Origin of the sequence: Klebsiella sp. C239, assembly GCF_048822715.1 — a bacterium.
GTDB classification, from domain to species: Bacteria; Pseudomonadota; Gammaproteobacteria; order Enterobacterales; family Enterobacteriaceae; genus Klebsiella; species Klebsiella quasipneumoniae.
Genome location: NZ_JBMEZK010000012.1, coordinates 57,672 through 99,955 on the forward strand (window position 1 = coordinate 57,672; position 42,284 = coordinate 99,955).

46 protein-coding genes and 1 other annotated feature (1 of these 47 only partly in view) are annotated in these 42,284 nt (G+C 59.4%); of the genes, 32 read left to right on the top strand and 14 right to left on the bottom strand.

Going from position 1 to position 42,284, the window contains the following annotated elements:
- From ACOI6Z_RS23880 to ACOI6Z_RS23915, 8 genes are all read left to right on the top strand, one after another.
- Positions 1-161, top strand: partial view of a hypothetical protein gene (locus ACOI6Z_RS23880; protein ID WP_074423663.1) — the 3' end only. The gene continues 922 nt to the left of window position 1, outside the view; only the last 161 of its 1,083 coding nucleotides appear in the window; its start codon lies off the left edge, out of view; the stop codon is at positions 159-161.
- A 20-nt stretch (positions 162-181) separates the two neighbouring features.
- A complete protein-coding gene (locus ACOI6Z_RS23885) occupies positions 182-1,297 on the top strand; it encodes a BamA/TamA family outer membrane protein (RefSeq protein ID WP_162543142.1) in 1,116 nt (371 codons plus the stop codon).
- 229 nt (positions 1,298-1,526) lie between these two features.
- Positions 1,527-2,216, top strand: coding sequence for a D-galactonate utilization transcriptional regulator DgoR (gene dgoR / locus ACOI6Z_RS23890; RefSeq protein ID WP_032454431.1), 690 nt, complete (start codon positions 1,527-1,529; stop codon positions 2,214-2,216).
- On the top strand, positions 2,213-3,091 hold the full coding sequence (locus ACOI6Z_RS23895) for a 2-dehydro-3-deoxygalactonokinase (protein ID WP_032454430.1): 879 nt from the start codon (positions 2,213-2,215) through the stop codon (positions 3,089-3,091). Before dgoR ends, ACOI6Z_RS23895 begins: the two co-directional genes overlap by 4 nt.
- A complete protein-coding gene (locus tag ACOI6Z_RS23900) occupies positions 3,075-3,692 on the top strand; it encodes a 2-dehydro-3-deoxy-6-phosphogalactonate aldolase (RefSeq protein ID WP_044525097.1) in 618 nt (205 codons plus the stop codon). Before ACOI6Z_RS23895 ends, ACOI6Z_RS23900 begins: the two co-directional genes overlap by 17 nt.
- A complete protein-coding gene (gene dgoD / locus ACOI6Z_RS23905) occupies positions 3,689-4,837 on the top strand; it encodes a galactonate dehydratase (RefSeq protein ID WP_032454428.1) in 1,149 nt (382 codons plus the stop codon). The genes ACOI6Z_RS23900 and dgoD overlap by 4 nt, the downstream gene beginning before the upstream one ends.
- Before the next feature lie 177 nt (positions 4,838-5,014).
- Positions 5,015-6,352, top strand: coding sequence for an MFS transporter (locus tag ACOI6Z_RS23910; protein WP_032447014.1), 1,338 nt, complete (start codon positions 5,015-5,017; stop codon positions 6,350-6,352).
- Between the two features lie 51 nt (positions 6,353-6,403).
- Entirely contained in the window at positions 6,404-7,630 is a 1,227-nt protein-coding gene (locus ACOI6Z_RS23915; RefSeq protein ID WP_065813012.1) for a DUF3748 domain-containing protein, read from the top strand.
- A gap of 1 nt (position 7,631) precedes the next feature.
- Here ACOI6Z_RS23915 and ACOI6Z_RS23920 read toward each other — a convergent pair whose 3' ends face one another.
- Positions 7,632-7,964: a YceK/YidQ family lipoprotein gene (locus ACOI6Z_RS23920; RefSeq protein ID WP_023291451.1), complete on the bottom strand. Its 333-nt coding sequence runs from the start codon at positions 7,962-7,964 to the stop codon at positions 7,632-7,634.
- Positions 7,965-8,209: 245 nt separating this feature from the next.
- Positions 8,210-8,285 (top strand) — a sequence feature (ROSE (Repression Of Heat Shock gene Expression) occurs in the 5'-region of heat shock genes and acts as an RNA thermometer to modulate expression.).
- On the opposite strand from ACOI6Z_RS23920, the gene ibpA reads away from it, so the two are divergent.
- The 3 genes from ibpA (at position 8,279) to ACOI6Z_RS23935 (ending at position 11,044) form a co-directional block, all read left to right on the top strand.
- Positions 8,279-8,692, top strand: a complete 414-nt coding sequence (gene ibpA, locus ACOI6Z_RS23925) for a small heat shock chaperone IbpA (RefSeq protein ID WP_004151523.1) — start codon at positions 8,279-8,281, stop codon at positions 8,690-8,692. (Overlaps the previous feature by 7 nt.)
- A gap of 116 nt (positions 8,693-8,808) precedes the next feature.
- On the top strand, positions 8,809-9,237 hold the full coding sequence (gene ibpB / locus ACOI6Z_RS23930; protein WP_023291450.1) for a small heat shock chaperone IbpB: 429 nt from the start codon (positions 8,809-8,811) through the stop codon (positions 9,235-9,237).
- A 145-nt stretch (positions 9,238-9,382) separates the two neighbouring features.
- On the top strand, positions 9,383-11,044 hold the full coding sequence (locus ACOI6Z_RS23935; protein WP_050534283.1) for a putative transporter: 1,662 nt from the start codon (positions 9,383-9,385) through the stop codon (positions 11,042-11,044).
- Here the strand turns inward: ACOI6Z_RS23935 and ACOI6Z_RS23940 are convergent.
- On the bottom strand, positions 11,012-11,758 hold the full coding sequence (locus ACOI6Z_RS23940; RefSeq protein WP_032454424.1) for a GntR family transcriptional regulator: 747 nt from the start codon (positions 11,756-11,758) through the stop codon (positions 11,012-11,014). The genes ACOI6Z_RS23935 and ACOI6Z_RS23940 overlap by 33 nt on opposite strands.
- Before the next feature lie 298 nt (positions 11,759-12,056).
- On the opposite strand from ACOI6Z_RS23940, the gene ACOI6Z_RS23945 reads away from it, so the two are divergent.
- The 5 genes from ACOI6Z_RS23945 (at position 12,057) to ACOI6Z_RS23965 (ending at position 16,295) form a co-directional block, all read left to right on the top strand.
- Positions 12,057-13,679, top strand: coding sequence for an alpha-glucoside-specific PTS transporter subunit IIBC (locus ACOI6Z_RS23945; protein WP_023291447.1), 1,623 nt, complete (start codon positions 12,057-12,059; stop codon positions 13,677-13,679).
- Positions 13,676-14,998: a 6-phospho-alpha-glucosidase gene (locus ACOI6Z_RS23950; RefSeq protein WP_017899668.1), complete on the top strand. Its 1,323-nt coding sequence runs from the start codon at positions 13,676-13,678 to the stop codon at positions 14,996-14,998. The genes ACOI6Z_RS23945 and ACOI6Z_RS23950 overlap by 4 nt, the downstream gene beginning before the upstream one ends.
- 100 nt (positions 14,999-15,098) lie before the next feature.
- Positions 15,099-15,446, top strand: a complete 348-nt coding sequence (locus tag ACOI6Z_RS23955) for a YidH family protein (protein ID WP_004202264.1) — start codon at positions 15,099-15,101, stop codon at positions 15,444-15,446.
- On the top strand, positions 15,436-15,798 hold the full coding sequence (locus ACOI6Z_RS23960; protein WP_023291446.1) for a DUF202 domain-containing protein: 363 nt from the start codon (positions 15,436-15,438) through the stop codon (positions 15,796-15,798). The genes ACOI6Z_RS23955 and ACOI6Z_RS23960 overlap by 11 nt, the downstream gene beginning before the upstream one ends.
- The gene (locus ACOI6Z_RS23965; RefSeq protein WP_023291445.1) at positions 15,795-16,295 is read left to right on the top strand and encodes a hypothetical protein; all 501 of its coding nucleotides are present in this window, start codon (positions 15,795-15,797) and stop codon (positions 16,293-16,295) included. The genes ACOI6Z_RS23960 and ACOI6Z_RS23965 overlap by 4 nt, the downstream gene beginning before the upstream one ends.
- 3 nt (positions 16,296-16,298) lie before the next feature.
- On the opposite strand, the gene dsdA is transcribed toward ACOI6Z_RS23965, so the two are convergent.
- Entirely contained in the window at positions 16,299-17,627 is a 1,329-nt protein-coding gene (gene dsdA / locus ACOI6Z_RS23970) for a D-serine ammonia-lyase (protein WP_065813011.1), read from the bottom strand.
- 17 nt (positions 17,628-17,644) lie between these two features.
- Positions 17,645-18,982 carry a D-serine transporter DsdX gene (dsdX, locus tag ACOI6Z_RS23975; protein ID WP_048335644.1) on the bottom strand — a complete coding sequence of 446 codons (1,338 nt, stop codon included), beginning with the start codon at positions 18,980-18,982 and terminating at the stop codon, positions 17,645-17,647.
- Positions 18,983-19,208: 226 nt separating this feature from the next.
- Here dsdX and dsdC point away from each other — a divergent pair, with 226 nt between their 5' ends.
- Positions 19,209-20,132 (top strand): DNA-binding transcriptional regulator DsdC, encoded by a 924-nt coding sequence (gene dsdC, locus ACOI6Z_RS23980; protein WP_044525088.1) that lies wholly within the window; start codon positions 19,209-19,211, stop codon positions 20,130-20,132.
- Between the two features lie 184 nt (positions 20,133-20,316).
- Here dsdC and emrD read toward each other — a convergent pair whose 3' ends face one another.
- The 5 genes from emrD to ACOI6Z_RS24005 form a co-directional block, all read right to left on the bottom strand.
- Positions 20,317-21,501, bottom strand: a complete 1,185-nt coding sequence (emrD, locus tag ACOI6Z_RS23985) for a multidrug efflux MFS transporter EmrD (protein ID WP_023291441.1) — start codon at positions 21,499-21,501, stop codon at positions 20,317-20,319.
- A 175-nt stretch (positions 21,502-21,676) separates the two neighbouring features.
- A complete protein-coding gene (locus ACOI6Z_RS23990; RefSeq protein WP_064155651.1) occupies positions 21,677-22,510 on the bottom strand; it encodes a DMT family transporter in 834 nt (277 codons plus the stop codon).
- A 66-nt stretch (positions 22,511-22,576) separates the two neighbouring features.
- Positions 22,577-23,023, bottom strand: coding sequence for a GNAT family N-acetyltransferase (locus ACOI6Z_RS23995; RefSeq protein ID WP_004202251.1), 447 nt, complete (start codon positions 23,021-23,023; stop codon positions 22,577-22,579).
- A gap of 90 nt (positions 23,024-23,113) precedes the next feature.
- Positions 23,114-23,233 (bottom strand): type I toxin-antitoxin system toxin TisB, encoded by a 120-nt coding sequence (gene tisB, locus ACOI6Z_RS24000; RefSeq protein ID WP_004145059.1) that lies wholly within the window; start codon positions 23,231-23,233, stop codon positions 23,114-23,116.
- Between the two features lie 450 nt (positions 23,234-23,683).
- Positions 23,684-23,851, bottom strand: a complete 168-nt coding sequence (locus ACOI6Z_RS24005; RefSeq protein ID WP_014343455.1) for a hypothetical protein — start codon at positions 23,849-23,851, stop codon at positions 23,684-23,686.
- Between the two features lie 12 nt (positions 23,852-23,863).
- On the opposite strand from ACOI6Z_RS24005, the gene ivbL reads away from it, so the two are divergent.
- From ivbL to uhpT, 7 genes are all read left to right on the top strand, one after another.
- Positions 23,864-23,959, top strand: coding sequence for an ilvB operon leader peptide IvbL (ivbL, locus tag ACOI6Z_RS24010; RefSeq protein WP_002923286.1), 96 nt, complete (start codon positions 23,864-23,866; stop codon positions 23,957-23,959).
- A 104-nt stretch (positions 23,960-24,063) separates the two neighbouring features.
- Positions 24,064-25,752, top strand: a complete 1,689-nt coding sequence (ilvB, locus tag ACOI6Z_RS24015; protein WP_023291439.1) for an acetolactate synthase large subunit — start codon at positions 24,064-24,066, stop codon at positions 25,750-25,752.
- 3 nt (positions 25,753-25,755) lie between these two features.
- Complete coding sequence (ilvN, locus tag ACOI6Z_RS24020; RefSeq protein WP_017899675.1) at positions 25,756-26,043, top strand: acetolactate synthase small subunit; 288 nt, start codon at positions 25,756-25,758, stop codon at positions 26,041-26,043.
- A 121-nt stretch (positions 26,044-26,164) separates the two neighbouring features.
- Positions 26,165-26,758: a transcriptional regulator UhpA gene (uhpA, locus tag ACOI6Z_RS24025; protein WP_049013464.1), complete on the top strand. Its 594-nt coding sequence runs from the start codon at positions 26,165-26,167 to the stop codon at positions 26,756-26,758.
- A gap of 17 nt (positions 26,759-26,775) precedes the next feature.
- The gene (gene uhpB / locus ACOI6Z_RS24030) at positions 26,776-28,257 is read left to right on the top strand and encodes a signal transduction histidine-protein kinase/phosphatase UhpB (RefSeq protein WP_072199062.1); all 1,482 of its coding nucleotides are present in this window, start codon (positions 26,776-26,778) and stop codon (positions 28,255-28,257) included.
- Positions 28,258-28,268: 11 nt separating this feature from the next.
- Positions 28,269-29,597, top strand: a complete 1,329-nt coding sequence (locus ACOI6Z_RS24035) for an MFS transporter (protein ID WP_065813009.1) — start codon at positions 28,269-28,271, stop codon at positions 29,595-29,597.
- A 145-nt stretch (positions 29,598-29,742) separates the two neighbouring features.
- On the top strand, positions 29,743-31,134 hold the full coding sequence (gene uhpT, locus ACOI6Z_RS24040) for a hexose-6-phosphate:phosphate antiporter (protein WP_064155650.1): 1,392 nt from the start codon (positions 29,743-29,745) through the stop codon (positions 31,132-31,134).
- Between the two features lie 48 nt (positions 31,135-31,182).
- Here the strand turns inward: uhpT and ACOI6Z_RS24045 are convergent, their stop codons facing one another.
- Positions 31,183-32,088: a LysR family transcriptional regulator gene (locus ACOI6Z_RS24045; RefSeq protein WP_065813008.1), complete on the bottom strand. Its 906-nt coding sequence runs from the start codon at positions 32,086-32,088 to the stop codon at positions 31,183-31,185.
- Positions 32,089-32,193: 105 nt separating this feature from the next.
- Between ACOI6Z_RS24045 and ACOI6Z_RS24050 the strand changes: the two genes are divergently transcribed.
- Positions 32,194-32,646, top strand: a complete 453-nt coding sequence (locus tag ACOI6Z_RS24050; protein ID WP_048298591.1) for a DUF1198 family protein — start codon at positions 32,194-32,196, stop codon at positions 32,644-32,646.
- Between the two features lie 102 nt (positions 32,647-32,748).
- Complete coding sequence (locus ACOI6Z_RS24055) at positions 32,749-33,273, top strand: polyketide cyclase (protein WP_048298590.1); 525 nt, start codon at positions 32,749-32,751, stop codon at positions 33,271-33,273.
- 109 nt (positions 33,274-33,382) lie between these two features.
- Here the strand turns inward: ACOI6Z_RS24055 and ACOI6Z_RS24060 are convergent, their stop codons facing one another.
- Both ACOI6Z_RS24060 and ACOI6Z_RS24065 read right to left on the bottom strand, forming a co-directional pair.
- The gene (locus ACOI6Z_RS24060; RefSeq protein ID WP_044525085.1) at positions 33,383-33,706 is read right to left on the bottom strand and encodes a helix-turn-helix domain-containing protein; all 324 of its coding nucleotides are present in this window, start codon (positions 33,704-33,706) and stop codon (positions 33,383-33,385) included.
- Positions 33,690-34,049, bottom strand: coding sequence for a type II toxin-antitoxin system RelE/ParE family toxin (locus ACOI6Z_RS24065; protein WP_004173863.1), 360 nt, complete (start codon positions 34,047-34,049; stop codon positions 33,690-33,692). The genes ACOI6Z_RS24060 and ACOI6Z_RS24065 overlap by 17 nt, the downstream gene beginning before the upstream one ends.
- A gap of 211 nt (positions 34,050-34,260) precedes the next feature.
- On the opposite strand from ACOI6Z_RS24065, the gene nepI reads away from it, so the two are divergent.
- Positions 34,261-35,454 carry a purine ribonucleoside efflux pump NepI gene (gene nepI, locus ACOI6Z_RS24070; protein WP_023291433.1) on the top strand — a complete coding sequence of 398 codons (1,194 nt, stop codon included), beginning with the start codon at positions 34,261-34,263 and terminating at the stop codon, positions 35,452-35,454.
- Here the strand turns inward: nepI and phnX are convergent.
- Together phnX and phnW are read right to left on the bottom strand one after the other, a co-directional pair.
- On the bottom strand, positions 35,451-36,260 hold the full coding sequence (gene phnX, locus ACOI6Z_RS24075; protein WP_044525083.1) for a phosphonoacetaldehyde hydrolase: 810 nt from the start codon (positions 36,258-36,260) through the stop codon (positions 35,451-35,453). The genes nepI and phnX overlap by 4 nt on opposite strands.
- Positions 36,261-36,268: 8 nt before the next feature.
- Positions 36,269-37,372 carry a 2-aminoethylphosphonate--pyruvate transaminase gene (gene phnW / locus ACOI6Z_RS24080; protein WP_420687532.1) on the bottom strand — a complete coding sequence of 368 codons (1,104 nt, stop codon included), beginning with the start codon at positions 37,370-37,372 and terminating at the stop codon, positions 36,269-36,271.
- Between the two features lie 141 nt (positions 37,373-37,513).
- Between phnW and phnR the strand changes: the two genes are divergently transcribed.
- The 5 genes from phnR (at position 37,514) to phnV (ending at position 42,201) form a co-directional block, all read left to right on the top strand.
- Positions 37,514-38,233, top strand: a complete 720-nt coding sequence (phnR, locus tag ACOI6Z_RS24085; RefSeq protein ID WP_023291430.1) for a phosphonate utilization transcriptional regulator PhnR — start codon at positions 37,514-37,516, stop codon at positions 38,231-38,233.
- A 176-nt stretch (positions 38,234-38,409) separates the two neighbouring features.
- Positions 38,410-39,423: a 2-aminoethylphosphonate ABC transporter substrate-binding protein gene (phnS, locus tag ACOI6Z_RS24090; RefSeq protein ID WP_023291429.1), complete on the top strand. Its 1,014-nt coding sequence runs from the start codon at positions 38,410-38,412 to the stop codon at positions 39,421-39,423.
- A 5-nt stretch (positions 39,424-39,428) separates the two neighbouring features.
- Positions 39,429-40,541 carry a 2-aminoethylphosphonate ABC transport system ATP-binding subunit PhnT gene (phnT, locus tag ACOI6Z_RS24095; RefSeq protein WP_032454410.1) on the top strand — a complete coding sequence of 371 codons (1,113 nt, stop codon included), beginning with the start codon at positions 39,429-39,431 and terminating at the stop codon, positions 40,539-40,541.
- The gene (phnU, locus tag ACOI6Z_RS24100) at positions 40,541-41,401 is read left to right on the top strand and encodes a 2-aminoethylphosphonate ABC transporter permease subunit (protein WP_065813006.1); all 861 of its coding nucleotides are present in this window, start codon (positions 40,541-40,543) and stop codon (positions 41,399-41,401) included. The genes phnT and phnU overlap by 1 nt, the downstream gene beginning before the upstream one ends.
- A gap of 2 nt (positions 41,402-41,403) precedes the next feature.
- Entirely contained in the window at positions 41,404-42,201 is a 798-nt protein-coding gene (gene phnV, locus ACOI6Z_RS24105) for a 2-aminoethylphosphonate ABC transport system, membrane component PhnV (protein ID WP_032454408.1), read from the top strand.
- Positions 42,202-42,284: the final 83 nt, after the last annotated feature.

Sequence of the window (42,284 nt, forward strand, 5' to 3'; positions counted from 1 at the left end):
AGGACAATCATGGCCGCTTTGATGTGAAACAGCATCTGCAGTCGCCGTGGAACGTGCTGGTGGGAGCGCAGTATGAGCTGACGCAGAATTTTAATATCACCACGGAGTTTGGTTTTGCCGAGCGTAACAGCTTCTTTATCTCCGGCGAGTATCGCTTTTGAGCCGACCGCTTAACCCTGTTCTGTTGCTTCTGACATGGGCGCTATGCGCGCCGGTCCAGGCGCAGGCCATCAGCCGCGAGCAAATCGACGGCTGGCTGCAGCATCTCGGCGCCAGCGATGAATTCGACGCCAGCAAAGGCATTGACTGGGGCGTGATGCCCGGTCCGTTCTATACGCCGGAGCTGGGGCTGGGCATCGGCACTGCCGTCGTCGGTCTCTACCGTCCCGATCCGCAGGATACCACCAGCCAGAATTCCACGCTGACGCTCAGCGGCTACGCCAGCTCCACCGGCGCCTTCGGCCTTAGCGTGAAAAACTACGCTTTTTTTGACCACGACCGATGGCGAATTTTTGTTGATGGATCGATGGCCAACACCCCGACGTACTTCTGGGGACAAGGCTTTCATGCCGGCGATAAAGACAACGAAAAAGAGAAATATACCGCCCAGGTGCTGACCCTGCGCCCGACGGTCTACCGGCAGCTTATCGACAATGTTTATCTCGGCGCCGGATGGTCGCTGGCGGCGCAGAATGCCGATGAGATGGACCATAACGATCTGCCGAAAATTGAAAATACCCCGCAGGGGCCGTCGGTATTCAGCTCGGGCGCCAGCGTCGCGCTCAACTGGGACGATCGCGACTTCGTCCCCAATCCGCGCCGGGGTCAGTATGCCAACTTCCGTTACACCCACTATGCGCCCGGCTTAGGCAGCGATACCCGCTTTGACGAATTTCAGCTGCACTATAGCCATTATCATGCCCTCAGCGAGAAGAGCGTCCTCGCCTGGGAGGCCGATGGCGCTTTCACCCAGGGCGATGTGCCGTGGAGCATGATGCCCCTGCTGGGCAGCGATGAGCGGATGCGCGGCTACTATCAGGGGCGTTATCGCGACAAAAACGTCGTTAGCAGCCAACTGGAATACCGCCGGCAGCTCACCTGGCGACACGGGATTGTGGCCTGGGCCGGGGCGGGAACCATGGGGCCATCCATGGATTCCCTGAATGACGGACGCTGGCTGCCTTCGGCGGGCGTCGGCTACCGCTTTGAATTCAAACCTCGCGTTAACGTTCGCCTCGACTACGGTATCGGCAAAGGCAGCAGCGGCTTTTACTTCCAGGTCGGCGAAGCGTTTTAACGCGTCCTCCCCTTCTTTTTCTCTCTTATCGCCTCTTGCCAGGGCTGCTGCGTTTTAATTTTCATGGATTGTTCTTTTTGTGATCCAAATTGTAGTACAACACAATAATATTGTACTACAGTGCGCTCATGTTGATAACGTACAGCATCACGTTAGTAGTACAAACATGAGGCGAAATTCAGCAGCGACGGTAAAGTAGAGCAGTACACATAGAGCACAAGGACTCTCCATGACTCTCAATAAGACCGATCGCATTGTGATCTCGCTGGGCAGACAAATCGTCAGCGGTAAATACGTTCCCGGTTCGGCGCTTCCGGCCGAAGCGGAACTCTGTGAGGAGTTTGAAACCTCGCGCAACATCATCCGCGAAGTGTTTCGTTCCCTGATGGCGAAGCGGCTGATTGAAATGAAGCGCTATCGCGGCGCGTTTGTCGCCTCCAGAAACCAGTGGAACTACCTCGATACCGAGGTGCTGCAGTGGGTACTGGAAAATGACTATGACCCGCGTCTTATCAGCGCCATGAGTGAAGTGCGCAACCTGGTTGAACCCGCCATCGCACGTTGGGCGGCGGAACGCGCCACCTCAAGCGATCTGGCGGAAATCGAGTCGGCGCTGAATGACATGATTGCTAACAACCAAAACCGGGATGCCTTTAACGAAGCGGATATTCGCTACCACGAGGCGGTGCTGCAGTCAGTACATAATCCGGTTTTGCAGCAGCTTAGCGTGGCGATCAGTTCGCTGCAGCGGGCGGTATTTGAACGGACCTGGATGGGCGATGAAGGCAACATGCCGAAAACACTCCAGGAACATAAAGCGCTATTTGACGCCATTCGGCATCAGGATAGCGACGCGGCAGAGCAGGCGGCGTTGACGATGATCGCCAGCTCGACACGAAGGCTCAAGGAAATCACATGACGGCTCGCTACATCGCAATAGATTGGGGATCGACGAATTTACGCGCCTGGCTGTACCAAGGCGAAGAATGCCTGGAAAGCAGGCAATCTGAAGCAGGCGTAACGCGCCTGAATGGTCGATCTCCCGCTGCGGTGTTAGCGGAAATCACACAATACTGGCGCGATGGCGCCACACCGGTGGTGATGGCAGGTATGGTCGGTAGCAACGTGGGCTGGAAAATTGCCCCTTATTTGCCGCTTCCTGCCGCTTTCTCGGATATTGGCCAGCAGTTAACTGCCGTTGGCGACAATATCTGGATAATTCCCGGCCTTTGCGTTTCCCGTGACGATAACCATAACGTCATGCGCGGGGAAGAAACGCAACTGCTGGGCGCACGCGCCTTAGCCCCTTCGTCTGTCTATGTGATGCCAGGAACCCACTGCAAATGGGTACTGGCCGATCGCCTGCAAATTCACGATTTTCGTACCGTTTTGACCGGTGAGTTGCATCATCTGTTGCTTCAGCACTCGCTGGTGGGCGCCGGCTTGCCGCCGCAGGAAACGTCCGCCGATGCATTCGCGGCCGGTCTGCAGCGCGGTATCAACAACCCCGCCGTCCTGCCGCAGCTGTTTGAAGTGCGCGCTTCGCACGTGCTGGGCGCGTTGCCTCGCGAGCAGGTTAGCGAATTTCTTTCCGGCCTGCTGATTGGCGCTGAAGTGGCCACCCTCAGCGCCACGTTCGCCGGAGAGCAGGCGATTACCCTCGTCGCCGGGTCATCGTTAACGTCCCGCTATCAGCAGGCATTCCGCGCCATTGGCCGCGAAGTCACTGCGGTTGCGGGCGATACGGCATTTCAGACAGGAATAAGGAGCATCGCTTATGCAGTGGCAAACTAACCTTCCGCTTATCGCTATTCTGCGCGGTATTACGCCAGACGAGGCGCTGGCTCACGTTGGCGCCGTTATCGACGCCGGTTTCGACGCGGTCGAAATCCCGCTGAACTCGCCGCAGTGGGAGAAAAGTATTCCGCAGGTCGTCGACGCTTACGGCGAGCAGGCGCTTATCGGCGCGGGCACCGTGCTGCAACCGGAGCAGGTCGATCGGCTGGCGGCCATGGGTTGTCGGCTGATTGTGACGCCAAACATTCAACCGGAAGTGATCCGGCGAGCGGTGGGTTACGGCATGACCGTTTGTCCAGGCTGCGCCACCGCCAGCGAAGCTTTCAGCGCACTCGATGCCGGCGCGCAGGCGCTGAAAATTTTCCCGTCATCGGCTTTTGGCCCGGATTACATCAAAGCGTTGAAAGCCGTGCTGCCGCCCGAGGTTCCGGTCTTTGCCGTCGGCGGCGTGACGCCGGAAAACCTGGCGCAGTGGATTAAAGCCGGCTGTGTGGGGGCTGGGCTGGGGAGCGATCTCTATCGTGCCGGCCAGTCGGTTGAACGTACCGCGCAGCAGGCAGCCGCATTCGTAAAAGCGTATCGAGAGGCAGTGAAATGAAAATAACCAATATCACCACGTACCGTTTACCTCCGCGTTGGATGTTCCTGAAGATTGAAACCGATGAAGGCATCGTCGGCTGGGGAGAACCGGTGATTGAAGGGCGCGCCAGAACGGTGGAAGCCGCCGTTCATGAATTTGGCGATTATCTGATTGGTCAGGATCCGGCGCGGATTAATGACCTGTGGCAGGTGATGTACCGCGGCGGCTTTTATCGCGGCGGTCCGATTATGATGAGCGCCATCGCCGGTATTGACCAGGCGTTATGGGATATTAAAGGTAAGGTCCTGAATGCCCCGGTCTGGCAACTGATGGGCGGGCTGGTGCGCGACAAAATTAAAGCCTACAGTTGGGTGGGCGGCGACCGCCCCGCCGAAGTGATTGACGGGATTAAGAAGCTGCGCGGCATTGGTTTCGATACCTTTAAATTAAACGGCTGCGAAGAGATGGGCATCATTGATAATTCCCGCGCGGTTGATGCTGCGGTGAATACCGTGGCGCAAATCCGCGAAGCGTTTGGCAATGAAATTGAGTTTGGCCTCGATTTTCATGGTCGGGTAAGCGCGCCGATGGCCAAAGTATTAATTAAAGAGCTGGAACCGTATCGCCCATTATTTATTGAGGAGCCGGTATTAGCCGAGCAGGCGGAATATTATCCGCGGCTGGCGGCGCAAACCCATATCCCTATTGCCGCCGGCGAACGTATGTTTTCGCGTTTTGAATTTAAACGGGTCCTTGAAGCGGGCGGGGTGGCTATTTTACAACCCGATCTGTCGCACGCAGGCGGTATTACCGAATGCTATAAAATTGCCGGCATGGCGGAAGCCTATGACGTTGGGCTGGCGCCGCACTGTCCGCTGGGGCCGATCGCACTGGCAGCCTGTCTGCACGTTGATTTCGTTTCGCATAACGCGGTCTTCCAGGAGCAGAGCATGGGGATCCACTACAACAAAGGCGCCGAACTGCTTGATTTTGTGAAAAACAAAGAAGATTTCAATATGGAAGGCGGCTTCTTTAAACCATTGACGAAGCCGGGGCTGGGCGTGGAAATTGATGAGGCCCGCGTGATTGAGTTAAGTAAAAACGCGCCGGACTGGCGAAACCCGTTGTGGCGGTATGAGGATGGCTCTGTCGCCGAATGGTAAATGCGCGTCATACTTCGCGCTGGTGATGCGTTGGCTGCATTTTCTTACCCTGGTCACATACGATTGTATGCTCCCAGGGATGCGAAAATTTGCCGCCTTTCCCCAGCACAAATTATTTAGCGCATCGCAACATAGTTATTAATACAAAACAAAAACACCCTCTGTAAATTACCGGGCATGGTGAGCGGCTTCGCTATGCCCAAAATCTGGAGACAGATTGCGATGGATATTTCAGTTACCGCTGTAAAAACCGGGCGTCGCCGTTATCTGACGCTCATCATGATCTTTATTACCGTGGTTATTTGTTATGTTGACCGCGCCAACCTCGCCGTCGCCTCGGCGCATATTCAGGAGGAGTTTGGTATTAGCAAAGCGGAAATGGGCTACGTATTTTCCGCCTTTGCCTGGCTGTATACCCTCTGCCAGATCCCGGGCGGTTGGTTCCTTGACCGCGTGGGGTCCCGGCTTACCTACTTTATCGCCATCTTTGGCTGGTCTGTAGCCACGTTGCTACAAGGCTTCGCCACCGGCTTAATGTCGCTCATAGGCCTGCGCGCTATCACCGGGATCTTCGAAGCACCAGCCTTTCCAACCAATAACCGCATGGTGACCAGCTGGTTCCCGGAGCATGAACGCGCCTCCGCCGTCGGGTTTTATACCTCGGGGCAATTTGTTGGCCTGGCTTTCTTAACGCCGCTGCTGATTTGGATCCAGGAGCTATTGAGCTGGCACTGGGTGTTTATTGTTACCGGCGGTATCGGCATTATCTGGTCGCTGATCTGGTTCAAGGTTTATCAACCGCCGCGGCTGACCAAAAGCATCAGCAAAGCCGAACTCGACTATATTCGCGACGGCGGCGGCCTGGTGGATGGCGATGCGCCGGTGAAGAAAGAGGCGCGTCAACCGTTATCGAAAGCGGACTGGAAGCTGGTCTTTCATCGCAAGCTGGTCGGTGTTTACCTTGGGCAGTTTGCGGTAACCTCGACGCTGTGGTTCTTCCTGACCTGGTTCCCGAACTACTTAACCCAGGAAAAAGGCATTACCGCGCTGAAGGCCGGTTTTATGACCACGGTGCCCTTCCTCGCTGCGTTTTTTGGCGTCCTGCTCTCTGGTTGGCTGGCGGATAAACTGGTGAAAAAAGGCTATTCGCTGGGCGTGGCGCGTAAAACGCCGATCATCTGCGGACTGCTGATCTCCACCTGCATCATGGGGGCGAACTACACCAACGACCCGGTATGGATTATGGCGCTGATGGCGCTGGCATTCTTCGGTAACGGTTTTGCCTCCATTACCTGGTCGCTGGTCTCATCCCTGGCGCCGATGCGCCTGATCGGTCTAACCGGAGGCGTGTTTAACTTTGTTGGCGGCCTGGGGGGCATCACCGTACCGCTCGTGATTGGCTATCTGGCGCAGGATTACGGCTTTGGCCCGGCGTTGGTCTATATCTCCGTGGTGGCGCTGATAGGCGCGCTGTCTTATATCCTGCTGGTCGGCGATGTGAAACGTGTAGGCTAAATTTTTGCGATACGCTACCCTGATGCGTAAGTCTCGCATCAGGGTATCGTTATGAAACAAGTCACTTTTGCTCCCCGTCATCATCAGCTTACCAATGTTAATACCTGGACCCCCGACAGCCAGTGGCTGGTGTTCGACGTCCGCCCGTCCGGTGCGTCGTTCACCGGCGAGACCATTGAGCGAGTGAACGTAAACAGCGGCGCGGTGGAGACCATTTATCGTGCCACGCAAGGCGCGCACGTGGGCGTGGTGACCGTGCATCCAACCCAGGAGCGCTACGTGTTCATTCACGGCCCCGAGCGGCCGGATGCGCAATGGCAGTATGACTTTCATCACCGCCGCGGAGTGGTGGCCTTTCAGGATACCGTCGAGAATCTGGACGCCATGGACATCACTGCCCCTTACACCCCCGGGGCGCTGCGCGGCGGCAGCCACGTCCATGTCTATAGCCCCAACGGCCAGCTGGTCAGTTTTACCTACAACGATCATGTGCTGCACGAGCGCGACCCGGCGCTGGATCTGCGCAACGTCGGCGTGGCCGCGCCGTATGGACCCGTGACGCCGCCGGGCCACCATCTGCGCGAATATGGCGGCAGCCACTGGTGCGTGCTGGTGAGCCGCACGACGCCGACTCCCGCGCCGGGCAGCGATGAGATTAATCGCGCCTATGAAGAGGGCTGGGTGGGGAACCATGCGCTGGCGTTTATTGGCGATACGCTGGCGGAAAACGGCGACAAAGTCCCGGAGCTGTTTATTGTCGATCTGCCGCAGGATGAAGCCAGCTGGAAGCAGCCCGGCGGGGAGCCGCTGGCCGGTACCGCAACCACGATGCCCGCGCCGCCGGCGGGCGTCAGTCAGCGTCGTTTGACCTTCACCCACCATCGCCGTTATCCGGGGCTGGTGAATATTCCACGTCACTGGGTGCGCGCCAATCCACAGGCTACGAGCATCGCCTTCCTGATGCGCGACGACGCCGGTGTGGTGCAGCTGTGGCTGATTTCCCCACAGGGGGGCGAGCCGCGGCAGTTGACGCATCACACGTCGGGTATCCAGTCGGCATTTAACTGGCATCCGTCGGGAGAGTGGCTGGGCTTTGTACTGGAGGGGCGGATTGCCTGCTGTCATGCCGGCACAGGCGATATCACCTTTTTAACCGAGGCGCATGCTCATGCGCCCTCGGCGGACGCGATCGTCTTTTCGCCAGACGGTAAACAGATTGCCTGGATGGAGGAGGTGGACGGTTATCGCCAGCTGTGGGTCACGCAGACCGGGCGATAACTTACTGGGCAGGCATCGGCGCTGGCGGGATCACCGAGTTGGTCGCCAGCGTGGCCTTCTCGCTCTTTTCGACCCGAGATTTGATTGAGCTGTCGGTGCGGAACATATCCCACGGCAGCAGCAGGGTATCCATGACGGCGGTGAACGGCATGTCCAGCGCCACCAGCGATTTCACACCCCAGTTGGTATTGTTGTCCCCCAGCGTTTGCGCACTGGATCGCGTGCCCGGATAGGTTCCCTCTTTGCCACCGGTATGTGACATTACGCTGGAGCAACCGCTCAGGCTTATTATCCCGCTGAACAGGACCAGCTTTAACAGTCGTCTGCTTTTCATTGTTCTTCCATCGTCGTTTCGGGCGTTGAGATAACCTTTTAGCGGTTATATCGGGCCATCCCGTGAATGCATAGCGTTATTGCGCCGCACTGTGGTGGGCATCGCACTTTGCTTTTTGTGCTCCTCCCCCCAGTCTAAGCAATCATCGGCAAACTGCAAAAAAAAACGCCCTCAATCCCTTGAAAAGCACGGGGAGAAACCCATTTTATAGGTGTAACCCACTGAGAATACGCCTGAGGGGTATTCCGGATTACCGCGGCCTGTCCACGATGGAAGGTCATTTGATTCTCGCTGATTTTCAGGAGCTATTTATTATGCGTAACTTCGATCTCTCCCCGCTTTATCGTTCAGCCATTGGTTTCGACCGCCTGTTTAACCTGCTGGAAAACAATCAAAGCCAGAGCAATGGCGGCTACCCTCCGTATAACGTCGAGCTGGTAGACGAAAACCACTATCGCATCGCTATCGCGGTGGCTGGCTTTGCTGAAAGCGAGCTGGAGATCACCGCCCAGGACAATCTGCTGATCGTCAAAGGCGCCCACGCTGCCGAGCAGAAAGAGCGGACCTACCTGTATCAGGGGATCGCCGAGCGTAACTTCGAGCGCAAATTCCAGCTGGCGGAAAACATTCATGTCCGCGGCGCCAACCTGGTAAACGGACTGCTGTATATCGATCTGGAACGGGTGATCCCGGAAGCGAACAAGCCGCGCCGTATCGAAATCAACTAATTGTCCCTCTCAGGCCGCGTGGCGGCCTGATGTAACAACCTGCTCGCCGTCAGGGAGCATATGCGAATTCGCGCAATTCGCAGATATTCACTCGCTTCACAGAAGGAGAAAACAGTATGCGTAACTACGATTTATCCCCCCTGCTGCGTCAATGGATCGGTTTTGACAAACTGGCCAGCGCCCTGCAAACCGCCGGTGAAAGCCAGAGCTTCCCGCCCTATAACATCGAAAAAAGCGACGATAACCACTACCGCATCACCCTTGCGCTGGCCGGTTTCCGTCAGGAAGATCTGGATATTCAGCTGGAAGGCACCCGCCTGGTGGTAAAAGGCACGCCGCAGCAGCCGGAAAAAGAGACCACCTGGCTGCACCAGGGGCTGGTGAGCCAGGCCTTCAGCCTGAGCTTCACCCTCGCCGACAACATGGAGGTCTCTGGCGCGACCTTCACCAACGGTCTGCTGCATATCGATCTGACCCGCCATGAGCCTGAGCAGATCGCCCCGCAGCGCATCGCCATCAGCGAACGACCGGCGTTAAATAGCTAATAAAGCAACCTATTGATAAAGCCCCGATTTTCGGGGCTTTTTTGTGCCGGTCTGTTTGCTGGTATTGTGCGCCAGGCTGCATACAACCCGTCTGGCAGCGGTCATAATCCCTGTTAATAATAATGTTATTCACAGGGACGATACCATGAGTGAGATAGCATTGACGGTCAGCGTACTGGCGCTGGTGGCGGTGATTGGGCTGTGGATCGGCAATGTCAAAATCCGCGGCGTCGGCTTTGGTATTGGCGGCGTGTTGTTTGGCGGCATTATCGTCGGCCACTTTGTCGATCAGGCGGGAGTCGCCCTCAGCACCCCGATGCTGCATTTTATTCAGGAATTCGGCTTGATCCTGTTTGTCTACACCATCGGTATCCAGGTGGGGCCAGGCTTTTTCGCCTCGCTGCGGGTCTCAGGCCTGCGGCTCAATCTTTTCGCTATCCTGATCGTGATTCTCGGCGGCCTGGTCACGGCGGTGCTGCATAAACTGTTCAATATTCCTCTCCCGGTGGTGCTTGGCATCTTCTCCGGCGCGGTGACCAACACGCCGGCGCTGGGGGCCGGGCAGCAAATCCTGCGCGATCTCGGGGTGCCGTTCGAGGTGGTCGATCAGATGGGGATGAGCTATGCGATGGCGTATCCGTTCGGCATCTGCGGCATTCTGCTGACCATGTGGCTGGTGCGCCTGTTCTTTCGCATCAATGTCGAGAAAGAGGCCCAGCAATTTGAGGAGAGCAGCGGCAACGGCCATGCCCATTTGCACACCATCAATGTGCGGGTGGAGAACCCCAACCTCAACCAGATGGCGATTCAGGATGTACCGATGCTCAACAGCGACAATATCGTCTGTTCGCGACTGAAGCGCGGTGAGCTGCTAATGGTGCCTGCGCCGGGCACCCTTATCCAGGCCGGCGATCTGCTGCACCTGGTGGGGCGGCCGGAGGATCTGCACAATGCGCAACTGGTGATCGGCCAGGAGGTGGCCACCTCGCTGTCGACGCGCGGCACCGACCTGAAGGTAGAGCGTGTGGTGGTGACTAACGAGAAAGTGCTGGGGAAGAAAATACGTGATCTGCACGTCAAACAGCGCTATGACGTCGTGATCTCCCGGCTTAATCGCGCTGGCGTCGAGCTGGTGGCCAGCAGCAGCGCCAGCCTGCAGTTTGGCGATATTCTCAACCTGGTCGGCCGTCCGGAGGCGATTGACGCCGTGGCCGCCGAGCTGGGTAACGCCCAGCAGAAGCTGCAGCAGGTTCAGATGCTGCCGGTATTTATCGGCATCGGCCTCGGGGTACTGCTGGGATCTATCCCGTTGTTTATTCCCGGCTTCCCCGCCGCCCTGAAGCTCGGGCTGGCCGGGGGACCGCTGATTATGGCGCTGATTCTCGGGCGCATCGGGAGCATCGGCAAGCTGTACTGGTTTATGCCGCCGAGCGCCAACCTGGCGCTGCGCGAGCTGGGGATCGTGCTGTTTCTGGCGGTGGTCGGGCTGAAATCGGGGGGCGACTTTGTGGCGACCCTGACCCAGGGCGATGGCCTGAGCTGGATCGCTTACGGCATTTTTATCACCGCCATCCCGCTGCTGACGGTAGGCATTCTCGCGCGCATGCTGGCGAAAATGAACTATCTGACGCTGTGCGGCATGCTGGCCGGCTCGATGACCGACCCGCCGGCGCTGGCCTTCGCCAACAATCTGCACGCCACCAGCGGCGCGGCGGCGCTCTCTTACGCTACCGTCTATCCGCTGGTGATGTTCCTGCGGATTATCACCCCGCAGCTACTCGCCGTGCTGTTCTGGGGGCTGAGCTAGCGGGCTGTGCGCCTGGACGCGGCGCAGATGGTAGTCCACCTGATACTCGCTGGCGTTGCGGAACATGACCGAATAGTTAAGAAACTCGCCGCTGTCGCTGTAGGAAAGGGAGGTAATCCGCAGCAGCGGCGTCTGCTCCGGAACGTTCATTGAGCGCGCCAGCTGCCTGTCCGCCAGCACCGGCGTCAGGGTCTCATAGTTCCCGCTGATGATGATCCCGCACTCCTTCTCAATATAATCAAATTTCGATCCCTCCAGATGGCTCAGCGACAGGTTACGGAACAGCTTCACCGGCATATAGCTATCCTCCAGCATCAGCGGCTTGCCGTCGACGAAGCGCACCCGCCGCGAGAAGTAGATCCGTTCATCAATTTTAATTCGCAACAGGCTGGCGATGGCCGGCGGGGCAGGCATCACTTCGAAGGCCAGCACCTGGCTTACCACCTCTTTACCCTGCTTGCGCAGCACTTCCGCCAGGCCGGTGAGATTGCTGGTTTCATGATGGACGTCTTTACGCGCCACGTAGGTCCCCGAGCCGTGGCGACGGACCACCAACCCCCAGTCCACCAGCAGGTCGATGGCTTTGCGGATGGTCATGCGCGCCACCCCGAACTCCTCGGCCAGTTTTTTCTCTCCCGGCAGCGGGCTGCCGATGGAGAAGTCGGCAGAATTCAGCCGCAGCCGCAGGCGGTCAGCAATGGATTTGTAGATCACCAGTAGTCCTCTTGTACAGGAAAGAGCGAGGTTATTTTCTTCACCTGTTATTAAAAAATGAGTTTTAAGACAGCAGGTTATTATCCATTCATTAGATCGATTTCATCCTTTGGCTTATCGATGTCTAACTTTTGTTAACGAAGTAGACAACTTTGGCCAAATTAAAACCATGAAAGCGATCACGAATCGCAACGGCGCGGCATGTTGTTGGAGGGGCAAATTCCTATTCTCGAGTGAGGCCGGTAATCAAGAAAAAGAAGGCCATTCACCCTACGAGTTGTTACATGAGGATTTCCCAATGCTCAGTCAAATACAACGCTTTGGCGGCGCCATGTTTACCCCGGTTTTATTGTTTCCTTTCGCCGGGATCGTGGTCGGTATCGCCATTATGTTGCGCAACCCGATGTTCGTCGGCGAAGCGCTGACCGCACCCGACAGCCTGTTTGCACAGATCGTTCACATCATCGAAGAGGGCGGCTGGACCGTCTTTCGTAATATGCCGCTGATTTTCGCCGTCGGCTTGCCGATTGGCCTGGCGAAGCAGGCCCAGGGCCGGGCCTGCCTGGCGGTACTGGTGAGCTTTCTCACCTGGAACTACTTTATTAACGCCATGGGGATGACCTGGGGCCACTTCTTCGGCGTCGACTTTTCCGTTGAACCCACGGCCGGCAGCGGCCTGACGATGATTGCCGGGATTAAAACCCTCGACACCAGCATTATCGGGGCGATCGTCATCTCCGGCCTGGTGACGGCCCTGCATAATCGCTATTTCGATAAACCCCTGCCGGTGTTCCTCGGCATCTTCCAGGGCTCATCGTTTGTGGTCATTGTCGCCTTCCTCGCGATGATCCCCTGCGCCTGGCTGACGCTGCTCGGCTGGCCAAAAGTCCAGCTGGGTATTGAATCGCTACAGGCCTTCCTGCGCTCTGCCGGCGCGCTCGGGGTGTGGGTCTACATCTTCCTTGAGCGCATTCTGATCCCCACCGGTCTGCATCACTTCGTCTATGGCCCGTTCATCTTTGGCCCGGCGGTAGTGGAGGGCGGACTGCAGGTCTACTGGGCAGAGCATCTGCAGGCGTTCAGCCAGAGTACGGAACCGCTGAAGACGCTGTTCCCGGAGGGCGGCTTTGCCCTGCACGGTAACTCGAAAGTGTTTGGTTCGGTGGGTATTGCGCTGGCGCTTTACTTCACCGCCGCGCCGGAAAATCGCGTCAAGGTCGCCGGCCTGCTGATCCCCGCCACGTTGACCGCGATGCTGGTCGGGATCACCGAGCCGCTGGAGTTCACCTTCCTGTTCATCTCGCCGCTGCTGTTCGCCGTCCACGCGGTGCTGGCGGCGTCCATGGCGACGGTGATGTACATCTGCGGGGTGGTGGGCAATTTCGGCGGCGGCCTGCTCGACCAGTTCTTGCCGCAAAACTGGATCCCGATGTTCCATCACCACGCCTCGATGATGTTCATTCAGATAGGTATTGGTCTCTGTTTCACCGCCCTCTACTTCGTGGTCTTCCGCACCCTGATCCTGCGTCTGAACCTGAAGACGCCGGGCCGGGAAGAGAGCGAAATCAAGCTCTACAGCAAGGCTGATTATCAGGCGGCGCGGGGTAAAACCACGGCGGCAGCCGCGCCAGAGACCCGGCTGGGCCAGGCCGCTGGCTTCCTGCAGGCCCTCGGCGGCGCCAGCAACATTGAAAGTATCAATAACTGCGCCACCCGACTGCGCATCGCGCTGGTCGATATGGCGAAAACGCAAAGTGACGACGTCTTTAAAGCGCTGGGCGCCCACGGGGTAGTACGCCGCGGCAACGGGATTCAGGTCATCGTCGGCCTGCACGTTCCCCAGGTGCGCGACCAGCTGGAAAACCTGATGAAAGATTCTCTTTCGACCGAACATACCACCATGACGGAGGCAGTATCATGAAAAAATTCTCAGTTGTTATCGCAGGCGGCGGCAGCACCTTCACCCCGGGCATTGTCCTGATGCTGCTGGCAAACCAGGATCGTTTTCCGCTGCGGTCGCTGAAATTTTACGACAACGACGGGGCGCGGCAGGAGACCATCGCCGAGGCGTGCAAAGTGATCCTCAAAGAGCAGGCGCCGGAGATTGAATTCAGCTATACCACCGATCCGCAGGCGGCGTTTACCGATGTTGATTTCGTCATGGCGCATATCCGCGTCGGGAAATATCCGATGCGTGAACAGGATGAGAAAATCCCGCTGCGCCACGGCGTGCTGGGCCAGGAGACCTGCGGACCGGGCGGGATCGCCTACGGTATGCGCTCTATCGGCGGCGTGCTGGAGCTGGTGGATTATATGGAAAAATATTCGCCGAACGCCTGGATGCTTAACTACTCCAACCCGGCGGCGATTGTGGCGGAAGCTACCCGTCGTCTGCGGCCGAACGCCAAAATCCTCAACATCTGCGATATGCCGATCGGCATTGAAGGGCGGATGGCGCAGATTGTCGGCCTCAAAGACCGTAAACAGATGCGCGTGCGCTACTACGGCCTCAACCACTTCGGCTGGTGGACCTCGATTGAGGATCTCGACGGCAACGATTTGATGCCGAAACTGCGCGAATATGTGGCAAAATACGGCTATGTGCCGCCATCTAACGACCCGCACACCGAGGCAAGCTGGAACGACACCTTTGCCAAAGCGAAAGATGTGCAGGCGCTGGATCCGCAGACCATGCCGAATACCTACCTGAAATATTACCTGTTCCCGGACTACGTGGTGGCCCACTCCAACCCGGAACGCACCCGCGCCAATGAGGTGATGGATCATCGTGAGAAAAACGTCTTCAGCGCCTGCCGGGCGATTATTGCCGCCGGGAAATCCTCCGCAGGCGATCTGGAGATTGACGAGCACGCGTCGTATATCGTCGATCTGGCGACGGCCATCGCCTTTAACACGCAGGAAAGGATGCTGCTGATTGTGCCGAACAATGGCGCGATCCATAACTTTGACGCCGACGCGATGGTGGAAATTCCTTGCCTGGTGGGCCACAACGGGCCGGAGCCGCTGACGGTCGGCGACATCCCGCACTTCCAGAAAGGGATGATGAGCCAGCAGGTGGCGGTGGAAAAACTGGTGGTCGATGCCTGGGAACAACGCTCTTACCACAAGCTGTGGCAGGCGATTACCCTGTCGAAAACCGTGCCGAGCGCCTCGGTGGCGAAAGCGATCCTCGACGACCTGATTGCCGCCAATAAGGATTACTGGCCGGAGCTGCATTAATCCCCGCCGTTGACCGGCGCCCTGCGGGGCGCCGATGCTTCTCCCCGGTTCCTGATTTACGCTATGCTGAAGCCTGCTGCGCGATGAACAAGGAACCGTCATGAAAATCTCCCGCCTCGGCGAAGCGCCTGATTACCGCTTTTCGCTGGCTAACGAACGCACCTTTCTGGCGTGGATCCGCACGGCGCTCGGTTTTCTTGCCGCTGGCGTCGGTCTTGACCAGCTGGCGCCAGACTTTGCCACGCCGCTGATCCGTGAAATTCTCGCCCTGCTGCTATGCCTGTTTGCCGGCGGCATGGCCATCTATGGCTATCTGCGCTGGCTGAACAACGAGAAGGCGATGCGCCTGAAGCAGGATCTCCCCTATACCCGGACGCTGCTGGTGATTAGCATCCTGCTGCTGGCGGTGGTGGTCGCGGTGATGTTGCTGGTGCTGTATGGCGGATAAACGCCGGGCGCGGCGGGAAAGCGACCCGGGGCTACAGCCAGAGCGCACCTCCCTGGCCTGGTTTCGCACCCTGCTGGGCTATGGCGCGCTGATGGCGCTGGCGATTAAGCACAGCTGGCACCGCGCCGGACTGCCGTTCTGGCTGTCGATCGGCGTGCTGGCGATAGTGGCGGGGATCCTTTGGGGCTATACCCGCCGTCGTCATCTGATGGACGTCGACGACAGCGATTTTTTACAGCCGCGGGCGGTTCGTGACAAATTTTTGATCGCACTCGCAGTACTTTCTCTGGCATTCCTGTTTGCTGTTACTCACCTTCAACAGATAGTTTCATTCATTAGGGATATGTCATGACAGGATGTCCGGCGAATTTGCCTCTCACTCATGCCCCCGGCCAGCAACATGACACTCCCTTTCAGGCGGTAGTGGTCGAGGCGGAGCATTGCCGCCAGCCGCAGGCGTTCTATGCGCAGCTGCGTCAACAGGGGCTTACGGCTATCCATTTTATTCCGCAGCTGGCGGCTGGCGACGCCGCGCTGTGGGGAGAGTTTCTCTGCGCGGTCTTTCACCGCTGGGTGCGGGAAGATATTGGCCGTATCAATATTTTGCTGTTCAGCGAGACGCTGAGCGCCTGGTGCGGCGAGTTGATAACGCAGGCGGGCGCGCCGGCGGCCAACAGCGCCTGCTACGGCTGTCCGTGGCTACGCCTGTGCCGCTGCGGCGAACAGGAAGACCCGCTGTGCGCGGGTTATCGGCAGTTCTACGATCTCAGCGGGCCCTATATGCGAGTGATGCGGGACCTGCGCCGACAGCAGCGGCCGCCAGAGGCGTTGATGCCGCTGCTGCGCTGAAGATTAGCGCCCCTTCGCCAGATACTGCGCCATCTCCTCTTCCGGCACCATTCCGCCGCCGGTGGCCCACACCAGGTGGGTCGCCTGCTGCAGCTGTTGCTCACTCAGCCCCTGCAGCTGATGGTACGCTTTGCTGGCGCAGACGCGCTGCGGCCCGGCCATCCCGGCCAGCGCAGAGGGCTCAAGGCGGATATTTTCCGCTGTCGCCAGCCAGCCCAACATGTCATACATCGTCTGGTCATCAAGGGTATAGAACCCGTCGAGCAGGCGCTCCATTGCCCGGCCAACGAAGCCGGACGCCCGGCCGACCGCCAGACCGTCGGCGGCGGTCAGGTTATCAATGCCTAAATCCTGCACCGCTATCTGGTCATGAAGCCCGGTGTAGACGCCGAGCAGCATGCAGGGAGAGTGGGTCGGTTCGGCGAACAGGCAGTGAACGTGGTCGCCAAAGGCCAGCTTGAGGCCAAACGCCACGCCGCCGGGGCCGCCGCCGACGCCGCACGGCAGGTAGACGAACAGCGGATGGTCGGCATCGACCACCCGTCCGGCTTTGGCGAACTGCGCCTTCAGGCGCTCGCCGGCCACGGCATAGCCGAGGAACAGCGTGCGCGAATTTTCATCGTCGATGAAAAAACAGTTCGGGTCGGATTCCGCCGCCTTGCGTCCCTGTTCGACCGCCACGCCGTAGTCCTCGTCATACTCCACCACCGTCACGCCGTGGCTGCGCAGTTTGGCCTTTTTCCACGCCCGGGCGTCCGCGGACATATGCACGGTAACCTTAAAGCCGATGCGGGCGCTCATGATGCCGATCGACATCCCGAGGTTGCCGGTTGAGCCGACGGCGATGCTGTACTGGCGGAAGAACTGTTTAAACTCCGGCGTCAGCAATTTGCGATAATCATCTGCGGTAGTCAGCAGCCCGGCCTCGAGCGCCAGCTTTTCCGCATGGGTCAGCACTTCATAAATGCCGCCGCGCGCTTTGATCGAGCCGGAGATCGGCAGATGGCTGTCTTTTTTCAGCAGCAGTTCGCCGCCAATCGGCTGGCCGAATTTTTGCTCGAGGCGGTGCTTCATTGCCGGAATGGCGACCACTTCCGATTCGATGATCCCACCGCTGATGGCCGTTTCCGGGAAGGCTTCCGCCAGATAGGGCGCGAAGCGCTGAAGGCGGGCATGGGCGTCCTGCACGTCGTCGGCGGTCAGACCGACGTAAGGCAATCCTTCCGCCAGGGGGGTGGTGGCGGGGTTAAACCAGGTGGTTTCTTTCAGGGCGATCAGATCCTGCACAAGCGGGAAGGTCGCGGTCAAGGTAGTCAATTCAGCGTGTTTCATCATACGTCTCTTTGCGCTCAGATAATGAAAGAAAGCAGGAAGGTGGCGGCCAGTGCAAGTAGCGACGCGATAAAAGTCGCCGTCGTGTAGTACTTGAACGTTTCACTGAGGCTTGCGCCGCAGTACTGTTTGACCAGCCAGAAGAGGGAATCGGTGACGATCGTGCAGCCAATGGCGCCGGAACCGATAGCAATAGCGATGATCTCCGGGCTGACGCCGGGATAGAGCGGCAGCATCGGCGCGACGATGGCGGTGGCGCCCATCATCGCCACGGTGGCGGAGCCGACGGCGGCGTGCAGGATAAGCGCCACCAGCCAGGCCAGCAGAATCGGGTGCATATCGAGGTTCGACAGGATCACCGCCAGGCTATCGGCCAGGCCGCTGGATTTTAAGATCGCGTTGAACGCGCCGCCTGCGCCGATAATCAGCAGGATGTTGGCGATCGACCCAAAGCCATTTTCAGTATGGGTTAGCAGGACGCCCATCCCCATTTGCCGACGAATGCCGAGCATGTAATACGCGACAAAGACGGCGATAAACATCGCGGTGATGGGGTTGCCGATAAATTCCAGCACCGTATACAGCGTGCCGCCTTTCGCCATGTTCAGTTCGGCGACGGTTTTCACCAGCATCAGGCCAATCGGCAGCAGTACGGTAAACAGCGTGGCGCCGAGCGACGGCAGCGTCGACGCCTCGCGGACCTCAAGATTGGCAAATTCGGCCGGGACCGGTTTGTACGGCAGGCGGTTGCCTAACGCTCGGAGAAACAGCGGGCCGCCAACCAGCGAGGCGATCAGACCGACCAGCAGGCCATAGACAATCACTGTGCCAATATCGGCGCCCAGTTTGTTAGCGACAAACAGGGCCGCCGGATGCGGAGGGACCACGCAGTGCACCGCCATCAGCGCGGTACACAGCGGAATAGCCAGCTTCAGCAGCGAGGTGTTGGTTTTTTTGGCGATGGAGAAGGCCAGCGGGATCAGCAGGACCACGCCGACTTCGACAAACAGCGTGATGCCGCAGATCAGGCCGACCAGCACCATAATCACGTCCGCCGACAGCCAGCGGCAGCGCTGCAGCGTCAGGCCGATGCGCTCCGCCGCGCCGGAGACCTCCATCATCTTGCCGAGAATGGTGCCGAGGCCGATCACCGCCGCCAGGAAGCCCAGCGTGCCGCCGATCCCGCTCTCAATGGCGTTGACCATCTCCAGCGGGCCCATTCCCATCATCGCGCCGACGAAAAAGCTCGCCAGCAGCAGCGCCAGAAAAGGATGAAACTTCAGTTTGACGATCGTTAAGACGATTAACACGATGCTGATCAGCAGCGTGCTCACAACCCAGACTTGCGAACCCATATTCCACCTCGCCTGTGAATAATCTGGCCTTATTGAAGCGAGAAACCTCATGGGCTGACAAACGATATAAATGGGCTTTAAGGTGAGGAGAATTGAATCAAATGGGTGATTTGGCTCAAAAACAGACCATTCAACATGCTGTGGGTCAAATTAATTCACCCTTTAGCGGCAAAACCGGCGTGATTTTTTTATCATCAACAGCCACTGTATTAGCCAGGAGCGCGTGATGGATGTGCTAAAAAACATAGGTACCCGGCTGCTGAACGGCTGGCAGCTCTCCAGGCTGTCGACCTTTGAAGTGGCGGCGCGGCACGAGTCGTTTGCCCTGGCCGCCGACGAGCTGGCGCTCACGCCTGGCGCCGTCAGCCACCGGATTAATCAGCTGGAAGCGGAGCTGGGGATCCTGCTCTTTGTCCGCTCGCATCGCAAAGTTGAGCTGACGCGTGAAGGTAAGCGGGTCTACTGGGCGCTGAAGTCGTCGCTGGATGGCCTCAATCAGGAGATCCTCGACATCAAAAACCAGGAGCTCTCCGGCAGTCTGACGGTCTACTCGCGGCCCTCTATCGCCCAGTGCTGGCTGGTGCCGGCTCTGGGAGACTTTACCCGTCGTTACCCGGCCATCTCCCTCACCGTGCTGACCGGCAACGAGAACGTTAACCTGCAGCGGACGGGCATCGATCTGGCGATCTATTTTGATGATGCGCCGTCGTCGCAGCTGAGCCACCATTTTCTGATGGATGAGGCGATCGTGCCGGTATGTACGCCGAATTACGCGCACCAGCGGCAGTTAATGTCGAATCCGGGCAATCTGCGCCACTGTACCTTGCTCCACGACCGCCAGGCATGGAGCAACGATTCCGGCACCGATGAGTGGTATAGCTGGGCGCAGCAGTTTGCGGTGGACCTGCCGCCATCATCGGGCATTGGCTTCGATCGTTCCGATTTAGCGGCGATCGCGGCGATGAACCACCTCGGGGTGGCAATGGGGCGTAAGCGGCTGGTGCAGAAGCGGCTGGAGAGCGGGGAGTTGATCGCCCCGTTTGGCGATATGACGCTGAAATGCCACCAGCACTACTATGTGACCACCCTGCCGGGTCGTCAGTGGCCGAAAATCGACGCCTTTATCGAGTGGCTGCATAGTCTGACCTGAAAATGAGCCGGGCTACCCCTCAATGATGTTGGACAGGCCGGGTAAGGCGTCAGCCGCCACCCGGCAACATAACGGTACGGCGCCTGATAACCGCCCGGCGGCGCTGCGCTTGCGCGGGCCTACAGACGACAGAACGGTAGGCCGGGTAAGGCGTCAGCCGCTATCCGGGGAGCGGCCGCCGCGCTTATACCGGCTGCTGATGATGGGTAAAGCGCGAGGCCAGCGGCAGCCAGCACAGCAGAATCAACAGGCCCATCAGCATCATCAGCAGCCCGAGACTGCCCTGACCGGTTTGCGGCATCATTGCTGACAGCCATGCCAGCACGCCGGAACCGATATTCTGCAAGCCGCCAACCAGCGCCCCGGCGGTACCGGCGAGGAACGGGAATGGCTCCATCGCGCCGCTGGTGGCCAGCGGGAACAGCATGCCAGCGCCAAAGAAGAACAGCGCCGCCGGCACCAGCAGGGTCCAGACGGTCATAACGCCCAGCAGCCCCGGGATCCACATCATCAGACCCGCGAGCAGGCAGCAGATAACCGATTGCCACATCAGGGTCGGGAAACGCTTGTTCGGCCGGCCGGCAAACCAGGCGCCGAAGAAGGCGGCCGGGATCGGCAGAATAAACAGAATACTCACCGCCATGCTGCTCAGGCCGAGCACCGCGCCCATCAGTACGCCGGAACAGGCTTCGAATACCGCAATTCCCGCCAGGCCGCCGATCAGCATGAGCAGGTAACAGTTAAAGGCGCCGGTGCCGAACAGCGTTTTGTAGCTGGCCAGAAGTTTGGTGCGCGGCGCGCCCTCCGGGCGCGTTTCCGGCATCCATTTCGCCATGCTAAAGGTCACCCCCGCGCACAGCACCAGCAGGAAGGCGTAACAGGCGCGCCAGTTCCACAGGGTGTCGAGGATGCCGCCGAGCAGCGGGGCAATCAGCGGGCTGACCAGAATGCCCATATTTAACAGGCTATTGGCATGACGCAGCTGGGCGCCTTCGTACAGATCGCGGGGCAGGGTGCGCGCCATCACGCCGCCGACGCCGGTGCCCATCCCCTGCATGGCGCTGGCGGCGATCAGCACCGGCAGGCTATGGGTGGTAATGGCTACCAGCGTCGCCAGCATAAAAATCGACATCCCGACGAGGATCACCGGGCGGCGACCCACGCGGTCGGAGAGCGGGCCGTAAAACAGCTGTGAAATACCGTAGGTCAGCAGGTAGGCCGCCATTACGCTTTGTACCGCCCCTTCGCGGACGTTCAGCGCGACCGCCATGTCGGCGATGGCCGGAATATAGATGGTCTGCGCCATCTGGCCGACGGCCACCAGCAGTACCAGCATCAACAACAAATTGAAGTTTTTATGCCGTTTCATGTCGATGAATACTTTGTGAGTAAATAAAAATTAAGAATATGTGACTGGCACACCCCGTAAACGATGGAGGAATCTACCATATAAAAATGACATAACAACTGAAAAGTGCCGATTGTTGAGGGAATTCCAGGCAGATTATGTAAACAGGAACGGCAACTAATGTTGCCATTTCAGGCTACGCGAGGCGCAGGAGGATCGCCCCGGCGGCAATCCCGCAGGCGGCGACGATGCGCAGCGGCATCAGTTGCTCTTTCAGGACGATAAACGCGATCAGCGCGCCGAACAAAATGGAGGTTTCACGCAGCGCGGCGACCACCGCCAGCGGCGCCTGGGTCATCGCCCACAGCGCCAGGCCGTAGGAGCCCATGGTGCCGATCCCGCCGAGGATACCTTTTCGCCAGTGCAGGCGCAGATAGCGGCTGGCTTCAGCGCGGCGGGTCATCATTGCCCAACTTAGCAGGCAGAAGCCGTTCATAAAAAAGGTCCACAGGGTGTAGCCCAGCGCCGAGCCCGCCAGCCGGACGCCGGTGCCATCCACCAGCGTATAGCCGGCGATAAAGCAGGCGTTGATCAGCGCCAGCACGATGCCTTTGCGGGAGCTGGCGCGGCCGTTAAAGGCCATCGCCAGAATGGCCAGGCAGATGACGCCGATGCCCAGCCAGGCCAGCGGCGACAAACGATCGCCGAGAAACAGCACGCTTATCGCCGCCACCAGCAACGGGGCAGTCCCCCGCATCAGCGGATAGGTCTGGCTCATATCCGACACCTGATAGGTCTTCGCCACCAGCACCGTATACACCACCTGTAACGCGCACGACGCCAGCAGATAGGGGGCGCTGGCCAGCGTGGGCTGCGGGGCAAAAGGCAGCATCACCAGGGCGAGCATCGCGGCCGAGCCGCTGACGCCGATCGCCGCGTACATTTTATCGCCGCTGGCTTTGACAATAGCGTTCCAGCTGGCGTGCAGCAGGGCGGCGAACAGCAAAATGCAGAATACGGTGAGGGTCATCGCAGACAGGTTCAACAGTGAAGGTCACCGGACTGTAACACGCGCCCGCGCTGCCAGCCAGCGGGGCTACAGCGAACAAAACAGGCGATGCGTCACCCGCGGTTCATCGTACACCGGGCGAAAGCCAAGTCTTTCATAAAAGGGCCAGGCCTGCGCCGGAGCGTGGGTGTTGAGAAAATCGAACCAGGCGCTGGAGTGGGTGATAACCGAGACCAGCAGCTGCTGGCCGATCCCCCGGCGGCGGTAGCGCTCGCTGATGTAGAGGTGGCGAATACGCCCGGCCCGCGGCTGGGGGCTGAAGGGATCGCTATTGATGCCGCATACCCCAACCAGCTGGTGATTCACGAAGGCGCCCAGCAGCGTTTCGCCCGGCGCGGTAAAGCGGTTTTTGCCGCTCTGCCAGTTTTCCGCCAGGCGGCGCAGCATATTGAAATGCTGTTCAAGGCTTTCGGTGCGCAGCGCCGCGAACCCCGGGGCATCCGGCGTCGTGGCGGCAATTAACAGGGGTGGCATAGCTTCCTCCATCAAGTCATCCCGGGACGCCCGGCGGGCGCCTGCAGGGGGGCGGTTTCCCGCCCCCCTCAGGTGCGACTTGAACCTGAATCAGCGGAACTGTTTCAGGACTGCATCAAGTAGTTGCAACACAGCAACCATGAGTTTCAGGATTAAAATAATAATATCCATTCCGCCCATACGCGCGTCTCCTGTGGTTAAGGAGCACAATAAGCTGACGTACCTTTCCGCTGCCCGTTGTCAGCTTATCCCTGCCTGTCGCCGGCGGCGTCGCCCTGGCCTGTGGTGGCTCCTTCCGTGGACGGCTTCCCGGCCCGCCGCCTGCAACGACAGGGGTGCGCAGCGCTGAACCACGCGTTGCCGCGCGGGCCAGTGACTGCACGTTGTTGACGTAACACAGTGTGCTCTCTCGGGGTTAAGGCACTGACGGCACCACCCGTTTCAGCCAGGACTTCGTTGCGCCGGTCAAACTTGCGGCCCCCGAATGGCACACCATGAACACACCCAGTATAGATAAATACTGTATGGATGAACAGTATTTTTTGGACAAATCCGCCGCGCTATCCCATACTCTATGACAGAGAAAAACCGACCTTAAATTGCGCGAACTGCAGCGATCGCGTATACTTTTGGCGTTGACGTAATACAGTGTGCTTGCGGCTACCACCTGTAACCATGCTGATAAAAACCTCGCTCCGGCGGGGTTTTTTGTTTTCTGCCCTTTTGCGCCGAACTGTGATCTTTCGCGCAAATTTTCGTGGATGAAAATAAATCCATTGTGAAAACGTAAAACCTGTGTTTGTATAAATTCAGCTTATTTTTCGACACAACAGGTCCCTAATGAACGCAACCCTGATCGCTTCGACCCTACTAAAAACCGCGCCAGCCGCGGTGGTCGTCGTGTCTGTGGTGGTCGTCGTCGGCAATGCGCCGTAGGGTCCGGAACAACACGAATTCCAAACCCCGCCGGCGCAAACCGAGCGGGGTTTTTTGTTGGCGAGCCCCCCGGTAAAGTCGGCCCAGAAGAAAAGGACTGGAGCATGGCAAGTTCGGGCACCACATCAAACACAATGCGCTTTACCGGCGCGCAGCTGGTTGTTCATTTACTGGAACGCCAGGGTATCACTATGGTTAGCGGCATTCCGGGCGGCTCCATCCTGCCTATCTACGATGCCTTAAGCCAGAGCACGCAGATCCGCCACATCCTGGCGCGCCACGAGCAGGGCGCGGGCTTTATCGCCCAGGGGATGGCGCGTACCGAAGGCAAACCGGCGGTCTGTATGGCCTGCAGCGGCCCGGGGGCGACGAACCTGGTGACGGCGATCGCCGATGCCCGCCTGGATTCGATTCCGCTGGTCTGCATCACCGGCCAGGTGCCGGCATCGATGATCGGCACCGACGCCTTCCAGGAAGTGGACACCTACGGCATCTCTATCCCCATCACCAAACATAACTATCTGGTGCGCGACATCGCCGAGCTGCCGCAGGTGATCAGCGACGCCTTCCGTATTGCTCAGTCCGGGCGTCCCGGGCCGGTGTGGATAGACATTCCTAAGGATGTACAGTCGGCGACCATTGAGCTGGAAACGCTGCCGGAGCCGGGCGAGCGCGCCGCAGCGCCGGCATTCGCCCCCGAAAGCGTGCGCGAAGCGGCGGCGATGATCAACGCGGCGAAGCGTCCGGTGCTCTATCTGGGCGGCGGGGTGATTAACGCGCCGCAGGAGATCCGTGAGCTGGCGGAAAAAGCCAACCTGCCGACCACCATGACCCTGATGGCGCTGGGCATGCTGCCGAAGGCGCACCCGCTGTCGCTGGGGATGCTGGGCATGCATGGCGCGCGCAGCACCAACTTCATTCTGCAGGAAGCGGATTTACTGATTGTTTTAGGCGCGCGTTTTGATGACCGGGCGATTGGCAAGACCGAGCAGTTCTGCCCGAACGCGAAGATTATCCACGTCGATATCGACCGCGCCGAGCTGGGCAAAATTAAGCAACCGCACGTGGCGATTCAGGGCGATGTGGCGGAAGTCTTAGCCCAGCTGAACCCGCAGGTTGAGGCACAGCCGCGCGAGGAGTGGCGCCAGCTGGTGGCCGACTTGCAGCGCGAATTCCCCTGCGCCATCCCGCAGGAAAGCGACCCGCTCTCCCATTATGGCCTGATTAACGCCGTGGCCGCCTGCGTGGATGATGAAGCGATCATCACCACCGACGTAGGCCAGCACCAGATGTGGACGGCGCAGGCCTACCCGCTCAACCGTCCGCGCCAGTGGCTGACCTCCGGCGGTCTTGGCACCATGGGCTTCGGCCTGCCGGCGGCGATCGGCGCGGCGCTGGCGAATCCGCAGCGCAAGGTTATCTGCTTCTCCGGCGACGGCAGCCTGATGATGAATATTCAGGAGATGGCCACCGCCGCTGAAAATCAGCTGGATGTAAAAATTATCCTGCTGAACAACGAAGCGCTGGGGCTGGTGCATCAGCAGCAGAGCCTGTTCTATCAGCAGGGGGTTTTTGCCGCCACTTATCCGGGAATGATTAACTTTATGCAGATTGCCGCCGGTTTTGGCCTGCAAACCTGTGATTTAAATAACGAAGCCGATCCGCAGGCGGCGCTGCAGGCGATCATCGACCGTCCGGGGCCGGCGCTGATCCACGTGCGCATCGACGCGCAGCAGAAAGTGTATCCGATGGTACCGCCGGGTGCGGCTAATACTGAAATGGTGGGGGAATAAGCCATGCAAAAACACTGTGATAACGTCATCCTGGAGCTCACCGTCCGCAACCACCCCGGCGTCATGACCCACGTCTGCGGGCTTTTTGCCCGCCGCGCGTTTAACGTCGAAGGTATTCTCTGTCTACCGATTCAGGGCAGCGAACACAGCCGCATCTGGCTGCTGGTGAACGACGATCAGCGTCTCGGGCAGATGATTAGCCAGATTGAAAAGCTGGAAGATGTCACCAAAGTGGCGCGGAACCAGTCCGATCCCACCATGTTTAACAAAATTGCGGTGTTCTTCGAGTAAATCGCGCAAGGCTTGAACAGCTAGGCGCTTACCGCTAAGGTAAGCGCCTTTGCCGGATGGCGCTGCGCTTATCCGGCCTACGGACACAGCGCTTTGTCGCCTCAGGCACCAGGACCCTATCATGACCACCATCGCCCTTATTGACGATCATTTGATTGTCCGCTCCGGCTTTGCTCAGCTGCTGGGGCTGGAAACTGATTTTCAGGTTGTCGCCGAATTTGGCAGCGGCCGCGAGGCGCTGGCGGGGTTGCCGGGGCGCGGCGTTCAGATCTGTATCTGCGATATCTCGATGCCGGATATTTCCGGGCTGGAGCTGCTCAGCCAGCTGCCGAAGGGGATGGCGACCATCATGCTGTCGGTGCACGACAGCCCGGCGCTGGTCGAGCAGGCGCTCAACGCCGGCGCGCGCGGCTTTCTGTCGAAACGCTGCAGCCCGGACGAACTTATCGCCGCGGTGCGCACGGTGGCGGCGGGGGGCTGCTATCTCACGCCGGATATCGCCATGAAGCTGGCCGCCGGGCGCCAGGATCCGCTCACCAAACGCGAACGTCAGGTGGCGGAAAAGCTGGCGCAGGGCATGGCGGTAAAAGAGATCGCCGCTGAGCTCGGGCTGTCGCCGAAAACCGTCCACGTTCACCGCGCCAACCTGCTGGAAAAACTGGGCGTCAGCAATGACGTCGAGCTGGCGCGCCGCATGTTTGACAGCTGGCAATGAAGACCTTACTCCCGCGCCTGCTGTCGGTGATCGGCTGCGCCTTTATCTTCGCCGCCGCCTGGTTTTGTCTGTGGAGCATCAGCCTGCATCTGGTGGAGCGCGCCGATCTGGCGGTGCTGCTGTTCCCCTTCGGCCTGCGGCTGGGGCTGATGCTCCAGTGCCCGCGCGGCTACTGGCCGGTGCTGCTGGGAAGCGAGTGGCTGCTGATCTTCTGGCTGACGCAGGAAGTGGCGCTGGCGCATCCGATAATATTGATGACCGGAAGCCTGCTGACCCTTCTGCCGGTGGCGCTGATCTCGCGATATCGCCAGCAGCGCGACTGGCTGACGCTTCTGCGTCAGGGCGGGGCGTTAATGGCCGCCGCGCTGCTGCAATCGCTGCCCTGGCTGGCTGAGGGGGACGAGGGGCTTAACGCCCTGCTGTTGACGCTCACCGGCGGCCTGACCCTGGCGCCGACCTGTCTGGTGTTCTGGCACTACCTCACCAGCACCGTCTGGCGGCCGCTGGGGCCGTCGCTGGTGGCGCAGCCGGTAAACTGGCGCGGGCGGCATCTGATCTGGTATCTGCTGTTATTCACCATAAGCCTGTGGCTGCAGCTTGGGCTGCCCGCCGAGCTCTCCCGCTTTACCCCGTTTTGCCTCGCGCTGCCGATTATCGCTCTGGCCTGGCACTACGGCTGGCAGGGAGCGCTGATCGCTACGCTGATGAACGCGATCGCCCTGATTGCCAGCCAGACCTGGCACGATCACCCCGTCGATCTCCTGCTTTCGCTGCTGGCGCAAAGCCTCACCGGGCTGCTGCTGGGGGCGGGGATCCAGCGATTGCGCGAGCTGAACCAGTCGCTACAGAGCGAGCTGGCGCGCAATCGGCGGCTGGCTGATCGTCTGCTGGAGACTGAAGAGAGCGTGCGCCGCGACGTTGCCCGCGAGCTCCACGATGATATCGGGCAGACCATCACGGCAATACGCACCCAGGCGGGGATCGTCCAGCGGCTGGCGCCGGACAACGCCAGCGTTCGCCAGAGCGGCCAACTGATTGAACACCTGTCGCTGGGGGTGTATGACTCGGTGCGTCGCCTGCTGGGCCGTCTTCGTCCGCGCCAGCTTGACGACCTGCCGCTGGAGCAGGCGGTACGTTCTCTGATGCGCGAAATGGAGCTGGAGGACCGCGGCATCGTCAGTCATCTCGACTGGCGGATTAACGAGGCGGGGCTGAGTGAAAACCAGCGCGTGACCCTGTTCCGCGTCTGCCAGGAGGGACTGAACAATATCGTCAAGCATGCCAGCGCCAGCGCTGTGACCCTGCAGGGCTGGCAGCAGGAGGAGCGACTGATGCTGGTGCTGGAAGATGACGGCTGCGGCCTGCCGCCGGGCTCCAGCGCGCAGGGGTTCGGTCTGACCGGCATGCGCGAGCGCGTGACCGCCCTGGGGGGCACGCTGACGATCTCCTGCACCCACGGTACCCGGGTGTGCGTCAATCTACCGCTGCGTTACGCCTGAGAGGATCGCCGATGTTCGCCTTTTTAAAAGCCCCGCCGGACGCCGCGCCGATTAGCGATAAACGCGAGCTTGATGCGCGTTATCGCTACTGGCGTCGCCATATCCTGTTGACCATCTGGCTGGGCTACGCGCTGTTCTATTTCACCCGCAAAAGCTTTAACGCCGCGGTTCCTGATATTCTCGCCAGCAACGTGCTGACCCGCAGCGATATCGGTCTGCTGGCCACGCTGTTCTACATCACCTACGGACTGTCGAAATTTTTCTCCGGTATCGTCAGCGACCGCTCCGACGCCCGCTATTTTATGGGGCTGGGGCTTATCGCCACCGGGGTGGTGAATATTCTGTTCGGTTTTTCTTCCTCACTGTGGGCCTTCGCCCTGCTGTGGGCGCTGAACGCCTTCTTCCAGGGGTGGGGCTCGCCGGTCTGCGCCCGGCTGCTGACGGCCTGGTATTCACGCACCGAGCGCGGCGGCTGGTGGGCGCTGTGGAATACGGCGCATAACGTTGGCGGCGCGCTGATCCCGATGGTAGTGGGGGCGGCGGCGCTACATTACGGCTGGCGCGCGGGGATGATCATCGCCGGGGGCCTGGCGCTCCTCGCCGGATTATACCTGTGCTGGCGGCTGCGGGATCGTCCGCAGGCGGTGGGGCTGCCCGCCGTCGGCGACTGGCGTCACGATGCGCTGGAGATTGCCCAGCAGCAGGAGGGCGCCGGACTGACGCGTAAAGAGATCCTCACCCGCTACGTGCTGGCCAACCCCTATATCTGGCTGCTGTCGCTGTGCTATGTGCTGGTGTACGTGGTGCGGGCGGCGATTAACGACTGGGGCAATCTGTATATGTCGGAGACGCTTGGCGTCGATCTGGTGACCGCTAACTCGGCGGTGACCATGTTCGAGCTGGGCGGATTTATCGGCGCGCTGGTGGCGGGGTGGGGCTCGGATAAGCTGTTTAACGGCAATCGCGGGCCGATGAACCTGATCTTCGCCGCCGGAATCTTGCTGTCGGTTGGCGGCCTGTGGCTGATGCCGTTCGCCAGCTACGTGATGCAGGCGGCCTGCTTCTTCACCACCGGTTTCTTCGTCTTCGGCCCGCAGATGCTGATCGGCATGGCGGCGGCGGAGTGTTCGCATAAAGAGGCCGCCGGGGCGGCCACCGGGTTTGTCGGCCTGTTCGCGTATCTTGGCGCGTCGCTTTCCGGCTGGCCGCTGGCGCAGGTAATGGATATCTGGCACTGGACCGGATTCTTCGTGGCGATCGCGATTGCCGCCGGCATTTCCGCGCTGCTGCTGCTGCCGTTCTTAAACGCCCAGGCGCCGCGCGCCGCCAGTGAAGCGTGATGCATCTCACTCTTTCGCCGCGAATGGGGCAAAACTAGGAAATTTTCCCGGTTTCACCTGGACGCCGTCTCAGGCCAGACGGCGCGCTGATTTTTACAATGCCTGGCTATGACGCAGGCATAAAAAATCAGCTCAGGAGATACCCATGCTGGCCTTTCTGAATCAGGTTCGTAAGCCGACCCTGGATCTGCCGCTCGACGTGCGGCGCAAAATGTGGTTCAAACCTTTCATGCAGTCCTATCTGGTGGTCTTCATCGGCTACCTGACCATGTATCTGATTCGCAAGAACTTTAATATTGCGCAGAACGACATGATCTCCACTTACGGGTTGAGCATGACGCAGCTGGGGATGATTGGCCTGGGCTTCTCCATTACCTACGGCGTAGGGAAAACCCTGGTTTCCTACTATGCCGATGGCAAAAACACCAAGCAGTTCCTGCCGTTTATGCTGATCCTCTCCGCCATCTGCATGCTGGGCTTTAGCGCCAGCATGGGCGCGGGTTCCACCAGCCTGTTCCTGATGATCGCCTTCTATGCGCTGAGCGGCTTCTTCCAGAGCACCGGCGGCTCGTGCAGTTATTCCACCATCACCAAGTGGACGCCTCGCCGTAAGCGCGGCACCTTCCTCGGCTTCTGGAATATCTCTCACAACCTCGGCGGCGCCGGCGCGGCGGGCGTGGCGCTGTTTGGCGCCAACTATCTGTTCGACGGCCACGTGATCGGCATGTTTATCTTCCCGTCGATTATTGCGTTAATCGTCGGCTTTATTGGCCTGCGCTATGGTAGCGACTCCCCGGAATCCTATGGCCTCGGCACGGCGGAAGAGCTGTTTGGCGAAGCGATCAGCGAAGAGGATAAAGAGACCGAAGAAAACGCGATGACCAAGTGGCAGATCTTTGTTGAGTACGTGCTGAAAAACAAAGTGATCTGGCTGCTGTGCTTCTCCAACATCTTCCTCTACGTGGTGCGTATTGGTATCGATCAGTGGTCCACCGTGTATGCCTTCCAGGAGCTGAAGCTGTCTAAAGAGGTGGCGATTCAGGGCTTTACCCTGTTTGAAGTCGGCGCCCTGGTTGGCACGCTGCTGTGGGGCTGGCTGTCGGACCTGGCCAATGGCCGCCGCGCGCTGGTGGCCTGCATTGCGCTGGCGCTGATTATCGCCACCCTCGGCGTTTATCAACATGCCAGCAATCAGTACGTCTATCTGGCCTCGCTGTTTGCGCTGGGCTTCCTGGTGTTTGGTCCGCAGCTGCTGATCGGCGTCGCCGCCGTCGGTTTCGTACCGAAAAAAGCGATCGGCGCCGCCGATGGGATCAAGGGTACTTTCGCCTATCTGATCGGCGATAGCTTCGCCAAGCTGGGCCTCGGGATGATCGCCGACGGCACGCCGGTCTTCGGTCTCACCGGCTGGGCCGGCACCTTTGCGGCGCTGGACGCCGCCGCCATCGGTTGTATCTGCCTGATGGCCATCGTGGCTATCTTCGAAGAGCGTAAAATTCGCCGCGAGAAAAAGAATCGCATTTTGCAGGCCGCCTGATTCACCAGGTATTGGGTAACCTTGCCCGGCCTTCGCGCCGGGCTTTTTTTATCGTTCCTGCTGGCTGGTTTGTAGCAGCAGCTCCCGCAGCCACTGTTGAGCCGGATCGCGATGATTGCGTTCGTGCCAGGCCATACTTTTGGTAAACCCGGGGATCGCCAACGGCGGAGCAGAGATTTTCATGCCGCTGGCCATTTTCGCCAGCCTGCGAGGTACGACGGCAATCATGTCACTCACCGCCAGCACTTCCGGCAACACCAGGAAACTGCTGACCGACAATCCTACTCGCCGGGTCCGACCCAGTGCCGCCAGCGCGTCGTCGGTCACGCCGCGAAAGCTGTCGCCCTGCCATGAAACCAGCACATGTTCCAGCGCACAGAAGCGGTCGAGCGTTAGCGGCTGGTTGGCCTGCGGATGGTCTTCGCGCAGCAGACAGACATACTCTTCCTGATACAGCGCCCGGCTGTGCAGCTCCGGCGGCGTATCGTGGGGTGTTAACAGCGCAATATCCACTTCGCCGCGTTCAGATTGCGCCAGCAGCGTGGCCGGAGATTCGGGAATAATGCGTACGCGGATACCCGGCGCCAGCGGCTTTAATACGGCGATAAACGGCACGATTACTGCTTTCAGCGCGTAGTCGGTCGCGGCGATGGTCCAGATGAAATCAGCTTCCAGCGGATCGAAAACCACGGGTTGCAGCAGGGCTTCGGCATCAGTCAGTAGTTGCTTTACCGGATCTGACAGCGCCTGAGCGCGCAGCGTCGGCACCATGCCGTGCGGAGCGCGAATAAAAAGCGGGTCATTGAAGGCCTCCCGCAGGCGGGTGAGCATGCCGCTGACCGCCGGCTGGGTGAGTGATAGCCGCGCCGCCGCCCGGGTGACGCTACGTTCATCAAGGAGAGCATCCAGCGTTTTAAGCAGGTTAAGATCGAGGTTTCTGATATCAGATTTCATGATAGCCATCCGCAAACGCGATAAATCACATTATGGCATGCCCCGCAGTCGACAGCAGGCAAATTCCCATTATGATAGTGAGGCTGCGATTGGATGAGAGGACGCATGATCTGGATAGGACTGGCCACCCTGGTAGTGGTATTTGTTGTGGGATTTCGGGTGCTTACCTCTGATTCACGTCGCGCGATTCGTCGTCTGAGCGAACGCCTGGGCATGACGCCTGTTCCGGTGGAATCGATGATCGATCAGCTGGGCAAAACCGCCGGTCATGAGTATTTGCGCTACCTCGAGCGACCAAATGAAGCGCATCTGCAGAATGCCGCCCAGGTGCTGCTCATCTGGCAGACCGCTATCGTTGACGCCAGCGAAAAAAACCTGCATGACTGGTATCGCCTGATGCAAAAAGCGCGTTTAGCGGCGCCGATTACCGATGCGCAGATCCGTCTGGCGCAAGGGTTTCTGCGCGAACTGGACCCGGATGTCAGTGATCTGTATCACCTGCAGCAACGCTATAATGCGCTGTTCCTGCCGGAAGAGGGCGTGCACTGGCTGCACTGATATCACCCTTGCTTATGATGGTCATCAAAGATGGTGATTCGCTTTATATCACTGCCCGGCGCATGATTAACCTCGTTATATCAATCGTTCACGAGGTGAAACATGAAACAGTCTCTACAGCAAAGCGCCATTGTCTGGCCGGAAGAGTATCTGCCGGGTACGACCGACAACTTTGCCTCCAATGAAATTATCGTCAGCGGCCTGACGGCGGCCGAGATTTGGGCACAGCTCGATGACACCACGCTGTGGCCGGGCTATTACAGCAACGTTGCCGATATCCATTTCCATGACGGCAGCGGCCCGACCCTCAGCGCCAACGCCCGCTTCAGCTTCAGCACCTTCGGCTTCCCGATTGAGGCGCAGATTACCGAATACGTTCCTCCCGTAGCCGGACAGGCGGCGCGCGTAGCCTGGCACGGCTGGGCGGAAGGGGATGCAACAACGCGGCTTGATGTGATCCACGCGTGGTTGTTTGAAGATTTGCCCGGCGGGCGCGTGCGTATCCTCACCCAGGAGTCGCAAAAGGGCGTTCCGGCGCAGGAGCTGGCGCGTACCTTGCCCAATCCGATGATTAACGGCCACCAGGAGTGGATCTGCGGGCTGGTGAAATCGGCTCGCGGCGAGTAAATCCGAGTGCCGGATGGCGGCTGCGCCTTATCCGGCCTGTGATTCAAGCCTTTGTCTCCCTTGTGTTCCTTGTAGGCCGGATAAGCGTAAGCGCCATCCGGCAGAATAACTACAGTAGGATTTTCAGGCCGTGTTTTTGTACGACGCTAAGCAATTTTAATGACGTTCCGCTCGGTCGTTTAGCGCCAGTCTCCCATTTTTGCACGGTAGACACACTGGTATTCAGATAACGAGCGAACACGGGTTGGCTAACATTGAGTTGTTCACGTAGCGCTTTAATTTCAATGGGTTGAAGTGCGGCTACGCTACCGAGACATGATTCATCAAAATGGCGCATTGTTTCCTGTGGGATTGCGCCAACGCTGAATAGCCCCGACGCAGCGCTATGGATCGCTTCGAAAGCCGGGCTTTTGTATTTATTTTTTGCTGTCATCGCAAATCTCCACCAGTTCTTTACTTTTAACTAAGACCGTCGTTTTCTCTTCAGAGAGATTGGCATAGTGTTTTGCTAACTCACGAAAACCCATTAACTCGCGATGGTTGATATTGGCCATATCCTGTTTGGCATATAGAAAGGTATAAAACCAATACCCTGCGCTTTTGGTAAGGATGATTGCGCGATCGCGATTCTTGTTGAGTCGCTTTTTATAAACCCCTCCTCCTAAATCAACCACTTTGCCCTGAAGCGCAGATTGAATTGCCTGATAGAGCTCGTCGTCGGAAATGCCATGAGAGCTAGCCTCTCTGGCGAACCATTTGGTTTTAAAGATGCGCATTGCTGACATCCTGTCGTTAAAAGTATAGCACATAGTGCTACATTAAATTCTCCTGAGATTTGTTAAGGCGATAGCAAGCATCGTTTTTTTAAACATGCGAGCAGCTACGCATCCTCTTATGAAAAGCGAGAAGAGTTGCGAAAACGTTAAATGCGTCACAAACAAAATGTTACACTGCGCAGCTTTCCGCCACTTTCTTCGCAGGTCACTCATGAGTCATTCAAATGAAGCCAAAACCCACGCACGCGAGCTCGCGCGACCAAACTGGTCGGCAGTTTTCGCGGTTGCTTTCTGCGTCGCCTGCCTGATTACCGTCGAATTTCTACCGGTCAGTCTGCTGACGCCGATGGCGCTGGATTTAGGCATCTCCGAAGGGATGGCCGGGCAGTCGGTGACGACGACGGCGTTCGTCGCGATGTTTTCCAGCCTGTTTATCACCTCCGTTATTGGCAAAACCGATCGCCGCTACGTGGTGATCCTCTTTTCGCTGCTGCTGACCCTTTCCTGCCTGTTGGTGTCCTTTGCCGATAGCTTCACCCTGCTGCTGCTGGGACGCGCCTGTCTGGGGCTGGCGCTCGGCGGTTTCTGGGCGATGTCAGCCTCGCTGACCATGCGTCTGGTGCCGATGCGCGTGGTGCCGAAAGCGCTGTCGATTATCTTCGGCGCGGTATCCATCGCGCTGGTGATCGCCGCCCCGTTGGGCAGTTTTCTTGGCGGGCTTATCGGCTGGCGCAACGTGTTTAACGGCGCGGCGGTGATGGGCGTGCTGTGTACGATCTGGGTGCTGAAAGCGCTGCCGTCGCTGCCGGGTGAATCGGCGGCTCAGCAGCAAAAAATGTTTGGCCTGCTGAAGCGGCCGGGGGTGATGGCCGGCATGTGCGCCATTTTCATGGCTTTTGCCGGACAGTTCGCCTTCTTTACCTATATTCGCCCGGTGTACATGACCCTCGCCGGGTTTGATGTCGATGGCCTGACGCTGGTGCTACTGAGCTTTGGTATCGCCAGCTTCATCGGCACGTCGCTCTCCTCGGTGCTGCTCAAGCGCTCGGTGAAAGCGGCGCTGGCGATTGCGCCGCTGGTGCTGACCGCCTGCGCGGCGGCGCTGGTGCTGTGGGGGGAAAGCAAAATCGTCGCCTCGACGGTGGCGATCATCTGGGGCTTCGCGTTCGCGCTCATCCCGGTGGGGTGGTCAACGTGGATCACCCGTTCCCTCTCCGATCAGGCGGAAAAAGCCGGGTCGATTCAGGTGGCGGTGATCCAGCTGGCCAACACCTGCGGCGCCGCGGTCGGCGGCATTGCGCTTGACCATTTAGGCCTGCTGTCGCCGCTGGTGTTGTCAGGGGTATTGATGCTGTTTACCGGCCTGCTGGTGGCGACCAAAGTGAAGGTGAATTCACCCGCTTAAGGCCGCTCGCCTTTTGCCAGCCGGGCGTTGATATCCGCAATCACCCCCGGCAGATCCGCCAGGGTATCAACCACATAATGCGCCCCGGCGGCATACAGCTTGCCTGCCGCCCGCTCGCGACGGGTGGCGATTTCCTCTTTCGACATCGCCTGATACGCCTCCCAGGTGGCGCCAAATTCATTTCCCGACACCGCCAGGCCGACGCTCCACATCCCGGCATGTAACCCTTCGCTGATGCCCGGCGCGGCGTCGTCGACCTTCACGCAGTGGGCCACATCGTCTATGCCCAGGGCAATCACGTTCTGCAGCGCCATCCACGGCCCGGGACGCCCGCCGGCGGCAAGGTCATCGGTGGCGACCCAGTGGTCCGGGGCATAGCCCTGGGCGGCGGCGGCTGGAACCAGTTTTTCCATCACCGGGCGCGGATAGCCCGAGCAGGAGCCGATCTTCAGTCCGTCGGCGCGCAGCGCGGCGAGGGTGTCGACCACGCCGGCGATCGGAGCGGAAAAATCGACAACCTTAGCGATTTGCAGCGGCATAAACGCGGCGTAGATCGCATCGATATCAGCGGCTGTCATCGCCCGGCCAAATTTCGCCTGCCAGCGGCTGTCGACCGACGGCAGTTTGCCCAGCGCCTCAATGTGCTGCCATTTGCCAAGCCCCATCGGCACGCGGGCCTCTTCAAGGGTGATCTCAATATCGAAGGCCTGGCGGAAGGCCTCGACGAAAATTTGCGTCGGCGCGAAGGAGCCGAAGTCCACGGTGGTGCCGGCCCAGTCGAGAATGAGTGCGGTGATACGGTTCATGGCGGTTCCTATTGTTTCCAGTACATGGCGTTGTCGATGGCCGCCAGCAGGGCGGTGATGTCGGCGTCGTAGACTTCGCCGATGTTGCCGATGCGGAAGCAATCGCTTTGCGACACTTTGCCCGGATAGATCACGAAGCCCTGATCTTTCAGCTTCTGGTAGAAGGTGTAAAAGCGATACTGCGGCGCATCCGGTGAATAAAAGGCGGTAATGATCGGCGAGTGCAGGCTGTCGTCGAGCAGCGGCCGGAAGCCGAGCGCGCGCATTCCGGCTACCAGTCGGCGCTGATTGCGGGTATAGCGCTGATGGCGGGCGCTGACGCCGCCCTCCTGGGCCAGCTCTTTCAGCGCCTGGGCGAAGGCCAGCACGGTATGGGTCGGCGAGGTGAAGCGCCACTTGCCGTGGTTATCCTCCATACAGCGCCACTGGGCGTAAAGATCCAGCGACAGCGAGCGCGAGCGGCCTTTGCAGGCGGCCAGCTCCGATTCGCGGGCGATGACGAAGGCGAAGCCCGGCACGCCCTGAATGCACTTGTTGGCAGAGCTTATCAGGTAGTCAATATTCAGCGCGGCGATATCCAGCGGAATGCCGCCGAAGCTGCTCATCGCATCGACGATATAGCGTTTGCCATACTCTTTCGCCAGCGCGGCCACCTCTTCAATCGGGTTGAGCATCCCGGTGGTGGTTTCGCTATGCACCATCGCGATATGGGTGATCGCCGGGTCATCCTGCAGGATCCGCGCGATCGCCGCGGCGTCCGGGCGGGCGACTTCGCCGCAGTCGTAAGGGTGGAAGGCGATACCCATCCGCTGCGCCATCTCAATCATGCGCGCGCCATAGGCGCCATTGCTGACGATCAGCACTTTGCCCTGTTCGCCGATGACGCTGCCGAGCACCGCTTCGACCGCGTAGCTGCCGCTGCCCTGCAGCAGCACCGCCGTATACCCGGCGGCCGGGGTGGCCAGCTGCACCAGCTGCTGACGAATGGTCTGTACCACGCCGAGATTGTAATCATCATCCCAGGTGCAGCTATCGAATAACATCGCCTCTTTTACCGTGCGGGAGGTGGTTAGCGGGCCGGGGGTCAGCAGCAGGTAGTTCCGAGAAGTCATTTGTCTCACCATTTGGTCTATACCAGATTGGTGTTTATCATGGAGACAAAGCCGGGGCAGGGTCAAAGGAAATGTGGCGCTGCAACAAAAAATTCATCTGGCTATGTATAATGAGCGCACCAAAAGTGGCTGCGAGTAAACATGAAATCACCCTCTGGCGAGATGCCGCAATACCTGATGATTAAGGCGCAGCTGCAGGCGCGTATTCAAAACGGCGCCCTCAAAAGCGGCGATAAATTGCCTTCCGAGCGCGAGCTGTGCGCGTTGTTCAACACGACCCGTATCACCGTGCGCGAGAGCCTGGCGCAGCTGGAGGCCAGCGGCGTGATCTACCGCGCCGACCGCCGCGGCTGGTTTGTGACGCCGGAGCGGCTGTGGCTGGATCCGACGCAGAACACCAACTTCCACAAGCTGTGTCTCGAGCAGGGACGTGAGCCGAAAACGGTGCTGCTTGATGGCCGGTTATCCGCCGTGCCGCTGGATGTGATGGCGCCGCTGGCGCTGCAGCCCTTCGATCAGGTCTACCTGCTGACCCGCCTGCGCTATGCCGACGGGCGTCCGGTGTGCTATTGCGAAAACCACTGCCTGCCGGCCCGGGTGCCGGAGCTGCTGCGCCACGATCTCAACGGCAGTCTGACCGAGATTTATCAGAGCCAGTACGACCTGATCTATACCAGTATGCATTTGTCGTTTTATCCCACCTCCATGCCGCCGCAGGCCGCAGCGGCGTTGGGGGTGATGGAGGGGCGCCCGGCGCTGCTGCTGCGCAGGCTGAATTACGATCAGCACGGGCGTATTCTTGATTACGATATCGAATACTGGCGGCATGACAGCCTACGGATCGAAGTCGATACCCATTGATTTTATTGCATTAATCCTTCCCGTGTCCCCGGTGGCGTCAGCGTTAACCGGGGCTATGCCTCCCCTCGTTTTAACTCTTTCGACACACTTCTTTCATCGTTTTGTCATAAACCCCCGGTAGCGTGAAGGCAAATCTGGTCTACACCAGAATAACTAACTGCGATGAGGCTAACACGATGAAACTCTCCCGACTTGCCCTGCTGTCCCTGTTCGCGCTGACCAGCTCCCCGGTTTGGGCGGACGGCGTCGTCACGGTTTACTCCGCCGACGGCCTGCATGACGGCGATAACAGCTGGTATCAGAGCCAGTTCGACGCCTTCACCAAAGCGACGGGCATCAAAGTGCAGTATGTGGAAGGCGGCTCCGGCGCGATTGTCGAGCGTCTGGCGAAGGAGCGCACCAATCCGCAGGCCGACGTACTGGTCACGGTGCCGCCGTTTATCCAGCGCGCCGCGAAAGAGCAGCTGCTGGCCACCTTTACTCCACAGGGCAGCGCGCAGATCCCTGGCGCCAACGACCGCTATTCGCCGCTGGTGAACAACTATCTGACCTTCATCTATAACGGTCAGTTGCTGAAAACCGCGCCGGCCAGCTGGCAGGATCTGCTGGATAGCCGCTTTAAGAATAAGCTGCAGTACTCCACGCCGGGCCAGGCGGGGGACGGCACCGCGGTGATGCTGCAGGCCTTCCACAGCCTTGGCGGCAAAGACGCTGGCTTTGCCTATCTTGGCAAGCTCCAGGCCAATAACGTCGGCCCATCGGCCTCCACCGGCAAGCTGACGGCGCTGGTCAACAAAGGCGAGCTGTACGTCGCCAACGGCGATCTGCAGATGAACCTGTCGCAGATGGCGCGTAACCCGAACGTTAAAATTTTCTGGCCGGCGGATGATAACGGCGAGCGCAGCGCGCTGGCGCTGCCCTACACCATCGGGCTGGTGCAGAACGGGCCGAACAGCGAAAACGGCAAAAAGCTGATTAATTTCCTGCTGGATAAACCGGCGCAATCCAGCGTCAGCGCGCGCTCCTGGGGCTTACCGGTACGCAACGACGTGGCGCCGGATGACGCTAACTTTAAGGCGGCGCAGGCGGCGCTCGACGGCGTGAAGCGCTGGGAACCCAACTGGGACGACGTTGCGCTTTCTCTCTCGGCGGATATCGCCCGCTGGCATAAAGTGACCGATAGCGAGTAAGCCTGATATTAATGAAAACGACCGTCACGCCTTCCCCGTCGCTGGCGGGGACTTCCGGGATCACCCTGGACTCGCTGCGCGTTTCCTACCACGGCAACGTGGTCTTAAAACCGCTGTCATTGACCATTGAACCCGGTGAGGTGCTGGCGCTGATTGGCCCTTCCGGTTCCGGGAAAACCACCGTGCTGCGGGCGATTGCCGGATTTGTGCAACCGGCTGGCGGGCGGATCCTGATCGGCGACACGGACGTCACCCACCTGCCGCCTTACCAGCGCGGGCTGGCGATGGTGGTGCAGAACTACGCGCTGTTTCCCCATATGAAGGTGGAAGACAACGTCGCCTTCGGCCTGCGGGCGCAAAAGCAGCCCAGGGCGCTGATCGCCGGGCGGGTGACTGAAGCCTTAAAAATCGTTGGTATGGCGGACTACGCCACCCGCTATCCGCATCAGCTTTCCGGCGGCCAGCAGCAGCGCGTCGCGATAGCCCGCGCCATTGCCGTGCGTCCTCGGGTGTTGTTGCTTGATGAACCGCTGTCGGCGCTGGATGCGCAAATTCGTCATAACATGGTGGAAGAGATTGCCCGTCTGCACCGCGAACTGCCGGAGCTGACCATCCTCTACGTCACCCACGATCAGACCGAAGCGCTCACTCTGGCGGATAAAATCGGCATTATGAAAGACGGGTCGCTGATCGCCCATGGCGAAACGCACGAGCTGTACCACTATCCGCCGAACCGCTTTAGCGCCGAATTCCTCGGCCGCGCCAATATCCTGCAGGCGACGGCGCTGACCGATAGTCTTCAGCCGGGTCTGGTTAACGTGAGCTGCGGCGGCGGCCTGGTTAACGCCTTCAGCCGGGGCGGGCTGCATGGCAACAACAAGCTGTTATGCATTCGCCCGCAGCATATGAGCCTGGCGCCGCGATCGGCAACCAGTAATCGCCTCAACGCCACACTGACTTCGGTACACTGGCAGGGCGATCTGACGCATCTGCTGTGCGACGTCGCGGGCGAAGCGGTGCGGATCGTCATGACTCACGTCAACCCCCTGCCGCGCGCGGGCGACAAGCTGGCGCTCTACTTCGAACCTGGCGATGCGGTTCTGATCGAGGAGCAATGATGGCGCAAACCTTAATCCTTACGCGCCCGGCGCGAAACCTGCGCCCTTACCTGTGGCTGGCGTTGCCGCTATTGGTGCTGGCGACGCTGTTTTTCTATCCGCTGTTACTGATCGCCGAACAGGCGCTGCGCGACGCCAGCGGCAACCTGAGCCTCGAAACCTTCTGGCAGGTGATTGACTCAAAACGCTTTATTGGCGCGCTGCTCACTACCTTACAGATTGCGGTGTTCGCTACCCTTGGCTGCCTGGTGCTCGGCAGCGTTTTGGCGCTGATTCTGGTTTTTATTCCGTTCCCCGGCAGCCAGCTGATTTGCCGGGTGATCGATACTTTTATTGCGCTGCCGACCTTCCTTATCACTCTTGCGTTCACCTTTATTTACGGCTCGGCGGGGCTGCTCAATGGCGCCCTGATGGCGCTGTTCGCCTTTGAACTGCCGCCGGTGGACTTCCTCTATTCGATTAACGGCGTGATCCTGGCGGAGATCACCGTCTTTACGCCGCTGGTGATGCGCCCGTTGATGGCCGGACTGCGGCAGATCGATAAGAGTCAGCTGGAAGCGGCGAGTATTCTTGGCGCTCACCCGCTGCGGGTGATGACCCAGGTTATCTTCCCGGCGGCGCTGCCGGCGCTGATGGCGGGGGGCAGCCTGTGCCTGCTGTTGACCACTAACGAGTTCGGTATCGTGCTGTTTATCGGCGCCAAAGGGGTCAATACCCTGCCGATGATGGTCTACAGCAAGGCGATTCTGGAGTCGGATTACAGCGTGGCCTGCATGATCGCGCTGATGAATATTCTGCTGTCGCTGGGGCTGTTTATGCTCTATCGGCTGGCGGCGGCGCGCACGGGCGTAAGGAGTTAACGATGTTGATTTGGTCGCGTAAAGGCCGCGCGGCGGCGGGCGCGCTGGCGGTGACGCTCTTTGCCGGCATCTTCCTGCTGCCGCTGGCGGTGATTTTGCTCTCCAGCCTGAGCCAGCAGTGGAACGGCCTGCTGCCCACCGGCTTTACCTTTGCCCACTTTGTTAACGCTTTTCGCGGCGCGGCGTGGGATTCGCTGTTTTCCAGCCTGATGGTGGGCTTCTGCGCCAGCCTGCTGGCGCTGCTGTGCGGGATGTGGGCGGCGCTGGCGCTACGCCAGACGGGCGCGAAGCTGCAGAAATATCTTGGGTTGATGTTTTATCTGCCCAGCGCCATCCCCTCGGTTTCCGTGGGACTGGGCATTCTGGTGGCCTTCAGCCAGGGGCCGCTGCAGATGAATGGCACCTTCTTTATCGTCCTGGCGGCGCATTTCGTGCTGATCTCGGCCTTTACCTTCAGCAACGTGACCACCGGGCTGGCGCGAATTTCCGCTGATATTGAAAACGTCGCCTCCAGCCTGGGCGCTTCCCCGTGGTACCGCCTGCGCCATGTGACGCTGCCGCTGATGACGCCATGGATGATCTCGGCGCTGGCGCTGAGTTTATCGCTGTCGATGGGGGAGTTGGGAGCGACGGTGATGATCTATCCGCCGGGCTGGACCACCCTGCCGGTGACCATTTTCAGCCTGACCGATCGCGGTAATATCGCCGATGGCTCGGCGCTGACCATCGTGCTGGTGGGCGTCACGCTGCTGTTGATGATGAAGCTGGAGCGCATCGCCCGTCGTTTGTGTCAGAGATAAAGAGTGGATGTCGTCATGCGGGGCTGGCGCCTGACCGCCCGGCGGCGCTGCGCTTGCCGGGCCTACAGGGGGAGCCCGCAGGA

Bases quoted from the DNA above. Each gene is read 5' to 3' on its own strand.
- dgoR (WP_032454431.1), top strand. From the start codon at position 1,527: ATGACTCTCAATAAGACCGATCGCATTGTGATCTCGCTGGGCAGACAA.
- ACOI6Z_RS23895 (WP_032454430.1), top strand. From the start codon at position 2,213: ATGACGGCTCGCTACATCGCAATAGATTGGGGATCGACGAATTTACGC.
- ACOI6Z_RS23900 (WP_044525097.1), top strand. From the start codon at position 3,075: ATGCAGTGGCAAACTAACCTTCCGCTTATCGCTATTCTGCGCGGTATT.
- dgoD (WP_032454428.1), top strand. From the start codon at position 3,689: ATGAAAATAACCAATATCACCACGTACCGTTTACCTCCGCGTTGGATG.
- ACOI6Z_RS23910 (WP_032447014.1), top strand. From the start codon at position 5,015: ATGGTGAGCGGCTTCGCTATGCCCAAAATCTGGAGACAGATTGCGATG.
- ACOI6Z_RS23915 (WP_065813012.1), top strand. From the start codon at position 6,404: ATGAAACAAGTCACTTTTGCTCCCCGTCATCATCAGCTTACCAATGTT.
- ACOI6Z_RS23920 (WP_023291451.1), bottom strand. From the start codon at position 7,964: ATGAAAAGCAGACGACTGTTAAAGCTGGTCCTGTTCAGCGGGATAATA.
- ibpA (WP_004151523.1), top strand. From the start codon at position 8,279: ATGCGTAACTTCGATCTCTCCCCGCTTTATCGTTCAGCCATTGGTTTC.
- ibpB (WP_023291450.1), top strand. From the start codon at position 8,809: ATGCGTAACTACGATTTATCCCCCCTGCTGCGTCAATGGATCGGTTTT.
- ACOI6Z_RS23935 (WP_050534283.1), top strand. From the start codon at position 9,383: ATGAGTGAGATAGCATTGACGGTCAGCGTACTGGCGCTGGTGGCGGTG.
- ACOI6Z_RS23945 (WP_023291447.1), top strand. From the start codon at position 12,057: ATGCTCAGTCAAATACAACGCTTTGGCGGCGCCATGTTTACCCCGGTT.
- ACOI6Z_RS23950 (WP_017899668.1), top strand. From the start codon at position 13,676: ATGAAAAAATTCTCAGTTGTTATCGCAGGCGGCGGCAGCACCTTCACC.
- ACOI6Z_RS23955 (WP_004202264.1), top strand. From the start codon at position 15,099: ATGAAAATCTCCCGCCTCGGCGAAGCGCCTGATTACCGCTTTTCGCTG.
- ACOI6Z_RS23960 (WP_023291446.1), top strand. From the start codon at position 15,436: ATGGCGGATAAACGCCGGGCGCGGCGGGAAAGCGACCCGGGGCTACAG.
- ACOI6Z_RS23965 (WP_023291445.1), top strand. From the start codon at position 15,795: ATGACAGGATGTCCGGCGAATTTGCCTCTCACTCATGCCCCCGGCCAG.
- dsdA (WP_065813011.1), bottom strand. From the start codon at position 17,627: ATGAAACACGCTGAATTGACTACCTTGACCGCGACCTTCCCGCTTGTG.
- dsdX (WP_048335644.1), bottom strand. From the start codon at position 18,982: ATGGGTTCGCAAGTCTGGGTTGTGAGCACGCTGCTGATCAGCATCGTG.
- dsdC (WP_044525088.1), top strand. From the start codon at position 19,209: ATGGATGTGCTAAAAAACATAGGTACCCGGCTGCTGAACGGCTGGCAG.
- emrD (WP_023291441.1), bottom strand. From the start codon at position 21,501: ATGAAACGGCATAAAAACTTCAATTTGTTGTTGATGCTGGTACTGCTG.
- ACOI6Z_RS23990 (WP_064155651.1), bottom strand. From the start codon at position 22,510: ATGACCCTCACCGTATTCTGCATTTTGCTGTTCGCCGCCCTGCTGCAC.
- ACOI6Z_RS23995 (WP_004202251.1), bottom strand. From the start codon at position 23,023: ATGCCACCCCTGTTAATTGCCGCCACGACGCCGGATGCCCCGGGGTTC.
- ivbL (WP_002923286.1), top strand. From the start codon at position 23,864: ATGAACGCAACCCTGATCGCTTCGACCCTACTAAAAACCGCGCCAGCC.
- ilvB (WP_023291439.1), top strand. From the start codon at position 24,064: ATGGCAAGTTCGGGCACCACATCAAACACAATGCGCTTTACCGGCGCG.
- ilvN (WP_017899675.1), top strand. From the start codon at position 25,756: ATGCAAAAACACTGTGATAACGTCATCCTGGAGCTCACCGTCCGCAAC.
- uhpA (WP_049013464.1), top strand. From the start codon at position 26,165: ATGACCACCATCGCCCTTATTGACGATCATTTGATTGTCCGCTCCGGC.
- ACOI6Z_RS24035 (WP_065813009.1), top strand. From the start codon at position 28,269: ATGTTCGCCTTTTTAAAAGCCCCGCCGGACGCCGCGCCGATTAGCGAT.
- uhpT (WP_064155650.1), top strand. From the start codon at position 29,743: ATGCTGGCCTTTCTGAATCAGGTTCGTAAGCCGACCCTGGATCTGCCG.
- ACOI6Z_RS24045 (WP_065813008.1), bottom strand. From the start codon at position 32,088: ATGAAATCTGATATCAGAAACCTCGATCTTAACCTGCTTAAAACGCTG.
- ACOI6Z_RS24050 (WP_048298591.1), top strand. From the start codon at position 32,194: ATGATCTGGATAGGACTGGCCACCCTGGTAGTGGTATTTGTTGTGGGA.
- ACOI6Z_RS24055 (WP_048298590.1), top strand. From the start codon at position 32,749: ATGAAACAGTCTCTACAGCAAAGCGCCATTGTCTGGCCGGAAGAGTAT.
- ACOI6Z_RS24060 (WP_044525085.1), bottom strand. From the start codon at position 33,706: ATGACAGCAAAAAATAAATACAAAAGCCCGGCTTTCGAAGCGATCCAT.
- ACOI6Z_RS24065 (WP_004173863.1), bottom strand. From the start codon at position 34,049: ATGCGCATCTTTAAAACCAAATGGTTCGCCAGAGAGGCTAGCTCTCAT.
- nepI (WP_023291433.1), top strand. From the start codon at position 34,261: ATGAGTCATTCAAATGAAGCCAAAACCCACGCACGCGAGCTCGCGCGA.
- phnX (WP_044525083.1), bottom strand. From the start codon at position 36,260: ATGAACCGTATCACCGCACTCATTCTCGACTGGGCCGGCACCACCGTG.
- phnW (WP_420687532.1), bottom strand. From the start codon at position 37,372: ATGACTTCTCGGAACTACCTGCTGCTGACCCCCGGCCCGCTAACCACC.
- phnR (WP_023291430.1), top strand. From the start codon at position 37,514: ATGAAATCACCCTCTGGCGAGATGCCGCAATACCTGATGATTAAGGCG.
- phnS (WP_023291429.1), top strand. From the start codon at position 38,410: ATGAAACTCTCCCGACTTGCCCTGCTGTCCCTGTTCGCGCTGACCAGC.
- phnU (WP_065813006.1), top strand. From the start codon at position 40,541: ATGGCGCAAACCTTAATCCTTACGCGCCCGGCGCGAAACCTGCGCCCT.
- phnV (WP_032454408.1), top strand. From the start codon at position 41,404: ATGTTGATTTGGTCGCGTAAAGGCCGCGCGGCGGCGGGCGCGCTGGCG.